Below are 56995 nucleotides of genomic sequence, written 5' to 3'. Positions count from 1 at the left end.
TGTGCGAAGATCTACGGCCGGTTCGTGTCCCGGCGGAGGGGGTTGGGCGGCCGGGACCTGTCGTGCGGGTGAACGCGGTGTCAGCCGGGGCGCCGGCCGGACATGCTGTCGTAGAACGGCGTGCCGGGAGCGACGTCCGAGGGCGTGACGGGACGGCCGGCGGCGCCGGAGGCGTACAGGGCGGCCACCAGGGAGAGGGTGCGGCGGGACTCGGCCAGCGGCACGGGCGGCGGGGTGCCCTCGCGCAGACTGGTCAGCACCTTGGCGAACTGCGCCCAGTGACCGCTGCGGGAGTTCTGGGCGCCGGCCCCGTCCCCGGTGCCGGCCATGGCGGCCTTCCACTCGGTGAGGACGTGGTCGTGTCCCGGTGCCGGGGTCACCCGCCAGTCCTCGTCCCGGTAGCCGTACAGGTGGGTGACCTCGACGGTGGCGTACTCGAAGTCGTAGCGCAGGTAGGACTCCTGGCGCGGGGAGAGGGAGCTGTTCACCACGGAGGCGACGGCGCCGTTCGCGAACGTCACGTGCGCCATCGAGACGTCCTCGGTCTCGGTACGGCGTGCCTGGGTCCTGGTGAGGGCCTGTATCCCGGTCCAGCCGCCCAGCAGGTCCAGCATCATGTCCATCTGGTGGATGCCCAGCCCCATGGTGGGCCCGCCGCCCTCGGTGTCCCAGCGGCCGCGCCAGGGCACGTCGAAGTACGACTGGTCGCGGAACCACGTGGTGTGGCAGACCGCCAGCAGCGGGCGGCCCAGCACTCCCGAGGCGGCCAGGGACTTGAGCGCGGCCTGGCCGCGGCCGAAACGGTGCTGGAACACGGTCGCGAACCACGGCGGTCCGCTCGCGGCACCGGCGATCTCGTCGAACTCCCGCAGGGACAGCGCGGGGGGCTTCTCCACCAGCACACTGGCACCGGCGCGCAGACAGGCGAGGGCCTGGTCGCGGTGGAGACCGGGAGGTGTGCACAGGTACACCAGGTCGGGGCGGGACCGCTCCAGCAGCACGTCGAGGTCGTCGTAGTCGGCCGGGGCCCCGTGCTTGGCCAGGAAGGCCTCCAGCCGGGTCCGGTCGGTGTCCGCCGCGGCCACGATCCTCGAGGGGACCGGGCCCGGGGCGGTGAGGGCGGCCGCGTGGTCCATGGCGACGTCGCCGGTGCCCACGACCGCTATCCGTATTTCTTCGTCCTTCACGCGTGCTCCGTCTTGATCGGGCTTGTGGGGGGCTGGAGGGCGGCTCATGCGAGGTAGGTCGCGGAGCGGGCGTGCTCGATCGTCAGCGCGCTCACGCCGGTGATCGCCGCGTCGAAGCCCAGGTCGCTCACCGCGATGCGCGGCACCCAGGGGATGCGGCCGACGAGGCGCCGGGTCAGCTGCTCCGCCGACTCCTCGCTGTACTGGGCGAAGGCGCCGGCGAGCACGATGACCTGGGGCGAGAGCACGACCGAGGTGGCGACGAGGGCGAGGGCGATGGAGTCGAAGAACTCGTCGCGGGCCTGCTCGGCCTCGCTGTCGCCGGTCCGGCAGCAGGCCATCATCGCGCGGAACGCGGGACCGATGCGCTTGCCGTGCAGACCCTCCCGCGCGGCGAACGGAAGCACCTGCGCCGCCAGGGTGGAGTCGACGTCGCCCTGCTCCGTGAAGTAGCGGGAGAAGGACGCGCTGGAGGTGAGCAGGAAACCGATCTCGCCCGCCGCCGAGCGGTGCCCGCGGTGCAGACGCGCCTCGTTGATGATGCCCGCGCCGAGTCTGGCGCCGAGCACCAGTGCGACGGCGCTGTTCGCGTTCGCGAGGGCGCCGCTGTGCCACTCGCCGTAGGCCGTCGCGTTGGCGTCGTTCTCGACGAGGATCGGCAGTCCGCTGCGGGCCGAGACGATGTCGGCGAGCGGCACCTCCTGCCAGTCGAGCTCGACCGCCTTGGTCACCACGCCTTCGTGCACGATCCCGGGAACGGTGATGCCGACGGCGACGATCGGGGCCGTCACCCCCGTCTCGGGCGAGGTCAGCCGGTCGACGAGCGCGAGCAGTCCGTCGATGCGCGCGGCGCCCGCGTCCTGGCCCTCCAGGGCGAAGGTGTGGCTCTCCTCGTGGAGGGTGCTTCCGCCCAGGTCGACGAGGCGCCCGCGGGCCGTGTACTCGGTGACGTCGACGGCCATGATGGCCCGGGCCGACGAGGCGAAGCGCAGCAGGGTCGAGGGCCTGCCGACCGACTGGCGCACCTGGCCCGCGGCCTCGACCGCGCCCTCCTCCATGAGGGCGGCGCACAGCCGCTCGATGGTGGCCGAGCCGAGGCCGGTGCGCTGCTGGATGTCACGCCGGGACAGTGGGCCGTGCTCCCGCAGGACGTCTAGTATCGCGGTCCGGTTGATCTGGGTGACGTGCCGAGTTGTCGCCGTGCGTGGCGCCGGTCGCTTCACAACCCTCCCCCATAATCCATCGGACTGAGGATAAGTCTCGTCCGCATACGTGTTCCCTGGCTGTCCGGAGATTACCAGTCTTCGCCGTGTTGCCAAGGGCGGCCGAGGATTTCGGATCCGCAACGGGCCGCGATAACCCTTGTGGGTATTCCATCGCAGTGATAGGAAACGGGGACCTGCAACAACCAGCGGCCGGCGCCGGGCTCCGTCCGCTACGACGAAAAGGGATCGAAATGACCCGTGTGGGTGTGCGGCGCTCCCGCCGACTCGGCCGCGGCGGTATACGCCGCCTGGTTCCCCTCGCTGCCGTGGCCACGGCAGGTGCCCTGCTGCTCTCCGCCTGCGGGTCGGGTTCCGGCTCGGGCGGCAACTCCAAGTCGCTGACGTTCTGGATCTCCACGGTTCCGGGCCAGGACGCGGGCTGGAAGAAGCTGGTCTCCCAGTACAAGAAGGAAGCCGGCGTCACCGTCAAGCTCGTCAACATCCCCTACGACGGCTACACGACGAAGCTCCACAACGCCGCGCAGGCGAACTCCCTGCCCGATGTGGCGGCCGTGCCGGCTCTGGACCCGATCTGGTCGAACAAGCTGATCGACCTCAAGTCCATCGCCGACAACAAGAGCTACAACATCAACGCCAACTTCCTCGCCAAGGACTCCTCCGGCAAGGTGCTGTCGATCCCCTCGGACGTCACCGCCTCCGGCCTGTTCATCAACGAGTCGCTGTTCAAGAAGGCGAACGTCTCCTTCCCGACCTCGCCCGACAAGACCTGGACGTGGACCGACTTCATCGCGGCGGCCAACAAGGTCCGCGAGAAGACCGGCGCCAAGTACTCCCTGGCGTTCGACCAGTCGCCCTCCCGGCTGCGGGCCATGGTGTACGAGATGGGCGGCAAGTACGTCCACGCGGACTCCTCCGGCAAGTTCTCGGTGGACGACGCGACGAAGAAGGCCGTGAAGACCTTCGTCGGCTGGAACGACGACAAGACCATGCCGAAGTCGGTGTGGACGAGCGGCGCCGACCCGTCCGCCATGTTCCAGAGCGGTGACGTGGTCGCCTACTGGTCCGGCGTCTGGCAGGTCGCGTCCTTCGCGGAGAGCATCAAGAAGTTCGACTGGGCGAGCGTCCCGACTCCCGCCCAGCCGGTGCAGGCCAGTGACGTCAACAGCGGCGGCATGATGGTCGGCTTCAACAACAACGGCGCCGCGGCCACCGCCGCGCAGAAGTTCATGAACTGGATCTACGACCCGAAGCAGTACACCGAACTGGTGGAGTCCTCCGGGTTCCTCCCGGTCGAGAGCGGTCTGAACCCGAAGTACCCCTTCACCTCTCCGGCGGCGCAGGCGGCGTTCAAGCTGTACAACCAGGAGATCCCGCTCTACGCCCCGATCTCGGGCTACTTCAACAGCGCGCAGACCGAGTGGGCGCTGAAGGGCAAGAGCATCACCGAGGACCCGACCAAGACGGAGCTCGGCAAGGCGATCAACGGCCAGCAGTCGCCCGACAAGGCCCTGGAGAACATCGTGGCCGGCTACAACCAGCAGGTCGGCGGCGCATCGTAGGACAGTGGGCCGGGCGGCGGACCGAGACTCCGCCGCCCGGCCCCCGCGCGTGCCCACGTGATGTCGGGCTCATCGGCGTGAGCCCACAGGAATCCATTCCACCAGCACGGAGTCAGGAAGATGACCAAAAGCGCCTCGGACGTGTCCGTGAGTCCGCCCAGGAGACGCAGTAAGTACACCCTTGCGCCGCTCGTCCTCATCGCGGGCAACGTCGTGCTCTTCGGGCTGTTCTTCGTGTGGCCGGCGGTGATCGGGCTCGTCTACTCCTTCACGAACTACACCGGTGTGGGGGCGTTCCAGTTCATCGGACTGGACAACTACCACCACCTGTTCGGGGACTCCACCTTCTACGACGCCCTGACCCGGACGGTGTTGTACGCCGTCCTCTTCGTCCCGCTGAACTTCGCGCTCTCCCTGCTCGCCGCAAACCTGGTGGTGAGCAAGCACGCCAAGGGCGCGTCGGTCGCCCGCGTCATCTTCTTCATCCCGTGGCTGCTGTCGCCCATCGTCGTGGGTGTCCTGTGGCGGTGGCTGTTCGGTGAGAACTTCGGCCTGGTCAACTACGTCATCGAGAAGCTCGGCGGAAGCGCCGTTCCCTGGCAGTCGAACGCGGACCTGTCGCTGCTGGTGGTGGTGATGGCGGCGTCCTGGGCCTGGACGGGTTTCACGATGCTGCTGTTCATAGCGGCGATCAAGAACGTGCCGGTGTCGTACTACGAGGCGGCCTCGCTCGACGGCGCCGGGCCGTGGCGCCAGTTCATCAGCATCACGCTGCCGAGCATCGCGCCCACCTCGTTCATCGTCATCCTGCTCAACACGATCAACGCGATGAAGGAATACCCGGTGTTCGTCGCCCTCAACAACGGCGGACCCGGAACCTCGAACAACCTGCTCGTCCAGTACATCTACGAGACCGGCTTCAAACGGGGCCAGATCGGCTACGCGAGCGCCGCGTCGTTCGTGCTCATGCTCATCCTGATGGCCGTCGCGATCGTCCAGCTGATCGTCAACCGGCGGGTGGAGAACCGATGACAACCACTGACATCCCACGCCCGGTCGAGAAGGGTTCCGGACCGGCCGTCTCCAAGAAGCGGTCCGGCGGCACCGCCACCGGTGGGCTGCGGCAGGCGGTGTCCGCGACGACACTCCTGTGGATCCTCGCCTGCCTCTACGGGCTGCCGGTGCTGTGGTTCATCCTCAGCTCCCTCAAGCCGGCCAGCGACCTGTTCTCCTATCCGCTGACGCTGGTCCCGCACCACCCCACCCTCTCGGGCTACTTCACGGCGTGGCGCAGCGCCAACTTCTCCCAGTACTTCGTCAACACGACCCTCGTGTGCGTGATCACCACGATCCTCACCGTGGGAGTCAGCTGCTGCACCGGATACGCGCTGGCCAAGTACGACAACAGGTGGCTCAAGGCCTTCTTCATCTGCATCCTGGCCACCACGATGCTGCCCGGCGAGGTCATGCTCGCCCCCGAGTTCCTGGTGGTCCGCAACCTCGGCCTCTACAACTCATTCGCCGGCATCATCCTCCCGGCCGTGCTCACCGCGACCGGATGCTTCATGTTCCGCCAGTTCTTCCTGACGGTGCCCGACGAGCTCGTGGAAGCCGCGCGCATCGACGGCGCCCGCGAACTGTCGATCTTCCTGCGGATCATGGTGCCGCTGTCCCGGCCCATCATGCTGACCCTCGCCATCCTGTCCTTCCAGTGGCGGTGGAACGACTACATCTGGCCCCTGCTGATGCTCAACGACCCCAACAAGTTCACCGTGCAGATCGGCATCCAGAGCATCGTCGGCGCACAGAACATCAACTGGTCGGTCCTGCTCGGCGCGTCGGTCATCTCCATGATCCCGCTGATCGTGATCTTCCTGGTCTTCCAGCGCTACGTCATGAGTGCCGACATCAACGCCGGACTGAAGGACTGACCTTGACCGCCCCGCTCGACCACGAGTTCGTCCGCGCGGCGGCGCTCGCCGCCGACGGATCGGCCGCCCTGCTCGAGGCCGACCCGTCGACGGAATTCATCGGGCCGCACCGCGCCCTGGCCCGGCGGGTGAAGACCCTGGTCGCGGCGTACCGCTCGCCGGAGTCGGCCCTGCACGGCAGCGAGCGGGCCGTCGCCGCCGCGCTGACCCACCTCCGTGCCCTGCGGTCCCTGCAGACGGCCTCCGGCCTCTTCGCGGGCGGCGACAACGTCGAGTCGCCGCCGGACTCCGCGTTCACCGTCAACGACGTGTGCGACGCGCATGTCCTCGCCGCGGGCGCGGGGCCGGAACTGGCTGACGTCACGGCGGCGCTCGCCGACATCGCGGGCGCCGCCACCGGCCCTCTCCTGACCGGCGGGGTGCACACCCCGAACCACCGCTGGGAGCTGTCCGCGGCGCTGGCCCGGCTGCACCGCTCGTTCCCGGACGCCCGGCTGCTCGCCCGCGCCGAGGAGTGGCTCGCCGAGGGCGTCGACATCGACGCGGACGGCCTGTACTCGGAACGCAGTGCCGTCTACGCGTCCATCGTGACCAACCCGTCGCTGCTGTTGCTGGCCGAGGTGCTCGGGCGTACCGACCTGCTGGACGCCGTCGAACGCAACCTCACCGCGACCCTGGACCTGATCAGGCCGGACGGCACGGTGGAGACCGTCCACTCGCGCCGCCAGGACCAGAGGCTGTCGTTCGCGCTCTGGCCCTACCTGCCGCACTACCGGCTGCTCGCGATCCGCACCGGCCGGGGCGACTTCGCCCGCGCGGCCCGCCTGGCGGCCGCCGACGGCATCAACGACCCCGACCTGCTCGCCCAGACCCTCCTCACCCCGGATCTGTGCCGCGCCCTGCCGGCCCCGGACGCGGAGAAGCTCCCGCGCGAGCGGTACCTCCCCACCGCACGCCTCGCCGCACACGTCTCGGCCACCGCGCACACCGTGGTGTACGGCGGCTCCGACGTGCCCGAGCACCGGCGCATCCGCTCGGGCCTCGCCTGCAACCCCACCTTCCTGCGCCTGTTCGCCGGTGCCGCCGTCCTCGACGCGGTCCGCCTCTCGCGGGCGTTCTTCGACCTGGGCCCGTTCCGCTCCGCCGACATGGAACAGCTCGCCGACAACCGGTACCGGCTCACCCAGACCCTCACCACGGCCTACTACCAGCCGCTCCCGAAGGACCTCAGGAGCGACGACGGCGCCTACCGTCTGGTGGACGAGGGCCGCTTCTCCGCGGCGATGGCCTTCCCCGACCGCCCTCAGGACGAGGTCTCCCACACGACCCGGGTCGAGGTCGACCTGCGGGAGGACGGGGCCGACCTGCGGATCGACATCAGCGGCCCAGCGGTGCCCTGGGCCCTCGAACTGACCTTCCGGCCGGGCGGCGAGCCGCAGGGCGCCGTACCGCTCGGCGACGGACGCTGGTGCCTGACGACCGAGCCGATGACCTACCGCGTCGGCGACGACGAGATCCGGGTCGAGGCCGCAGTCGAGACGGGCGAACCGCTCGCCGGACCGGAGCGGAGCGACGTACTGCGCTACGACCCGGGGCAGGACTACACCGTGGCCGGCGGCACGGACGCGACGGCCGGGAACCGCGTCTACCTCGGCGGACACGGACCGCAGACACTGACCCTCACACTGCGCGCCACATCTCAGGCGTGAAGGGCTGATCTCCTTGCACCTCCCACGCCAGCTCGGGCCGCTGCACGACCTGCCGGACACCCCGGAGGCATACGACGCGGTCCTCGCCGACGTCACCGAGCAGGCCCTCGCGCGCCTCACCCCCGAGGGCAACCTCGAGCACCCGGACGCCGACGACGACATCGGTGACACCTCGCTCGGCGTCACCTCCCTGCTGGCCCTCGCCTGGCAGCGCTCCAAGGATCCGCGCCTGCCCGAGGCGGTGCACCGCAGCCTCGCCTTCCATCTGCGCGAGCGGGTCTACCGCGAGGACAACCCCGGCTACCCGAACCTGAGGGTCCGCAACTCCGGTCTGCCGTACGCCCGTTACGTCCTCGAGGCCGGTGCGCACCCCATCGGCGACTGGCCGAGCACCGTGTGGGCGCTGCTGCAGGCGGTCAACCTACTCGACCTGGCCGAGGGACTCGTCGAGGAGGAGCAGCGGACGGAGCTGCTGGAGGTGGCGCGGGGCTACTGGCGCTGGCTCACCGAGGCGACCTTCTTCAACCCGCAGGAGGCCGGCAACCAGGCCATCGGGTGCGTGGTCGGCGGACTGATGCTCGCCCGCCATCTGCCTCACGCCCCGGCGGACGCGATGCGCGAGCGCGCCCTGCGGCTGTACCTCGACGAGATCCGCGCCCACCGGGTCCTGGACCGGGGCGCGCTGCTGCCGCCCGAGCACCGCGGCGCCTACGACAACAACTACGGTCCGATCTCCCTGTCCTTCCTCGCCCAGGCCCACCGCGTCAGTGGCGAGCCGGTCTTCGCCGAGGACGGCGACGCGCTCGCCCGCTACATCGACGCCCGTCTGACGGGCGGCGGCTTCGACAACGGCGGACCGCGCTACAGCGAACAGCACTCCGCCTTCGAGTCGGTGCTCGGGCTGCGCTACTTCAGCGCCCGCGTCGGCTCCGACCTCGGCCGTTACCGCGGCGACAGCCGCTGGGCGCGGCACGCGGCCCAACCGGACGGCGGGGTCGACGGCCACTTCGCCTGGATGCTCGTGTGGCAGATCCAGGACACCACCGGCTGGCACCGCGAACCGTCCACGGCACCGGCCCGCCATCAACTGCGCGCCGGCACGGTCTCGGTGGCCTTCGACGACCGGATGACACCGTCCGTCGTCGAGGCAGGCGGCACCTACTACCTGCCCGCCGCCGTCAACCGCCAGCACGGCTTCGGCCCGGTGCTCGACGGCTTCGTCTTCTGCCGCCCCATGGGCGAGGTCCGCGTCCGGGACGTGCGCACCGGCACGCTGACGGCGAAACTCGTCGCCAAACCGGTCGTCGGCCGTGACCACGTCCTGCGGCACGTGCGCTCCCTCTACGTCACCGACGGCACGCGGCTGTGGACGACGGTCGCCCTCGAACGCCTCCCCGGGGAGCCGTACCTGCTCGCCGGACTGCCCTACGCCGCCGACGACGGGGACCGGGTCCGCCGGACGGCGACGGGCGCGGTGGCGTCGGCCGGGACGCTGCGACTGACCCACCCGCGGGCAAAGGGGCCGGAACACTTCGACGCGCGCGCCGAACTCACCCAGGAACAGGCCGCGTTCGCCCTCGCCGCCGACCCGCGCGGCTACGGCAACCCCGACGAGGGCTGGCACCACCTCGTCAGCTCCACCGCCTACGAAGCGGGCCCGGTGCCGGACGCGCCGGAAGACCTGCACGTGTTCGCCGTACGGTACGGCTCCGCGGAGCCGCTGACCGTGACGGTCGAACCCACCGGGGAAGGGCTGACCGTACGGACGGACGCCTTCACCGCCGTGATCGGGGCCGACGACGACCGGGGGGAACCGGCACTGACACTGCGGCCCTGAGCCGGCCGCCTCACACGCCGGGCACCACCAGGTCCGCCCGCTCGCGTGTCGCCGCCACCAGCTCGGCGTTGCGCTGGTCGCTGCCCAGGACCCAGTCCACCGCCTCCTGGTGGCCCTTGCCGAACTCCTCGTGCCGGGCCACCAGGCGGCGGATCCGCTCCTCCTCGTCGAGCTCGCAGAACCAGACCTCGTCCAGTTGCTCGCGCACCCGCTTCCACGCCCCCGTGTCCAGCAGCAGGTAGTTGCCCTCCGTGACGATCAGCCGGGCCGTCGGCGGCACCGGGACCGCACCCGCGATCGGCTGCTCCAGCACCCGCTCGAAGCCGGGCGCGTAGACGATGTCCTCGCTCTCCGTCTCGTCACGCAGCCGCCGCAGCAGCGCCGCGTACCCCGCCGCGTCGAACGTCTCCGGCGCGCCCTTGCGCCGACGCAGTCCCAGCCGGTCCAGCTCGACGTCCGCGAGATGGAAACCGTCCATCGGCACCTGCGCCACCCACGGGCGCCCGGTGCCGTTCAGCTCCCGCACCAGCCGCTCGGCCAGCGTCGTCTTGCCCGCGCCGGGGCTGCCGGCGATCCCGAGGATCGCGCGCCGCCCTGAACCGGTGAGGTCACGGGCACGCAGGAGCAGGTCGTCGAAGGTCGTCGTCAGCGGCACACCGCAGAGTGTGTCACCCGCGGCGCCCCCGCACGATTGACCCATGTGGCGTGCGCCACAAGGTGTGCGTCGCGTGTGCGGGGAACCGTAGCTCTATGACGCAACTCGGTCTCCCCGAAGACATCCAGGCCTGTCTCTTCGACCTCGACGGGGTCGTCACCAAGACGGCCGTGGTGCACGCGGCCGCCTGGAAGGAGACGTTCGACGCGTTCCTGCGCGAGCGAGAGGGCGCGGACTTCCGTCCCTTCGACGCCGGCGCCGACTACGACGAGTACGTCGACGGCCGCCCGCGCGCCGACGGCGTGCGCACCTTCCTCGCCTCCCGCGGCATCGAACTGCCCGAGGGGCGGCCGGACGACCCGCCGCAGGCGGCGACCGTCAACGGGGTCGGCAACCGCAAGAACCTCCTGGTGCTGGAGAAGATCCGCACCGAGGGCGTCGAGGCGTACGACGGAACCCTGCGCTACATCGAGGCCGTGCGGGCCCAGGGCCTGCGCACGGCGATCGTCTCCTCCAGCGCCAACACCCGGGACGTACTGCGCTCGATCAAGGCCGAGGGTCTCTTCGACGTCCGCATCGACGGGGTCGTGGCCGCCGAGCGGAAACTGCCGGGCAAGCCGCACCCGGACACCTTCCTCGCGGCCGCACGCGACCTCGGGATCGAGCCGTCGCACGCGGCCGTCTTCGAGGACGCCCTGGCCGGGATGGACGCGGGCCGCTCCGGCCACTTCGGCTACGTCGTCGGCGTCGACCGGGTCGGACAGGCCGAGGCGCTGTCCGCGCACGGCGCGGACGTCGTCGTGAAGGACCTCTCCGAACTGGGAGGCCGGGCATGATCACCCACCGCTCCTACACCGTCGAGCCCTGGGCCGTGCGCGAGACCCGTCTGGACCTGGACGTCCTCGCGCAGAGCGAGTCGGTCTTCGCGCTCTCCAACGGCCATGTCGGCTGGCGCGGCAACCTCGACGAGGGCGAGCCGCACGGCCTGCCCGGCAGCTACCTGGGCGGCGTCTACGAACTGCACCCGCTGCCGTACGCGGAGGCCGGCTACGGGTATCCGGAGTCGGGGCAGACCGTCATCAACGTCACCAACGGCAAGGTGCTGCGCCTGCTCGTCGACGACGAGCCCTTCGACCTGCGCTACGGGCGGCTGACCTCGCACGAGAGGCTGCTGGACCTGCGACGGGGGGTGCTGGAGCGGACGTGCGAGTGGACGTCGCCGGCCGGGACCACCGTCCGGGTGCGCTCCACCCGCCTGGTCTCGCTCACCCAGCGGGCGATCGCCGCCGTCGCCTACGAGGTGGAGGCCGTCGACAGCCGCTCCCGTGTGGTGATCCAGTCGGAGCTCGTCGCCAACGAGAGCCTGCCCGGATCCAACGGAGACCCGCGCGGCTCCAAGGCGCTGGAGTCCCCGCTGGAGGCGGAGGAGGACGTCGCCGTCGGGCACCGGCTGCGCCTGGTGCACCGGACCAGGCGCAGCGGACTGCGGGTGGCGGTGGCCGCCGACCACATCGTGTCCGGCCCGGAACGGACCACGTACGCCAGCGAGAGCAATGTGGATGTGGCCCGGCTGACGGTCACCTCGGTGCTGGAGCCGGGGGAGAAGCTGCGGGTGGAGAAGCTGGTCGCCCACGGCTGGTCCGCCGTGCGCTCGCGGCCCGCGATGAGCGACCAGGTGGAGGCGGCCCTGGCGGCCGCCGGGCACAGCGGCTGGGACGGGCTCCTGGAGGAGCAGCGCGGCTACCTGGACGACTTCTGGGCCCGCGCCGACGTCCAGGTCGACGGGGACGAGGAGGTCCAGCAGGCCGTCCGGTTCGCCCTCTTCCACGTCCTGCAGGCCGGCGCCCGCGCCGAGCAGCGGGCGATCCCCGCCAAGGGCTTGACCGGCTCCGGCTACGACGGCCACGCCTTCTGGGACACCGAGGCCTTCGTCCTGCCGCTGCTCACGTACACCTCGCCGGGCGCCGTGGCCGAGGCGCTCCGCTGGCGGCACAGCACCCTGCCCGCGGCCCGGGAGCGCGCGGCCCAACTCGGCCTGAAGGGGGCCGCGTTCCCCTGGCGCACCATCGAGGGCTCGGAGGGCTCGGCGTACTGGCCGGCCGGCACGGCGGCCTTCCATGTGAACGCGGCGATCGCCGACGCCGTCGTGCGCTACACGGCGGCGACGGGGGACACGCAGTTCGAGTGGGAGGCCGGCACGGAACTGCTGGTGGAGACGGCCCGGCTGTGGCGTTCGCTCGGCCACCACGACCACCGGGGCGCCTTCCACATCGACGGCGTCACCGGCCCCGACGAGTACAGCGCGATCGCCGACGACAACACGTACACCAATCTGATGGCCCGGGCGAACCTCCTCGCCGCCGCCGACGCCTGCGAACGCCATGCGGACCGGGCCGCGCAGCTGGGCGTGGACGACGAGGAGAGCGCCGCCTGGCGGGACGCCGCCGAGGCCATGTACATCCCCTACAACCACGAACTCGGGGTGCACGAGCAGCACGAGGGCTTCACCCGCTACCAGCGCTGGGACTTCGCGGCCACCGGCGCGGACCAGTACCCGCTGATGCTGCACTTCCCCTACTTCGACCTCTACCGCAAGCAGGTCATCAAGCAGGCCGACCTGGTGCTGGCGATGTACACCTGCGGCAGCTGGTTCGACGAGGAGCACATCGCCCGCAACTTCGCCTACTACGAGCCGCTGACGGTGCGCGACTCCTCGCTGTCCGCCTGCTGCCAGGCCGTCATCGCGGCGCAGGCCGGTCATCTGCGGCTCGCCTACGACTACACGGCCGAGGCCGCGCTGATGGACCTGGCGGACCTGGAGCACAACACCCGCGACGGACTGCACATCGCCTCGCTCGCCGGCACCTGGACGGCCCTGGTCGCCGGCTTCGGCGGGCTGCGCCGCAACGGCACGGGCCTGTGCTTCGCGCCCCGGCTGCCCGAGCGGTTCAGCCGCCTCGCCTTCAGCCTCCAGCTGCTGGAGAGCCGGCTGCGGGTGGAGATCGGTCCGGACAAGGCCACGTACACGCTCCTGTCGGGCCCGCCGCTGACCATCAAGCACCACGGCACCCCGGTGACGGTACGGGCCGACGCCCCGGCCGTGCTCGTCGTCCCGCCCGTGCCCTCGCGCCCGGCCCCGGAACAGCCGCCGCACCGCAGGCCGAACGCCCACCGGTAGCTTTCGCCGGCTCGTGGCGTTTCCCGGCGGGCCGCTTCAGGTAGGAGTGCTGTGTCGGCGCTGGACGACCGGAGGGGGACGGGCATGGTGGCGAGTGACAGCGAGGGCCGGCTGGGGGAGGAGTTCTTCACCCCCGGCAGCGCGTCCTTCACCGAGTTCCTGGCCGCCCACCGTCCCGAGCTGCTGCCCACCCGCCGCCCCTTCCCGGACGGCGTCCGCGCCGCGCCCGACCGGTTCCCGCACGGCACCACCGTCCTCGCGCTGACCTACCGCGACGGCGTGATGATCGCCGGTGACCGCCGGGCGACCATGGGCAATCTGATCGCGCAGCGCGATCTGGAGAAGGTGCACCCGGCGGACCACCACACGGCGGTCGCCTTCGCGGGCTCGGTCGGTCTCGCCCTCGACATGGTGAAGCTGTACCAGGTCGAACTCGTTCACTTCGAGAAGGTCGAGGGCATCCCCATGACCCTCGGGGCCAAGGCGAACCGGCTGGCCGGGATGATCCGCCAGAACCTCGGGCAGGCCATGCAGGGCCTGGCCGTCGTACCGCTGCTGGCGGGCTACGACCCGGCGGCGCCCGAGGGCCGCAGAGGCCGCATCTTCAGCTTCGACGTGGCCGGCGGGCTGTACGAGAAGCAGGACTTCCACGCCGACGGCTCCGGCTCCCCCTACGCCCGGGGCGCGCTGAAGAAGCTGTTCCGGCCGGGCATGGACCGGCGCGAGTCCGCCCTGGCCGCGCTCCAGGCGCTGTACGACGCGGCCGACGACGACTCCGCGACCGGCGGTCCGGACATCAGCCGGCGGATCTTCCCGATCGTCTCGGTGATCACCGAGGAGGGCTTCGAGCGCTTGCCGGAACAGGAGACCGAGCAGCTCAGCCGCGAGATGGTCGAGCAGCGCCGCAGCCGCCCGGACGGACCGAACGCCACGCCCTGACGGCTTCTGCCCGGCTTTTTTCCTTCCCTTTACTGCACATCATTTGCAAGTACGGGAGGATGGCACAAGGCGGTCGACGGCGGCTGCCGCGCAGCCGAGAGAAGGAACGTCCCGTATGACCTGGCACCGCCTCCGCACCTCCATGACGCGGGACGAGTGGACCAGGGTCGGCGGGATGGCCGCCTTCGTCATCGCCCTGCACGTCATCGGCTGGTTCACGCTCGTCGGCATCGTGGCGCCCCAGCACTACAGCATCGGCGAGAAGTCCTTCGGCATCGGCATCGGCGTCACCGCCTACACGCTCGGCATGCGGCACGCCTTCGACGCCGACCACATCGCCGCGATCGACAACACCACCCGCAAGCTGATGGGGGAGGGCAAGCGGCCGCTGTCGGTCGGCTTCTGGTTCTCGCTCGGCCACTCCAGCGTCGTCTTCGTGCTGGCGCTGCTGCTCTCCCTCGGGGTGCGGGCGGTGGCGGGACCGGTCCGCGACGACAACTCCGAGCTGCACGACGTCACCGGCCTGATCGGCACGACCGTCTCCGGGACCTTCCTGTACGTCATCGCCGCCATCAACCTCGTCATCCTGGCGGGCATCTGGAAGGTCTTCCGGCAGATGCGCCACGGTCACTTCGACGAGGCCGCCCTGGAGGAGCAGCTCAACAACCGGGGCTTCATGAACCGGCTGCTGGGCCGCGTCATGAAGTCGATCACCAAGTCCTGGCAGATGTACCCGCTGGGCCTGCTCTTCGGGCTGGGCTTCGACACCGCCACCGAGATCGCCCTGCTGGTGCTGGCCGGCTCCGGGGCCGCCTCGGGGCTGCCGTGGTACGCGATCCTGTGCCTGCCCGTGCTGTTCGCCGCGGGCATGTCGCTGCTGGACACCATCGACGGCTCGTTCATGAACTTCGCCTACGGCTGGGCCTTCTCCAAGCCGGTCCGCAAGGTCTACTACAACCTCACCATCACCGGCCTGTCGGTCGCCGTCGCCCTGCTCATCGGCACCGCCGAACTCCTCGGCCTGCTCGCCGAGAAGCTGGAGCTGCACGGCTTCTTCTGGGACTGGGTGGCCGGACTCGACCTCAACGTCGTCGGGTTCGTGATCGTCGGCCTGTTCTTCGCCACCTGGGTGGTGGCCCTGCTGGTGTGGAAGTTCGGCCGGATCGAGGAGAAGTGGACGGCGGGCCTGGCCCGGCCGGCCGAACAGCCCGCCGAGTAGCCCCGCCCGCCCCTCAGCCGCGCACCCGCATCTCCTTGCGCCACTTCACGAACTGCAGCTCCGGATCACCGGTGTAGGACCAGGGTGTCCGGGTGGCGCGGGGTCCCAGCATCCGCAGCACGGCACCGGCGACCTCCTTGTCGCCCGCGTGACAGGCCGCGTGCGCCAGGTAGTTGAGGTCGCGCAGTTCGCCGGGGGCGACCTCGTTGTCCGTCCGGCCGATGATCCACCGCTGCCAGGTCCGGCGCACGTCGCTGGCGGCGCCGTCGTGGCTCCAGTGCTGTCCCAGGCCCACGGCGCTCTGGCCGGCGTGGCCCGCGTCGAGGGCGTAGCGGTACTCCTCCACGCGCGCGTACTGCAGCAGCACCGGCAGCGCGGAGCCCTGGGGTGCCACACCGGCCGCGTCGCGGGCGAAGTCGTACATCAGGCCGTGCGAGCCGTGCCAGCGCGCCGAGTAGTAGTGCAGGATCTGCAGATGACCCTCCACGCTGTACGGGTCGCGCCGGTGCAACTCGTCCCACCAGCGCGCCAGTTCCTGCCGCCGCACCCCCGACGGGTACAGCCGGGCCACCGAGATCAGCGAGATCCACGGCGTCGGATCGTCCAGATACGCCTCCGCCGCCTGCAGACACGCCGTCACCGCGGTGTCGACGCGGTGCGGGTCGATCGGCGTGCCCCGGCCCGCGGCGATCGCCAGGTTGAACGCCCTGGCCGTCTCCGTCGCCGCCCGCAGCACCAGCGCGTCGGCGCTGTACGGCTCGGCGGCCAGCCATGACTCCGCCGTCGAGGTGCTCGCACAGGCCTGGGCGAGCAGCCGGATGCGGTGGCCGCGGGCGAGCCAGTCCGCGCCGGTGACCCGCAGCAGGTCCCGCAGGCCCTGCCAGCGGCCGATGACGATGTCGTGGGTGGCGTTGGTCAGGACGCCGTCCCCGCAGTCGGGGTCGAAGTCGGGGGCGAAACGGTCGCGCGCCATCGGGGTCTCCCTCAGAAGTCGGTGGAGAGACCTTCGTGGGCACGGGAGTTCGCGGCGGCGTACGGGTCGAGGACGTACTCCGCCTCCACGGTGCGGGTGGCGTCCAGCCGGGCGGGGCGATAGTAGTCGCTGCCCTGTCTCCAGTACCAGAGCATCGGGACGAGGCCGACGGCGAGCCCGCCGATGCCGATCGCGATGGCCGCGGTGTCCAGTTCGCCCAGCGACTCGACGAAGATCCAGAACATGAACAGCGCGCCGAACAGCGGCCACAGCCCGCCCAGGAGGAAGTTGCCCACGGACTTCGTCAGCATCTTGCGGTAGGCGACGACGACCGCGAGGCCCGCGAGGCCGTAGTAGACGGCGATCTGCAGACCGATCGCCGAGATCGCGTCGGCGAGGATGTCGCCCACCGAGCCCAGGGCGTTGGAGGCGATGAACATCGCCAGCGCCACCCCGCCGACCACGACGATCGCCACATGGGGCGTGTTCCAGGTGCGGTGCACCCGGCCGAGCGCGGGGGGCATCGTACGGTCGCGGCCCATCGCGAACAGGGAGCGCGTGACCTGGATGAGGGTGGTCTCCAGGGTGGCGATGGTCGACAGCATCACCGCCACGATCAGCAGCTTTCCGCCCAGGCCCGGCCAGATCTCCTCACCGAGCACGCCCAGCACGTTGGCGTCGTTGGCGTCGATCTGCTTCGAGGTGAGGATGACGTTGACCGCGATGGTGAACACCTCGAACAGCAGGAAGACGATGCCCACCCCGATCAGACCGGCGAGTCCGGTCGTACGACGGCTGTTGCGGGTCTCCTCGCTGAGGTTGCTGGTGACGTCCCAGCCCCAGTAGTAGAAGGCGGCGACCAGGGCGCCCGAGGCGAAGCCCGAGACGCCGTCGAAATGGGAGAAGCCCAGCCAGGACCACTCGAAGGTGCGGACGTTGCCGGTGTGGAACAGGGCGAGCACGGCGAACAGCGCCAGGATCGCGATCTCGATGCCGGACATCACCAGCTGGGCGCGGACGGTGAGCCGGGCGCCGCCCAGCACCACGAGCAGCATCACGATGAACCAGGCCGCCCCGACCACCGTTGACAGCGCGGTGTTCCCGGCCAGGTTCGCGTCGAACAGGGACAGGGTCATGGAGCCGGCCGGCAGCGAGCCCGCCACCATGAAGATGGTCGCCGAGATCACCAGCGCCCAGCCGCTGATGAAGCCGAGAAAGGGATGCAGGGTGCGGCCCACCCAGGAGTAACTGGCGCCCGCGTTGACGTCGATGCGGCTGAGATAGCTGAAGGCCAGGGCGATGCCCAGCATGGGTATCGCGCAGTACAGCAGCGCCGCGGGGCTGGCCAGTCCCACGGCGCCGACGAGGACGGCGGTGGTGGCGGCGATCGAGTAGGCCGGGGCGCTGCCCGCGACGGCCATCACCACCGTGTCGAAGGTACCGAGGGCATTGGCCTGCAGCCCTCTGCCCCTGATGTTGCTCATGGTGCGCTGCTTTCCGTCGTGCACGACGCGAGGACGACCTTGCCCCGACGACGTAGGGGTGGGGGTGTGGCGGACTCACCGCCGGCCGAAGAGGGTTGGCCTCGGGCCGGAGGTGGGCAAAGGCGTGGAGGAATCCGCTCGGCCGATGCGTCGCCGGGCGGTCACAGCGTGTGTGCGAGTGATGATAGCCGCACTCATTGACGTTTCAAGATTGACCAGGGGGTAACCTCCTGGGCCGCCGGGGACCGATGAGGTTGGGCGGCGCGCAACGGGAAACGCGGATCGGGACACCGTACGGACAACGAACCGCCGCAAGGGCGCCAGGAGGTATCCATGGGCACCGACCCGATGGCCGACGACGTCTACCAGCCCACCGGGAGCAACAAGGAGCAGGAGGACGCGGCGCCGCTGGACCTGCAGGACGCCGTCGACGAGCGCGACTACGACGACATCCTCGACGAGGGCTACTCGCCGCCGGAGAAGCCGCTCGGCGTCACCCGGCACGGCACCACGGCCGCCGAACAGCACGACGGCGAGAGCCTCGACGAGCGGCTCGCCGAGGAGGTCCCCGACGTGACCGTGCCCCCGGGCGACGAGGTCGGCGACCTGCCCGGCGGCGAGGGCGAACCCGTCGATCCCGAGGCCGGTGCCGACCGCGCCGGGCGCCTGGTCGCCCCGGACGAGGGCGCCCACGTCGACACCACGAAGGAGGAGGTCGCCTCGGACGTGGGCATCGACGGCGGGGCGGCCGGCGCCGAGGAGGCCGCCGTCCATGTCGTGGAGGACAGGGAACTGCCCGACCTGTGACGTCAGTCGCCGATGCGGTCGATCTGCCGCAGCTTGTTGGTGGCGTCGAGGGCGGCGACCTTGTAGGACTCCGCCAGGGTCGGGTAGTTGAACACCGCGTCGACCAGGTAGTCGACGGTGCCGCCGCAGCCCATCACGGTCTGCCCGATGTGGATCAGCTCGGTGGCACCGCTGCCGAAGCAGTGCACGCCCAGCAGCGTGCGGTCCTGGGGCGAGACCAGCAGCTTCAGCATGCCGTGCGAGTCGCCGATGATCTGGCCGCGGGCCAGTTCGCGGTAGCGGGAGATGCCGACCTCGAACGGCACGCTGTCCTCGGTGAGCTGGTCCTCGGTGCGGCCGACGAAGCTGATCTCGGGGATCGTGTAGATGCCTATGGGCTGCAGGTGGGACATCTGCCCGACCGGCTCGCCGAAGGCGTGGTAGGTCGCCGAGCGGCCCTGCTCCATCGAGGTCGCCGCCAGCGCCGGGAAGCCGATGACGTCGCCCACGGCGTAGATGTGCGGCACCTCGGTGCGGTAGTGCTCGTCGACGGTGATCCGGCCACGCCGGTCGGCCGTCAACCCGGCCTTGGCGAGGTCGAGTTCATCGGTCAGGCCCTGCCGGCCCGCCGAGTACATCACGGCGTCCGCGGGGATCTTCTTGCCGCTCTCCAGGATGGTCAGCGTGCCGCGCGCATGGCGTTCGACGGCGGCCACCGTCTCCCCGAAGCGGAAGGTCACCGCGAGGTCCCGCAGGTGGTACTTGAGCGCCTCGATGATCTCGATGTCGCAGAAGTCGAGCATCCCGGGCCGCTTCTCCACCACCGTCACCTTGCTGCCGAGCGCGGCGAACATGGAGGCGTACTCCATGCCGATGACGCCGGCGCCGACGATGACCATGGAGCGCGGGACGCGTTCCAGTGCGAGGACGTTGTCCGAGTCCATGATCGTACGGCCGTCGAACTCGACGCTGTCCGGCCGGGCCGGCCGGGTGCCGGTGGCGATGACGATGTTCTCCGCGCTCAGCAGCCGTTCGTTGCCGGTGACCTCGCGCAGCGCGACCGTGTGCGGGTCGACGAAGCGGCCGGTGCCGGCGTAGAGGGCGACCTGGTTGCGGGAGAGCTGGCTGCGGATGACGTCGACCTCGCGGTTGACCACGTGCTGGGTGCGCGCGGTCAGGTCGGCGACGGTGATGTCCTCCTTCAGCCGGTAGCTCTGGCCGTACAGATCCCGCTGGGTGAGGCCGGTCAGGTACAGCACCGCCTCGCGCAGGGTCTTGGAGGGAATGGTCCCGGTGTGGATGGAGACCCCGCCGACCATGTCGGGGCGGTCGACGACGGCGACCCGGCGGCCGAGCTTGGCCGCGGCGATGGCGGCCTTCTGGCCGCCCGGGCCGGATCCGATGACGAGCATGTCGAAGTCGGGCACCCTCGGAAGTCTGTCAGCACGAAGGCCCTCTTCGAAAGGGTGAACGGGCAACGAGGCGCCCATTGATCGAATCGAACTCCCCTCGACCGGCGGCCGGTTGCCCGCCGACGTGAACCAGGTGCCCGAGCGGCCACCCGGCGTGATAATGCGCCCATGGGCCATCGACTCGCCGACACGAGCACTCCCGCCCGGCTGGCCGCCCCCGACGAGGGCATCGGCCGCGACGAACTCGCGCTGGCCACCCGTAACCACGGTCTCCCGCTGGAGGCCCTGCGCTACGACGTCACCCCGCCCGGCCTGCACTACGTACTGACGCACTACGACATCCCGTACGTCCCCGACGGCACGCCCTGGCAGCTGACCGTCGCAGGCCGCGTCCGCCGCGAGCTGCAGTTGAGCCTGGCCGATCTGCGCGCGTTCCCCCAGGTCACCACCCGGGTGACGCTGGAGTGCGCGGGCAACGGACGGGCCCTGCTCACACCCCGCCCGGTCAGCCAGCCCTGGCTCGTCGAGGCGGTCGGCACCGCCGAGTGGACGGGCGTGCCGCTGCGCCTGGTGCTCGCCGAGGCCGGTGTGGAGGCGGACGCCGTCGACGTGCTGTTCACCGGTGCCGACCACGGAGTGGAACGCGGAGTCGAACAGGACTACCAGCGCTCCCTCCCCATGGACGTGGCCACGGGCACCGAGCCCGAGGTGCTGCTGGCGTACGCGATGAACGGGGCCCCGCTGCCGCCGCAGCACGGATTTCCGCTGCGGCTGGTCGTGCCGGGCTGGTACGGCATGGCGCATGTGAAGTGGCTGCGCCAAGTCGACGTCCTGGACGAGCCGTTCACCGGCTTCCAGCAGAGCGTCGCCTACCGGATGCGGCAGGAGTCCGGCGAGGAGGGCGAGCCCGTCACCCGGATCGAACCACGCGCCCTGCTCCTGCCGCCCGGCTTCCCGGACTTCATGTCACGGGCCCGGGTGGTGCGGCCCGGCCCTGTGCGGCTGGAGGGACGCGCCTGGTCGGGACGGGCGCCCGTCACGCGCGTCGAGATCAGCACCGACGCCGGGCACACCTGGCACGAGGCCGAACTGGAGCCCGACGGCGGCCGCCGCTGGGCCTGGCGCCGCTGGCACCACGACTGGACGGCCACATCCGGCGAACACGAACTGACGGCCCGGGCCGCCGACGCCGAGGGCCGCACCCAGCCCCTGACGCAGCCCTGGAACCGCGGCGGCTTCGCCGTCAACCTGGTCCAGCGGGTACCGGTGCTGTGCCTCGAAGCGGACGGCGACGGTTAGGGCAGTAGCTTCTCCAGGGCGAGGGGGCCCTCCGCCTCCAGCTTGCGCCTGGCCCATTCCAGGCTGTGCGGGGTGATGTCCCTGCCCGTGGCAAGGACGAGATCCTCCGGGGACACCTCGGTGCCGGTGCTCGTGTGGAGCAGGGCGTCCGGGGTGCAGCGGTCCTCGGACGGCCCGGACGCGTCGGGCTGTGACATCTCCATGAGTGCTCCTCGGGTCCGGAAGCTTCTGTAAACACGATTCAACGCCCGGGCCCGCGCCGCACCCGGAGGGGCGGGCACCTCCGTCCCGGCGGAGATGCCGACGTGATCCAACGGGCGTCTAATGGGGAGGACGAGCGACCCTGCTGCGGGAGAGGGCCAGTGCTATGTCACGTACCACCGGCACCAGCACAGGGGGGAAGAGCACAAGCCGCGGAGGTCTCCTGCGACGCCTCGGTGAGTGGTGCGCCCACCACTTCGTGATCGTCATCGTCGCCTGGCTGGTCGCCATCGTGGCGCTGCAGGTCCTCAACCGCTCCTTCGGCGGCGAGTACTCCGACAACTTCTCGCTGCCCGGTGTGCAGTCCCAGAAGGGCCTGGACGTGCTGAAGGCGCACGACCCGGCGGCCGGCGGCTACAGCAGCCAGATCGTCATGCACGACGGCCAGAAGTCGCTGACCTCGCTCAGCTCGCAGATGTCCACCACCGTCGGGGACCTGCAGAAGCTTCCGCACGTCCTGTCCGCCCAGAACCCGCTGTCCGTACAGGCGTCCAAGGTCGGACCCCTGTCCTCCGACGGGAAGACGGCCTACATCACGGTCCGCTTCAACGTCCAGCCCTCCACCCTGGGCGACGGCTATCTGAACGGCGTCGACAAGGCGGTCCAGCCGCTGCGGTCGGCCGGCGCCCAGGTCGAGTACGGCGGACCGCTCGGCGAACTCGCCCGGCCCGCCGCCGACGACCGGGTCAGCGAACTGATCGGCTTCGGCGTCGCCATCGTCGTCCTGCTGATCGGCTTCGGCAGCATCATCGCCGCCGGCATGCCGCTGCTCACGGCCCTGGTCAGCGCGGTCGGCGGACTGGCGATCCTCGGACTGTTCGCCGCCGCGTTCACCTTCGCCACCGTCTCCCCGACCCTGGCCACGATGATCGGCCTCGGCGTCGGCATCGACTACGCCCTGTTCCAGATCACCCGGCACCGCCAGAACCTCATGAACGGCGCCGATCCCGTGCACTCCGCCGGACACGCCACCGCCACCAGCGGCCGGGCCGTCCTCGTCTCCGGCTGCACCGTGATCATCGCCCTGACCGGGCTCTACGCCTCCGGCGTGAGCTTCATCGGCAAGCTCGGTCTCGCCGCCGCGATCACGGTCGTCTCGGCGGTCATCGGCGCGCTCACCCTCGTACCGGCACTGCTGGGGCTCGTCGGCAGACGCATCGACCGCTACCACGTCCGCCGTCCCGTCGCGGAGACGAACGCCGAGCCGGGGACCGAGCCTCAGGGCACCTGGCACCGCTATGCCCAGCGCGTGGAGCACCGGCCCTGGCAGTTCCTCACGGCCGGAGTCGTGACCGTCGTCGTCCTCGCCATCCCGCTCTTCTCCATCCAGCTCGGCCACATCGGCGACGGAGCCGACCCCACCTCCTTCACCGACCGCCGCGCCTACGACCTGATGACCGACGCCTTCGGACCCGGCTCCAACGGCCCCCTGACCGTCGTCATCGACCAGACCACCGTCCCCTCCTCCCAGCGCTCCTCCCTGTCCGACCAGGCCCAGAAGACCCTCAACGGCGTCGCGGGCGCGTCCACCGTCACCCCGCTGACCCCCACCAAGGACGGGGACGTCCTGATCGGCACGGTCTACTCGAAGGAGTCCCCGCAGAGCGCCACCACCACGGACCTGACCAACCGGCTGGTCCACCACACGCTCCCGGACGCGGTCTCCGGCACGAGCGCCAAGGGTTACGTCACCGGCACCACCGCGGCCCAGGTCGACTTCCGTGACATCGTCGCGAGCCGTCTGCCCCTGATCATCGCCGTCGTGGTCGGCCTCGCCTTCCTGGTCATCCTCGCGGTCTTCCGCGGCCTGCTCGTCGCCGTCAAGGCGGCCGTCCTCAACATCCTGTCCATCGGAGCCTCGTACGGTGTCGTGGTCGCCGTCTTCCAGTGGGGCTGGGGCGGGCCCGCGCTGGGCGTGAACGGCAAGGTGCCCATCGAGAGCTATGTGCCGATGATGATGTTCGCCATCATCTTCGGCCTGAGCATGGACTACGAGATCTTCCTGCTCTCCCGCGTCCACGAGGCCTGGCTGCGCACCGGGGACGCCAAGGCCTCGGTCGCGCACGCCCTGGAGATCACCGCACGGGTCATCACCTGCGCCGCACTGATCATGGTGAGCGTGTTCGCGGCCTTCATCGTCAGCGACAACATCGTGGTCAAGATGCTCGGACTCGGCCTCGCGGTGAGTGTGCTGATCGACGCGACGGTGGTACGGCTGCTGATGGTGCCCGCCGTGATGACGCTGCTGGGCCCGCGTGCCTGGTGGACACCGCGCTGGCTGGACCGGGTGCTGCCGCACATCGACGCCGAGGGCGACCACGAGGAGAGCGCCCAGCAGGACGTCAGCGAGCGTCGTGTGACGCGGACGTGAGCACGAGCATCGTCACGTCGTCGACGACGTCGGGGCAGTACCGGACGAGGTCACCCCAGACCCGGTCGGCGAGCAGGGCCGGGTCGCCGTCGGCGAGGGCGGCGAGGCGGTCGGTCAGCGGGTAGAAGGTGCCGGAGGTGTCACGGGCCTCGCTCACCCCGTCCGAGGCGAGGAACAGGGTGTGGCCCGGCTCCAGCCGCAGCGCCGGCCCGGCGGACGGACCGGTGTCGGCCAGACCGAGCCCGAGCGGCGTCCACGCGGTGAGCTCGACTTCGCTGACGTGACCGCCGCGCAGCAGCAGCGGCGCCGGATGCCCGCAGGACACCAGGCGCACGGAGCGGGCGTCGGGCGAGAACTCCACCAGGACGGCCGTCGCGAACAGCTCCGCATAGCGGGAGGACGCCGAGTCGACCGCCAGCCTGCGGTCCAGCCGGGCGGCGACCGACTCCAGGTCCGGCTGGTCCAGCACCGCCTCCCGGAAGGCGCCCAGCAGCGAGGCGACCGTGGCGACCGCCGACAGCCCGTGCCCCTGGACGTCGCCCAGCACGGCGCGGACCCCGTACGGCCCCTCGCGCACGTCGAAGAAGTCGCCGCCCACCAGCGTCCCGCGCTGCGCGGCCCGGTACAGGCCCACGCAGCGGACCGGGCCGACCCGCTCGGGCAGCGGCGGCGCGACCGCCCGCTGCGCGGCCTCGGCCACGGTCCGCTCCAGGTCCAGCTGGGCGTCGCGGTGACTGCGCACATACGACACGAACACGCTCAGCACCGCCACGAAGGCGATGGTCAACAGGTCGGTGTTGCCGGGCCGGTTGAGCTGGAAGGCGGGGACGTTGAGGACGACGACCACGCCGGCGCCCAGGAGCGCGGTCGCCCAGGGGCCGTACGACAGGACGGCCAGCGGCGGGATCGCGCCCAGCAGGAAACCGATGTCGAGCCGGTTCGGGCTCACCAGCGTCGCCACGCACACGCCCGCGATCAGCGCGACCGGCAGCGCCTTCACCCACCACGGCGGCGGGGCTCCCCGCAGCCAGCTCCGCCGGGCCTGGTCCCGGCGCGGCCACAGCACGATCGTTCTTCCCACACCACCACGCTCCTACGCCGGGGCGCGCCCCGCATGCCGGCCACGCTCTGTCAGTGCCGGCCGGCATGCTGGCCGCAGACCTGATCAACCTGGTGGGGAGGCGCGATGGGCTGGGCGGGAGGAGTCTGGCGGGTGGGCAGCCAGGCGGGGCCGGTGGGGGAGATCCTGATCGACGACGCGGACTTCCCCTGGCTGTCCGGCCGCTTCACGGCAGGCGAGGCGTACGACGCCGTCAGAGACCTGTTCGTTCGCGAACTCGCCCTCGCCGAACAGGACGACGACTGGGAGGAGTGGGAAGCGGCGTACGACGAGATCCGACGCCGCGTGTCCCTGTCCTCACCGGACGGCCCGGTCCCCGAGTTCCTGCTGCACATCGAGAACGACCGGGCCTGGTTCCGCTGGAGCGACGAGCCCTTCGAGGACGACCAACGGACTTGACGGAGTGTCAGTCCGCCGTGCGGTCCAGCGACGCCTCCGCCTCCGTCAGGATCTCCGTGACGCGCAGGGCGAAGGCCGCGTCGCAGGGGTGCGGGCGTCCGGTCGCGGCCGCGTCGAGCAGGGCGTCCGCGGCGCCGAGGAGGGCGGTGACGGCTCCCTCGGTGCTCTCCGGCAGCACGGCCACCCCCGTCTCGCCGCGCAGCTCGACCGTCGCACCCGCCGCCGCGGACGGGGCCGACAGGCTGAGGGTGACCGTGCTGGACGCCCCGCCCGCGTGATCGAGGACGAGGTGGACCGTGTCGCCGGGACCGGGCGCGGCCGCGGCCACCCGCCGGACGTCGCCCAGGACCGGCAGCAGCACGGACAGCGCGTGCGGTCCCACGTCCCACAGCGCGCCCTTCTCCTGCCGCCACGGCGAGTCGGCGAACGGGCTGCTGCTGTCGCTGCCGAACAGCGACCCCAGCCACGCCGCCCGACCGGTGAACCAGCCCCCGGCAGCCGCCTGTTCGGTGATCCACGCCTCCGTCTCCGTGACGAAGCGGCTGGTGAAGAAGACCACCGACGCCACCCCGGCCTCCCGCACGGCGTCGACCACGGCCCGCCCCTGCTCCACCGTCGTCGCCAGCGGCTTGTCCAGCAGCAGATGACGTCCCGCCCGCGCGGCCCGCACCGCCAGCTCCGCCTGCACCGCCGGCGGCAGCGCCACGGCGACCGCCTCCACGTCCGCCAGCAACGCGTCCACGTCGTCGTACGTCCGCGTGCCGTACCGGTCGGCCAGTGCCTTGGCCGCCTCCGGGCGCCGGCCCCACACCCCGGCGAAGTCCAGCCCCGAGTGCTCGCTCAGGGCGGGGGCATGAGCCATCTCCGCCCAGGGGCCGGTACCGAGCAGTCCGATCCGCATGCCGCCGCCTCTCCACAACACCGCTGTACGGCAGCGAGCCTCGCACACCGGCCGGCCCGCCGCGCAAGGCGGCCGCGGTGTCACGCGATTCAGCGGACCCGCTGCTGAATGCGTTCGCTTTCCTCTATTGGACCTTCGGCCCCGGCAGGGTCAGGCTGGATGACGGTCCGGCACCGTCGTGGTCCATGTCCGACGGGCCGGACGCCATCCGGTCCCGCGACAGCCGAGAGAGGTCACCAGCACATGCACACCCGCCGCATCGGGGACGTCGACGTCAGCGCGATCGGACTGGGCGGGATGCCCATGTCCATCGAAGGGCGACCGGACGAGGCGCGCTCCCTGGCCACCATCCACGCCGCTCTCGACGCCGGCGTCACCCTCATCGACACCGCCGACGCCTACCACCGTGACGCCCACGAGGTCGGCCACAACGAGACCCTCATCGCCAAGGCCCTCGCCTCCCACGACCGCGGCAGGGACGTCCTGGTCGCCACCAAGGGCGGCCATCTGCGCCCCGGCGACGGCAGCTGGACCCTCGACGGCAGCCCCCGTCACCTGAAGGAGGCCTGCGAGGCGTCCCTGCGCCGTCTCGGCGTCGAGGCGATCGGGCTCTACCAGTTCCACCGCCCCGACCCCAAGGTGCCCTACGCCGAGTCCGTCGGCGCCGTGCGGGACCTGCTCGACGAGGGCAAGATCCGGATGGCCGGCATCTCCAACGCCAACCCCGACCAGATCCGGCAGGCGAACGACATCCTCGGCGGACGCCTGGTCTCCGTGCAGAACCAGTTCTCCCCGGCCTTCCGCTCCAGCGAGCCCGAACTCGACCTCTGCGACGAACTCGGCATCGCCTTCCTGCCCTGGAGCCCGCTCGGCGGAATCTCCCGGGCGGGCGAACTGGGCTCCACCTACGCGCCGTTCGACCGCATCGCCAAGGCCCACGGGGTGAGTCCGCAGCAGGTGTGCCTGGCCTGGATGCTCGCCAAGTCCCCGGTGGTCGTGCCCATCCCCGGCTCCAGCCGCCCGGAGACGATCCGCGACTCCCTCGCCGCCACCGACCTCGAACTCAGCGCCGAGGAACTCGCCCAGCTCGACGCCGGCTGACCCCCGCACCGCTACCGGTCAGGCGGCGCTGCTGCGCGGGACCCGGTGCGGGCAGCCGGCGTCGTGATCGGTCCCGAGGCTCGTCCACCACCGCTCGCAGCAGGCCGCGTACAGCTCCTCCCGGACGATCTGGTCGGCCGCCGAACGCACCGGCCGACGCGGCCCGGTGCCCGCCGCCAGCAGATCGCGGATCAGTGTCTCGCGTACGACGGCGATGACCGGGACCACGCTCGCGGCGGCGAACAGGAACGCCACCCAGAGCGGGCCATGAGCGAAGTCGAGCACCGCCGTCGCGGCGAGCCCGCCGGTGGTGACGAGATAGAGGGCGCAGAGGAGGCGGCCGGATCGGTTCATGGTGGTCACCGTTCGTGCAGGGATGGTTGCACTCTGTTCAACGCGTGGGAGGGCGGGAGGGAATCGGGTCGACCGACGGTATTGCGTCAATTCCGGGCGCCGTGGAGGAAGACGGGAATGGTCCGGCCCTGTCCGGGAATACGAGGCGAAAATCGAGAGAGGGGCGCTTCGTGCTCGTTCCGGACCCGAAGGTCGTCAGAACGTTGCTCACCACGTACGCATCGCTGCGCATCGCGCAGGCGGAGCGGGACCGGCCGCACACGGCGCGCGCGTTGGCGGAGGTCAGGCGCGAACTGTGCGCCACGATGGGAACCACGGACCTGCACGAGGCGATCGCCCGGGCCGACGCCCTGCTGCGTGCCGCGCGGGGGATGACCGGTGGGGAGTGGCGCGGCGAGGACGGCGTGAAGTCGGCCGCCTGACCGGCCGTCGGTTTCAGGCCGGTGCGGCGGCCACGGCCGCTCCACCCTGGAAGGAGCCGCGGTAGGCCTGGGGGGTGGTGCCGACCACGCGGCGGAACCGCTCCCGGAACGCCGTCGGCGACCCGAACCCCGCCTGTCGCGCGATCCGTTCGACGGGATGGTCGCTGTTCTCCAGCAGGTACTGTGCCCGGCGCACCCGGGCACGCAGCAGCCACTGCAGCGGGGTCGTGCCGGTCTGCTCACGGAAGCGGCGGCTGAAGGTCCGCTCGCTCATGCCGGAACGGGCCGCCATCGCGCCGAGGGTGATCTCGCCGCCCAGGTTGTCCTCGATCCACTCCAGCACCGGCTCCAGGGTCGAGCCGCGCGGTACGGGCGGCTGCTCGTGGACGATGAACTGGGCCTGGCCGCCTTCGCGTTCGAGGGGCATGACGGACATGCGGGCGGCGTCGGCGGCGACCGCCGAGCCGAGATCGCCACGGATCATGTGCAGGCACATGTCCAGGGAGGCGGCGGCGCCGGCCGAGGTGAGGATGCGGCCGTTGTCGACGTAGAGCACGTCCGGGTCCACCGTGATCCGTGGGTAGCGCCGGGCCAGTTGGCCGGCGGCCACCCAGTGCGTGGTGGCGCGCAGGCCGTCCAGCAGTCCCGCCTCCGCGAGGACGAAGGCACCGGAGCAGACGGAGGCGATCCGGGCGCCGGCCCGGGCCGCCCGGCGCAGGGCGTCGAGGGCCTGGGGCGAGGGCGCTCCGGCCGCCTCCGAGCATCCCGGCACGATCACGGTGTCGGCGTCGGCCACCGCTTCGAGGCCCTGGTCGACCCGGATGGTGAAGCCGTCCGTCCTGACCTCGGGTGATTCCGCGCACACCCGCAGCCGGTAGGGCCGGCGTCCGTCGGGCAGCCGGGTGCGGCCGAACACCTCCAGGGGTGCCGCCATGTCGAACGGCACCACATGGTCCAGAACCAGGATCGCCACAGTGTGCATGGAGCCACGATAGGCGGATTCCTGCCAGTGCTGTCAGCTGGGTCTCCGTGCAAAGCCACAGGTGAGGTCTTTGGCGGGAATCCGTTGGAAGCTGTCGTTTCAGCCCCTGTTCCGGTCGTCTCGAAGATCCCTAGCGTGAGCCGCGCTCGATTGATCGATCGCGTTGCGGAAGGCTCCCCATGACCAAGCTCCTGCTCACCCTCCATGTCCTGGCGGCCATCGTGGCCGTGGGCCCGGTCACCGTCGCGGCGAGCATGTTCCCGGCCGCGGCCCGCCGGGCCGGTGAGGAGGAGTCCGCGGTCGCCAGCCTGCGGCTGCTGCACCGGATCTGCCGGCTCTACTCGGCTGTCGGCGCGGTGGTTCCGGCCTTCGGGTTCGCGACCGCGGCCGCGATGGGGGTGCTGGGCAGCGGTTGGCTGATCGCGTCGATCACGCTGACGGCCGTGGCCGCCGGCCTCCTGATCGCCTTCGTCCTGCCCCGTCAGGACGAGATCCTCGGCCAACTGGACGGCGGGCAGGCGGTGGAGCGGTCGGGCACCGTCCGACTCGCCATGTTCACCGGCCTGTTCAATCTGCTGTGGGCGACCGTCACCGTCCTGATGATCGTGCGTCCCGGATCCACCACAGGTGCCTGACCGGGCGCTCACCCCACCCTCCTGGGCGTCAAGTGCTCTTGGTGAATTCACACCCTGGTATCCCGGGGCGCATACACTCGTCAGCTGTGCCCAAGTGATGGGCCACCACACGAAAGGCGCGTTGACGGGTGTTCCAGGATTCCCCCATCTACGACCGACTCGTCGCCGAACGCGGCGACGTCCCCACTCAGACCCGCCGAGAGGCCGAGCGCGTCAGCCGGGAACTGGAGTACGTCATGCGACCGCTGCAGTCCTTCGGTGCCGGCCCGGCTCCCGACCGCCAGGCCTCCCCGGGTACCGGGTGGCAGCGGACCGCGCTGCTGCCCGGCACGATGCCCCACTGACCGTACTCAACGCACCGTGCTGCTCGCCCCGTTGACCTGGGACGACGGCTCGGTGCCGGGGCTCGCCAGCCAGTCCGCGACGGCCCGCGCGATGGGCTGGCCGGTCTCGACCTCGACGAAGCCGAACTGTCCGGACTGGTTGCACTCCAGGAACCACCACGTCCCGTCCGCGTCCTCGGCGAAGTCGAAGGCCCCGTAGGCCAGTTCGGCCGCGCGCAGATAGGCGCCGACAGCGGTGGCGATGCGCGGCGGCACCTCGGTGGCCTGCCACGGGACGTCCGCAGAGGCGAACCGCACGTCGACCTCGTCCGCTTCGTCGGCCGTCTTGCGGGCCGCCAACATCCGCTCACCGACCACGGTCAGCCGGATGTCGGCGCGTTTGGCCACACGTCGCTGCAGCAGGGTGGGGCCGAAGGCGACGGCGGAGAAGTCCGTGTCCGGTGCGACCCGGCTGGTCGGCACCGCCCGCGGGGGGTCCTGCGGATGCGCCCCGGAGACCGGTTTGACCACCAGGTCCGGATACCGCTCGGCGAACTCCCGCGCCGCCTGCGGGAACGATGTGATCAATGTCGCGGGGACCGGCAGCCCGCAGCGCTGGGCGAGCCGCAGCTGCCAGGGCTTGTGGCGGGCGCGACGGGCCGCGTCGGGGTGGTTCATCCAGCGTGCGTCGCTGCCGCGCAGCATGCCGTACAGGGCCTGCGAGGACTCCTCGGTGAGCCAGTCCGAGGGATCGGGCGCCCGGGTGGCGGGGGTGCCCGGCCTGCGGACCCAGATGGACCGCAGGCCGGAGATGCTCACCAGGCGCCCCGCGGACTGCAGATGCCCGCGGAAGGCGCCGTGGACGTACTCGCCGGACAGTGCGACGGCGCCCGGCAGGTCGGCCGGGTCGAGACGGACCACAGGGACCCCGGAGGCGTTGAGGTGCACGACCACCATGTCGGCCGTCACATCCTCTTCACAGGTCAGGATCAGTACGGTCATTGTGGGCGGTTCCGCGTTCAGTCGTCGAAGTGAGTCTTGGAGCCCGCGGTCGACGTCGTGGTCCCCAGTTCTCTGAGCAGTGCCAAGTCCCCGGCGGCGATCCGGCCGTCCATGGTTACGTTCAACTGCAGTCCGGTGTCGTAGACGTACGGAGTCGTGGCCTCCAACTCCACCGCCGGACGTGCGTAGTTGAGCGCGAACGGTTGCATCGTGTCTCCCTCGTCGGTCTGCGCCGACCAAGCGTTGCGCCCCCTCGGGCGCCGTTTGGTCCGCCGACTGCCTTGCCCTTCCAGTCACTTATACGAATCGAACGAGTGATTGGTTTCCTTACTCTGCGTAATCGTGGGGATTTTGTGCCCATACGCCCCACGCAGAGGCCCCCGAAGGCTGTGCAGTGCGAGAAGAAGAACGCCGATGTCGTCCAGGTAGACCGGATCTGGCAGCAGGTCCGTCGGCAGTACGAAGTACAGGACGGCGCCCCAGAAGACCCAGCGCGGCCCGGTCGGCAGGCCGGCCCGGCGCAGATCGCGCCGGGTGCGTACCAGTCGCACCAGAACGACTACGGCCGCGGCGAGCAGGAGTGCCGCCAGGACTGCGGCGACGACGATCACCGTTGTGGTCGTATCCACGGACCTTCCTCCGTCCGGCGTGCCGAACGGCGCGCCCCTCTTCACGGATTCCCCCATCCGCCGCCGGTACGTCCACAGGCTTGTGACAGGGGGCTCATACCGGTGGCGCACGCCGAGTGGAACCGCACGCCCGTAGCGCTTAGTAATGACCCCTGGAGCAGAAAGTGAGCATCCGCTCTTCATCACCCCAACCCGACGACACCTCCATAGCCGCACGCCACCACGACCCGGTCACCGCCCTGGTGCACGCCGCGGTCGCCGACCGTCCGCTGGAGGAGGTCGCCGGCCTGATCACCCTGCTGGAGCAGTCTCCGCAGTACGCGCGGGCCACGGTCGACGCGCTTCGCGCGGTGGGCACGGACCGCTCCGTGGAGGACGTGACCCGGCTGATGGCCCTGCTGCACCGGACGCCGCTGGAGCCCCACTGCGGTCAGGAGGCCGCCCGGGTCGCCGCCACCGCGCGGCCCGTGGAGGAACTCGTGGAGCTCGTCGGCCGCCTCAGCGAGGAACGGGACGCACACGCCGACCGGATGACGGCAGAGGCCCGGCAACAGCCGCACGGAATCCCGGCCATGCCCGAGGACGGGACCCCACCGCCCGGGCACGAACCCGAGTCCGGCGCCCCGGCCGCCGCCGAAGTCGACCTCGCACCCCGCATACTCCCGCGCAAGCCGAACCGCCGCCCCGTACACCACTCGTGGCCCGGCGTCCTCGCCGCCGCCGTCCTCCTGCTGTGCGGGATGCTCTGGTTCCCGCTCCACCGCGACGGCGCGCCCCCGCAGTCGTACGGCCTCACGCTCGGCGCCTCGGCACTGTGCACCCTCCTGGCCGTACAGCTGACCCTGCGGCCCACGCTCCCCGCCTTCGCGGTCGCGGCCGCGGTGCCGACGGTGCTCGCGGCCGGTCAGATGTACGAGGGGCGCTTCCACACGGAATCGCTGTCAAGGGCGCTCGACCTGACGCTCGCACCGAGCTGGATCGCCGGTGTCGCCGCGGTGTGCGCGGCACTCGCCGCGCTGACGGGCGTGCTCGTACGGCTGGCGGCACAGCAGCCGAAGGCCGCGGCGCCGCCGCGCCCGCTGGCCGCCCCCAGCCGCACCCCGGAGTGATCCCGGGCCGTCAGACCGAGGTCAGGGCGGTCAGCACCCGGTCCGGGGTGAGCGGGAGTTCGCGCAGGCGGATACCGGTGGCGTGGTGGACGGCGTTGCCGATCGCGGCCGCCGTGCCGACGATGCCGATCTCGCCGATGCCCTTGCTGCCCATGGGGTTGAGATGTGGATCGTCCTCGTCGATCCAGTGCGCCTCGACCTCCGGCACGTCGGCGTGCGCCGGCACGTGGTAGGAGGCCAGATCGGACTCGGTGAAGTCGCCGAACGCGGCGTCCATGGTGCTGCCCTCGGTCAGCGCCATGCCCAGGCCCATGATCATGCCGCCGATGAACTGGGAGCGCGCGGTACGGGCGTTGAGGATGTGCCCGGCGGCGTAGACCCCCAGCAGCCGCCGTACCCGCGTCTCACCGCTCACCGTGTCGACGGCCACCTCGGCGAAGTGGGCACCGAACGCGTGGCGCGCCCAGGGGCTGTCGGCGTCGGCCTGTCCCGCCGTGTCGGCGCGGGCCTCGACGCCCTCGGCGGGCAGTGGACCCGTGCGCTCGGCCAGACGGGCCGTCAGCCGGACGCAGGCCCCGTGCACCGCCCAGCCCCAGGAGGCCGTCCCGGACGAGCCGCCCGCCAGCGAGGCCGACGGCAGATCGCTGCGGCCCACCTCCGTACGCACCCGCTCCAGCGGTACCCCGAGGGTGTCGGCCGCGACCTGCGCGAGGACCGTACGGGCGCCCGTGCCGATGTCCGTGGCGTTGACCCGGACGAGGAACGTCCCGTCGGGCAGCGCTCGCGCCGTCGCGGTCGACGGCGAGATGTTGACGGGATACATGGCCGCCGCCACCCCCGTCCCGATCAGCAGCGCGCCCTCGCGCCGGGCCCGCGGCCGTGGATCGCGCCGGGCCCAGTCGAAGCGGCGCGCGCCCTCGCGCAGGCACTCCACGAGATGCCGGCTGCTGAACGGCTTGCCGCTGTCGGGCTCCGTCTCCGGCTCGTTGAGGATCCGCAACTCGACCGGATCCATGCCGAGTTCGCAGGCCAGCTCGTCCATGGCGGACTCCAGCGCGTACATGCCGGGCGCCTCGCCGGGCGCCCGCATCCACGACGGCGTGGGCACGTCCAGGGCCGCCACCCGGTGGACGGTACGGCTGTGGGGCGCGGCGTACATGACCCGGGCGGGTACGGCGGCCTGCTCCACGAACTCCTTGACTTGGGAGGTGTGGGTGGTGACCTCGTGGACCAGGCACGTCAGACGGCCGTCGGCTCCGGCGCCGAGCCGGATCCGGTGCAGGGTCGGCGCCCGGTGCCCGACCACCGCAGGCAGCTGACGGCGGGGCAGGGCGAGGGTGACGGGCCGGCCGGTGTGCCGGGCCGCCATCGCGGCCAGCACCACGTCGGGACGAGGGGTGCCCTTGGAGCCGAAGCCCCCGCCGACTTGCTCGGCGACGACGACGATCCGCTCCTCGGGCAGTTCGAAGAGCTTGGCGAGTGTGGCCCGTACCGCTGTCGAGCCCTGGCTGGAGGTGTGCGCGAGGAGCCGTTCGCCGTCCCAGTGCGCGGTGCTCGCGTGCGGTTCCATGGGGTGGTTGTGCAGCGGCGGGACGCGGTAACGGGTGTCCACGCGCACGGCCGCCGAGCCGAACGCACCGTCGGGATCCCCGCGTCGCGTGCTGCCGGGATATCCGGCGTTGGCCTTCTCGGGGGCGTACGCCGCCGGGTGGTCCTCGGCGAGGGAGACGTCGTGCTCCTCGACGTCGTAGGAGACCCGCACCGCCGCGGCACCCGCCCGTGCGTCCTCCAGTGTCTCGGCGACGACCAGGGCCACGAACCAACCCCGGTGCGGGACACGGGGGTTCTGCAGCACGGCGAGCGTGGGGTCGTCGGGCTCGGCCAGACGGGGCGCGTTCTCGGGCGTTAGCACGGCCAGGACCCCGGGCTCCCGCAGCGCGGCCGAGGCGTCGACGGCGGTCACCGTGCCGCGTGCGACCGTGGCCGGCACCGGCCAGGCGTACGCCCGGCCGTCCGGCACGTGCTCGGCGGCGTAACGGGCACTGCCGGTGATTTTCTGCAGACCTTCCCGGCGCTCGGCGGGGGCGCCCAGGGCGGCGGCCATGTGGTCCTCCTCGGCTGACGGTTCACATCCCGGCGAGCCGGGTCAGGACGTCCACGGCGAGACCGCGGGCGAGCGGCACCTTGTAGGCGTTGTCCCGCAGCGGCCGGGCGGCGGACAGTTCCAGGTCGACGGCGTGTTCGAACGCGGCCGGGGTGGGCGCCGCACCGAGCAGCGTCCGCTCGGCCGTCCGCGCCCGCCAGGGCCGGTGGGCCAGCGCCCCGAAGGCGAGGCCGGCGTGGACGACGACGCCGTCCGCGATCCGCAGCACCCCGGCGACGGAGGCCAGGGCGAAGGCGTACGAGGCCCGGTCGCGCGCCTTGCGGTACAGCGACGGCAGTCCCGCCGTGACCGGCGGCAGCATCACGGCCGTGACCAGCTCGTCGGGCCGGATCTCCGTGTCCCGCTCCGGATGGTCGCCCGGCAGCCGGTGGAACGCGTCGGCGGCGACGTCACGGGCGCCCGCGGGGCCGTACAGCTCGATCCGCGCGTCGAGGGCCGCCAGGGCCACCGCCATGTCCGACGGGTGGGTGGCGATGCACTGCTCGGAGTGTCCGAGCACCGCGTGGTCGCGGTGTACGCCCTCGCGCGCACCGCAACCACTGCCCGGCGCACGCTTGTTGCACGGTTTCGAGACGTCCTGGAAGTAGGGGCAGCGGGTGCGTTGCAGCAGGTTGCCGCCGGTGGTGGCCACGTTCCGCAGCTGGCCCGAGGCACCCGCGAGCAGCGCCTGGGAGAGGGCGGGATACCGGTCGCGCACGGCGGGATGCGCCGCCAGGTCGCTGTTGCGGACCGTGGCTCCGACGCGCAGCGAGCCGTCGGGCAGCTCCTCCACCGTGTCCAGGGGCAGCCGGCTGACGTCGACCAGGGCGGCGGGCTCCTCGACGCCGAGCTTCATCAGGTCGACGAGGTTGGTGCCACCGCCCAGCAGGCGGGCGCCGGGCCGGGAGGCGAGGGCGGCACAGGCGTCCTCGACGCCGGTGGCGCGGACGTAGGCGAAGGGCCTCACGGGATCACGTCCTCGACCGCCTCGACGATGTGGGGGTAGGCCCCGCAGCGGCACAGGTTCCCGCTGAGCCGCTCCCGGATCTCGGCCCGGTCCAGGGGCACCGGCCGCCCCGAGGGCGTGCCCGGGTCGGTGACGTGGGAGGGGTGGCCGGCGGCGGCCTCGGCGATCGCTCCCAGGGCGGAGCAGATCTGGCCGGGTGTGCAGTACCCGCACTGGAAGGCGTCCCGGTCCAGGAAGGCCTGCTGCAGCGGGTGAAGGCGCTCCGCGTCGCCGGTCAGCCCCTCGACGGTCGTGACCTCGCGGCCGTCCAGGGAGACGGCGAGGAGCAGGCAGCTGTTGACGCGCCGTCCGTCCACCAGCACCGTGCACGCACCGCACTGCCCGTGGTCGCAGCCCTTCTTGGCGCCGAACAGGCCCAGGTCCTCGCGCAGCAGGTCCAGCAGGACGCGCCGGTGGTCGACGGTGAGCGTGTGCGGCTTGCCGTTGACCCGCAGGGTCATGTCGGAGCGGTGCCGGTCGCTGTGCGGGTGCTGACTGCTGGCCATGGCGGGGCCCTTCCGGACGGGCTGATGTGCCGTCCCCACCGCGTATCCAGCCTGCGCCGACTGACACGTCCGCCACGCGGGGCGACGGGCGTCTCAGTCCTCGGGTGTGTCCCCGTCCTGCTTGCCGTCGGCTTCGGGGCGCCGGGTGCGGGCCGAGCCCTTGAGGCGCTCCAGGGTCCGGGTGAGCTGCTGGAACGGGGAGGCGGCGGGCGTGGCGGGCTGCTGCGGCGGGGCGGGCGCAGCGGTGTCGGCCTCGCGGTAGGCGGTCAGCGCCTCGTGCGCGCGTTCGGCGGCCTCCCGGTACAGGTCCCGGGACTTCGTCATCGCCTCAAGGGCCTCGGCGTACATCGCCACCAGCCTGCGCTCCCGGGCCAGCTCCTCCTCGAGGGTCATCAGCTGCCAGTCGTCCCGCAGCGCCGCCACGGCCTCCTCGGCGCCGTCCGGCAGCGGCAGGGGCAGCGCCACGAAACGCGTGAGGGCGTCGACCAGCTCGGCCGGCCGTGAACCGTCGAGGAAGACGGTCCGTACCGCGAAGTCGTCACCGTCGAAGCCGTCCGGCGCCGGATGGGTGGGCAGCAGCACGGCGCCGCCGCGCGGAACCTGTACGTCGAACTCGCGCAGCGCCCTGTTGACGATGCGCAGCTGGTCCGGGGCCGCGCGGTGCTCCAGGACGCGGTGGCGCAGAGCGGGCGGCAGCAGCGGACCGAGCGGCTCGCTGCCGCGTTCGTCCGGCGTCATCGCCTCGTGCACCACGAGGTTGACGCACCAGCCGCCGCGCACCGACGCACGCAGCAGCCGCCGGATGTCCTTGTCCTCCGTGGGCAGCCGGTTCACCCCGCGCAGGCGCAGTCCCGTGCCGGGCTCGTGGTCCCAGGCGGCATCGGCGTCGTCGGGCCAGAACATGGTCGCCGGAGACGGCCACTCCTGGTCCCAGGCGCTTTCCGCCTCCGCCGCCAGCACCCACTCCTGCGCGTCGTCGGCAAGGGGACCGAGGGTCAGCCGCGCCCGCACCGTCACCGTCGCGGCGACGGTCCAGCGCGCCTCGAAGACCTGCTCCAGGACGCCCTCGGCACCGGGCAGCTCGTGCTGGTCGTCGAGGACCTCGCCGGCCCGCAGGCGTTTCAGGGTCCGGCGCACGACGTCCGGCGCGTCGGTGCCGGCGTAGCGGCCGCGGGCCAGCCACAGGGTGGGGGACGGGGTCGGGCGGGCGGTCGGTGCGATGCGCATGGGGTCCATCTGCAGACGGGGCACGTGTATGCACCAGTATCGTCCGCGCGCGGCGGCGGAGATCACGCGGGGTGGGCGCACAGGATGCGCGCGGCGCACTCGGGGTGCGCGCGACACGCACCAGGACACGCCCCTTCACACGTGTCCCGCGTCCGGCGCGCCCGCCACAATGGCGCCCGCGAACGGGGCCCGCCCACCATCCGCTTAGGGGCGGGTCCCGTTCGCACCCGGGCGGTACGCCGTCACCCGTGGAACGTGATGTACCCGTTGCCGTCCGGGTCGTTGCCGCTCTTGGTGTACGCGTGCGAGTCGGCGCCGGCGCCGGACGGCTTGTACACGTAGATGGTGTCCTTGTCGTTGTTCCACATGAAGTTGCAGTTCTGGCGGTAGACGACGTTCTTCGCGTCGGAGTCGGTGCCGTGGCCGCCGCGCAGTTTCACGTAGTCGCCGGGCTGCAGATAGTGGTTCTTGGAGAAGGTGAACCGGTTGCCGGCCTTGTCCTTGACCACGTACCCCTTCAGGTTCACCGTCGTGTGGGACGAGTAGTTCTTGATCGTCAGATACTCGTCCTTCGTGTTCCCGGTCGCGCAGTTGTTGGAGTCCCGGCCGGGCGCGTCGTACTGAACGCCCTTGATCTTCAGCGCGGACGAGTACTCGGTGGCGTGGGCCGGGACGGCGGCCAGCACGGCGAGTGCGCCTGCGGCGGCGGTGGCGGCGAAGAAACGTATACGCATGGAGCAACGACCCCCCGATGTGGATTTTCGGTGAAGAGTCTGGAGCGTATACAACTCGGGGCTTTCGAGTGCCGTCTTCACCCAAACGCGGGGCGCGGCTTCCGCCCCGCCGATCGGATGTCGGACTCCCAGTCCAGGATCCCGATCAGTTCGTCCTCTCCGGGTCGGGAAGGAGCCCGGCCCCCGAGCGCCGGGGACCTGGACTGAACGCCCCGGGAGATGTTGCCGCTCACGGTGACGTTGTGCTCCACGCGCGGGCGACGCAGTTGCTCGTAGAGCGAGAGCGCGGAGTCCGGGTCCGGGGCATCGCGCAGGCACTTGGCGAGGACCACGGCGTCCTCCAGGGCCATCGACGCGCCCTGGCCGGTCGCGGGGGAGGCCGCGTGGGCGGCGTCGCCGACGAGCAGGATCCGCCCCGAGCGCCAGGCGGTGCCGGTCGGGATCTCGGTGGCGTTGGTGACCAGGACGTCGTCGGTGGTGGCCGCGACGATGTCCGCGGCGGGCGTGGCGTCCTCGCGCAGCAGGGGAAGCAGCAGTTCGCGCCAACGGTCCGGTGTGCCGTCGGCGAGTTCCTCGGCGGGCAGCGGATCGCCGGCCACGCGCGCGAACCAGTACGTCTCCCCGCCCGGCGAGACGGCATGGCCGAAGGCCGCGCGGCTGCCCCGGATCATGGTGATGCACGCGTCGTCCGCGGAGCGGGGCCCGGCGTCGGTGTAGCCGTAGAAGACCCGCTGGCCCGCGTAGAGGGACCGGACGCCGGGGGCGATCGCCTGCCGGACGGTGGAGTTGAGGCCGTCGGCGCCGATGAGGAGGTCGGCCGTGGCGGTACTGTCGTCCGCGAAGTGCGCGGTGACGCCGTCCGCGCCCTGCTGGACGGAGGTCAGCCGGGCGCCGTGCCGGATCTCGATGCCCCGGCGCTCCGCCTCCGCCTGGAGCCCGGAGCTGAGGTCGCCGCGCCGCAGGCACCGGTAGCGCAGCAGGGGATCGCCCGCCTCGCCGAGCGGCACGTGCGCCAGTTCCGTGCCGGTGTGGTCCGTCACCCGCATCGAGGTCAGCGGGAAGCCGAGGGCGGTGACGGCGGCGGTGGCGTCGAACTGCGCGAGCGCGCGCATGCCGTTGCTCGCGAGAGTGAGGAACGCGCCGATGTCCTCGGCCGAACCCGGATGCGCCTCGCGCACCTCGACGCCGAACCCCGCCTTGTGCAGGGCCAGCGCCGTCGCCGTGCCCGCGATCCCGCCGCCGATGACCAGTACGCGTGTCACGCTCACCCCGTCCGTGTCGGTACGGCCCCCGTGACCGTACCCGCGTCTGTGGGAACGTCTCACCGGCAGCGACGGTTCCAGTTCGAGGAGACACCGTGACCGGAAAGATCACCCTTGCCACCTGGCCCACGCCCCTGGAGCGCATGCCCCGGCTGGCCGCCGCGCTGGGCCTGGGCGAGGACGACCTGTGGGTCAAGCGGGACGATCTGATCGGTCTCGGGGGCGGCGGCAACAAGGTGCGCAAACTGGAGTGGTTCACCGGCGCCGCCCTCGCCGAGGGTGCCGACACCCTGGTCACGACCGGCGCCGCGCAGAGCAATCACGCCCGTCTCACCGCCGCTGCCGGCGCCCGCCTGGGGCTGGACGTCGTCCTCGTCTTCCCGGGTTCGCCCGACGGCGCGGCGGACGCCTCCGGCAATCTCGTCCTCGACAGCCTCTTCGGAGCCCGCGTCCACTGGGCCAAAGACGCGGATCCGAACTCCCTGGGCGACATCGCCGAGGAGGTCTGCGAGCGGCTGCGCGGGGAGGGGGCGCGTCCCTTCCTGATCCCGTTCGGCGGCTCCAGCCCGCTCGGCGCGCGGGGGTACGTCGAAGGAGGCGAGGAGATCCTGGCCCAACTGCCCGACGTGGAGCACGTGGTGGTGGCGCTGGGCTCCGGCGGCACCATGGCCGGACTGGTCGGCGCCCTGGGGGAGCGACGGGTGCTCGGCGTGCACTGCGGGGCGGTACCGGATCCGGCCGCCACGGTTGCGGCCCTTGTCGGCCCCGGCGTCGAGCCACGCGGGCTGCGGGTGCGCACCGATCAGGTCGGCGCGGGATACGGCATCCTGCACGAACCGGTCCTGGCGGCGATGCGGCGTGCCGCGAGCGCCGAGGGCATCGTGCTGGACCCCGTCTACACGGGGCGGGCCATGGCCGGGCTGGTGGCGGCGGTGGAGGACGGTGACATCCGGCCGGGGCAGCGCACCGTGTTCCTGCACACGGGCGGGCTTCCGGGACTGTTCGGCCACGCGGAGGCGGTACGGCGTACCGTCTCGGGCCTGTCGTCCTGGAAGCCCGCCTGAGGGGCGGTCAGGCGCCGCTGGCGCGGAGCATGTCCTCACGCTCGACGATCTTCACGCGCTCCCGGCCCTGCGGCTCGCCCAGTGCCTTCTCGGCGGCATCGAGCCTGTACCAGCCGTCCCAGGTGGTGAATCGGACCTGGTGCTCGGCGAGGAAGGCGTCGACGGCCTCGGGTTCGGGCGATGCCGGGGTGTGCAGACGGCCGTTCGCGTGGTCGTCCAGCAGGTTGGCGACCGTCTCGTTGGCGTCGCCCTTGGTGTGGCCGATCAGGCCCACCGGGCCGCGCCGGATCCAGCCGGTGACGTACGTCGAGCGCAGGTGCTCGCCGCTCTCCTGGATGACCCGGCCGCCCTCGTCCGGGACGGTGCCCGAGTCGATGTCCCAGGGGAGCTTGGGAAGCTTGTCGGAGAGGTAGCCGACCGCGCGGTAGACGGCGGTGACGTCCCAGTCCTTGAACTCGCCGGTGCCCTTGACGTTGCCGGTGCCGTCCAGGGCGGTGCGCTCGGTGCGCAGGCCGACGACCTTGCCGTCCTCGCCCAGGATCTCCGACGGCGACTCGAAGAAGTGCAGGAAGAGCTTGTGCGGGCGGTCGCCGACGTCGCGGATCGCCCAGTTCTCCAGGGTCTTGGCGACCATGTCGGCCTGCTTGTTGCCGCGCCGGGTCTCGATCGAGCCCTCGTCGTAGTCGATGTCCTCCGGGTCGACGATGACTTCGATGGTGGGGGAGTGGTCCAACTCGCGCAGTTCCATCGGCGAGAACTTCGCCTGCGCCGGGCCACGGCGGCCGAAGACGTGCACTTCGAGGGCCTTGTTGGCCTTCAGGCCGTCGTGGACGTTCGGCGGGATCTCCGTCGGGAGCAGCTCGTCGGCGGTCTTGGCGAGGATGCGGGCCACGTCGAGGGCGACGTTGCCGACGCCGAGCACGGCGACCTTCTCGGCCTCCAGCGGCCAGGTGCGCGGCACGTCCGGGTGGCCGTCGTACCAGGAGACGAAGTCGGCGGCGCCGTAGGAGCCGTCCAGGTCGATGCCGGGTATGCGCAGTTCGCGGTCGGCCGTCGCTCCGGTGGAGAAGATCACCGCGTCGTAGAACGCGCGCAGGTCGTCCAGGCTGATGTCGTTCGGGTAGTCCACGTTGCCGAACAGCCGGATCTGCGGCTTGTCGAGCACCTGGTGCAGGGCCGTGATGATGCCCTTGATGCGGGGGTGGTCGGGGGCGACGCCGTAGCGGATCAGTCCGAACGGCGCGGGCATGCGCTCGAAGAGGTCGATGGACACACCGGGTTCGGCGGCCACGTCGGACTTGAGCAACGCGTCGGCGGCGTAGATCCCGGCGGGGCCGGCTCCGACGATGGCTACCCGCAGGGGGCGGGGCATGATCAGGTTCCCTTCGAGCGGCGACAGATCGACTCGAACGGGAAGCCTAAGCTAAGGCAAGCCTAAGTCGGTACACGGGTCCGGTCTATGGGCTCATAAACCGGCTTTATGAGCCCACAGGCACTCACCGGACACGTCACCCGATGTGGTAACTGTCCCCGTACACCTTCCAGTTGAGGGGCGTGTTCAGGCAGAGGTTGCCGTTCTTCAGGAAGACCCGCTGCTCCGTGTCGACCCGGGTGGTGTCGCTGTGGGCCTCCTCCTGCTTCATCGCCCACACCCGGGCGTCGAGGAAGGCGTTGAGGTACGTCGTCTCGTTGCCGCCCTGGGCCGGCAGCTTCGCCTTGTTCAGGGCCCGCTTGCGGATGTTGCGGAAGCTGGTCGGGTCGTCGCCGTCGCCGTGCATCACGATGGCGTCGTAGTAGGTGAACTGGCCCAGCGTCCCGAGGCCGTCCGCCTTGCCCTGCTTGACCGCCGGGTTGAAGTACACCCGGTCGCGCTCGTCGTTCTGTGCCTGCTGGAACGCGCTGTCCTGGGCCGCCTTGCGCCAGTCCTTGGGGAAGTTCGGGTCGAGGCCGTCGTGCGAGTCGCTGCCGTTGACCCGCTTGAGGGCCGGCAGGTACTTGGCGAGGACGTTGCCGGGCTTGCGGTCGGTGTAGAGCTGGACGAGGTCGAGCATGTCGCCGGTGCCGGAACAGAAGCCGATGATGCCTGCCGTGTAGCCGCGGCCGTCACCGATGTCCTCGATGTACTTGTACTGCGCCTTCCAGTCGAGCGAGGAGTTCTCCGCGCTCGACACCAGCTTCATGGCGATCTCCTTCTTCGCCGGGTCGTCGAGCCCGACGCAGCCCGCAGCGCTCACGGTCGCCGAGGCGTGCGAGGGTCGCAGGAGCGGGGCGGCGACCACGGAGGCGCCGATCAGCGCCAGGAGGGTGCGGCGCGAGGTGACGGTGGGTGCGGAATCGCTGGAGGGGTGCCTCACGGGTGCTCCAAAGAGGGGTGGGGGGTGGAGAGTTGGGCCGTGCGTCACTCTGATAGGAAGGTTTCCTATCAGAACTGGACGGCGTCGAACACCCGTTGCGGAAAAAGTTCGTACGGTCGCACGAAGAAGGTCCGGACCAAAAGGGGGCGACTCAGGGCAGCGGCTGCTCGGCCCAGATGACCTTGCCCTCCGGCGTGTAGCGCGTGCCCCAGCGCTCGGCGAGCTGCGCCACCAGGAACAGACCGCGCCCGCCCTCGTCCGTCATCGCCGCGTACCGCAGATGCGGCGAGGTGCTGCTGCTGTCGAAGACCTCGCAGATCAGCGTGCGGTCGAACAGCACCCGTACCTGGATGGGATCGGCGCCGTAACGCATGGCGTTGGTGACCAGCTCGCTCAGGATGAGCTCCGTGGCGAAGGTCAGCTCCTCCAGGCCCCAGCCGGTGAGCTGCCGGGTGACCGCTGCCCGTGTCTTGCCGACCGCCGCCGGATCGGACGGCACCTCCCACTCCGCGACCCGGTCGGCCGACAGCGCCCGCGTGCGGGCCACGATCAGGGCCACGTCGTCGCTGGGCTTCGCCGGCAACTGCGACTCGAGCACCGCACGGCAGGTCTCCTCCGGTGACTCACCGGCCCGCTCCAGCGCCCCGCGCAGCAGCTCCAGACCCTCGTCGATGTCCCGCTCCCGGTCCTCCACGAGCCCGTCGGTGTACAGGACGAGCCGGCTGCCCTCCGGCAGCTCCAGCTCGGCCGTCTCGAACGGCAGTCCGCCCAGGCCCAGCGGGGGCCCGGCGGGCACGTCCGGGAACGTCACACCGCCGTCGGGCCGCACCAGCGCCGGCGGGGGATGACCGGCCCGCGCGACGGTGCACCTGCGGGACACCGGGTCGTAGATGGCGTACAGACAGGTCGCGCCGGTGACCGGGGCGCTGCCGTCCTCCGCCGCCTCGTCCTGGTCGATCCTGCCGACCAACTCGTCCAGCAGCGCGACCAGTTCGTCGGGCGGCAGGTCGAGCGAGGAGAAGTTATGCACCGCCGTCCGCAGGCGTCCCATGGTGGCCGCCGCGTGCAGCCCGTGCCCGACCACGTCGCCCACCACGAGCGCGACCCGCGCACCCGACAGCGGCAGCACGTCGAACCAGTCCCCGCCGACCCCCGCCTGCGCCGGCAGATACCGGTAGGCGATGTCCAGCGCCGACTGCTCGGGCAGCCTGCGCGGCAGCAGACTGCGCTGGAGCGTCACGGCCATGCTGTGCTCGCGCGTGTAGCGGCGCGCGTTGTCGATGGAGACCGCGGCCCGGGCCACCAGCTCCTCTGCGAGGGCCAGCTCCTCCACGTCGAACGGCTGCGGCTTCTGCGAACGCCAGAAGCTGACCACGCCCAGGACCAGCGACCCCGCCCGCAGCGGCACCGTGATCAGCGAGTGGATGCCGTAGTCGACGACCTGCGCGGTCCGCTCCAGGTCCTGCGCGTGCCAGCCCGGCGCCACGTCCAGGTCCGGCTCCAGCACCGCCTGCCCCGAGCGCAGGCTGCGGGCCTGCGGCGAGGAGTCGACGAACCGGATCTGCCGGCCCACCGGATACAGCGGGGCGTCCTCGCGGATCCCGCTCAGGGCGGTGCGGCGCAACGGCGTCACCGCCTCCGGCTGCCCCCCGCCCAGCACCGAGTCGAACAGGTCGACCGTCGCGAAGTCGGCGAACCGCGGCACCGCGAGCTCCGCCAGCTCCTGCGCGGTACGAGCCACGTCCAGGCTGGTGCCGATGCCCACCCCGGCGTCGTAGAGCATGTTCAGCCGCTCCCGGGCCGCCTCCGCCCGGCCGGACAGGGCCCGCAGCTCCGTGGAGTCGCGCAGGGTGGCGACGCTGCCCGCGGGGCCGCCCTCGACGTTGGTGGGGCGCTGGTTGACCGCCAGCAGCCGGTCCTTGACCAGGTGCACCTCGTCGGTGGCCATGCGCCCGGACGCCAGCAGGTCGGCGGTGTCGTCGGGCAGCCCGAGGTCGAGGACGTGCCGGCCCTCCGCGTCCTCGGGCAGCTCCAGCAGACGGTGCGCCTCGTCGTTGGCGAGCAGCAGCCGGCCGTCGTCGTCGGCGATCAGGACGCCCTCGCGGACGGAGTGCAGCACCGCGTCGTGGTGCTCGTACATCCGGGTCATCTCGTGCGGGCCCAGACCGTGCGTCTGGCGCAGCAGACGGCGGCTGACGAGCGCCGTACCCGCGGTGGCGAGGCCCAGGCCGACCGCCGCCGCCATCAGGACGAGCGGCAGCTGCCGGTTCGCGGCGACGTCGATGTTGTTCAGGGTGACGCCGGCCGAAACCAGGCCCACGACCTTGCCGTCCGGTGCCGTGATCGGTACGACCGCCTGCACCAGCCGCCCGATCGTGCCGTTGACCTCCTCGACCACGGTCTTCCCGGCCAGTGCGGGGGCGATCGTGCCGACGAACTTCTTCCCGATGCGGTTCGGCTTGGGGTGGGTGTAGCGGATGCCGTCGGTGTTCATGACGACGATGAAGTCCACGCCGGTCGCCTTGCGGGCCGCCTCCGCTCTCGGCTGGAGCACCGCCGTGGGGTGCGGGGCGCTCAGCGCCTCACGGGTGCCGGGCGCGTTGGCGAACGCCTCGGCGACCGCGACCGAGCGTTTGCGGGCCTCCTGCGTGCTGTCGTGCCGTACCTGCAGATACAGGGCGACCACTGCGGCGACCACCAGCAGCAGCACGATCACGACCTGCAGCAGGAACACCTGTCCGGCGACGCTGCGGCCGGTCAGCGCGGACCGCAGCCGCCCCGGCTCCCGAGCCTCCGGCTGTCCGCCCGGCCGGGCCGTCCTGCGCCGCTCGTGCGCCGCGCGGGCGCGCTCGGCCGCGCGTCGGGCAGGGGCACCGCCGGGACGACCGGCAGAGCGCGCCCCGTGACGGCCCAGAAGTCGGACCATGTGCCCATGTCTACACTGCCGCGCCCCAGGAGGCGAGAGGCGTCACAGAGGGTGACAGCCCACGCCCCGCCCCGGACGCGGCCACCGCGCCCGCCGCCGACTCCACCCCGCCCCAGGCCGGGCCCGCCGCACGAGCACCCCGACGTCACACCCCGTCAGCCCCCGGACGGGGCACGGCGGCCCGGGACGGAGGGCGGCGGTCTGGGCGGCGCGTGTCGCGGCCCCGTCAGGTCGGGGGCTGGGGGCGGCGTGGCGCCGACTGCCGCTGTCCGGCCCCAGGTCGGTTCGGCTCGCCGGGCCGCGGGGCGCCCACGGGTGGTGCGGGGCGCGGACGGCCGGGGTCGATCCCGGGTTGGTGGGGTCCGGGTGCCAGCGGTGCTCGGGTGTGCTGTGGGCCCGGGTCTGTTCGACCTGCTTGCGCTGCCTGGGGTCTATCGGTGGTGCGGGGCGCGGACGGCCGGGGTCGATCCCGGGTTGGTGGGGTCCGGGTGCCAGCGGTGCTCGGGTGTGCCGTGGGCCCGGGTCTGTTCGACCTGCCCGTGCTGCCTGGGGTCTATCGGTGGTGCGGGGCGCGGATAGCCGGGGTCGATCTCGGGTTGGTGGGGTCCGGGTGCCAGCGGTGCTCGGGTGTGCCGTGGGCCCAGGTCTGTTCGACCTGCTTGCGCTGCCTGGCGTCTATCGGTGGTGCGGGGCACGGGATAGCCGGGGTCGATCTCGGGCTGGTGGGGTCCGGGTGCCACCGGTGCTCGGGTGTGCCGTGGGTCCGCGTCTGCTCGACCTGGCCGCGCCGCCCGGCGCCCGCCGATGTCCGGTGGGTGCGTGTCAGAGGCTCGGCGGTGTCGCGGCCGCGCGGACGACCCCGGTCCGGGGCTCACCGCCCCGGCGTCGCGGGCGCGCGGACCACCCCGCCCCGGCTCACCGCCCGTTCCGTCGCTCCATCCGTCGTGTGGCGAGCAGGAGGGCGATGTCGTCGGGGCGGTCGGCCGTGTGGCGGGCCGTCGCGGTGAGGCGGTCGGCGACGCCGGCGAGGGGGCGGCGGCCTGGGCGGGCGGCCGGGGCGCCGGCTCGGGCCAGGGCGACCCGCAGGGCGGAGATGCCCTCGTCGATGTCCAGTCCGGGGCGCTCCACCAGCCCGTCCGTGTACAGGGCCAGCACGGCGCCGGGCTCGATGCGCAGTTCCGCGACCGGGTACTGCGCCTGCGGGTCCACGCCGAGCACGACACCGCCGGGCAGGTCCACGACCTCCGTGTGACCGTCGGGACGGCGCAGCAGCGGCGGCGGATGTCCCGCACGGGCCGCCCGGGCCAGCCCCGACACGGGATCCAGCCGGATGTAGCAGCAGCTCGCGAACTGACCCGGGTCGAGGTCGATCAGCAGATGGTTCGTCCCGCTGAGCACCTCGTCGGGCGGACGGTCCCCGAGCGCGAACGCCCGTACGGCGCTGCGCAGTTGCCCCATCGTGGCGGCGGCCTGCACACCGTGCCCCTGCACGTCCCCGATCACCAGTGCCAGCCCGTCCCCGGCCTCCACCACGTCGTACCAGTCCCCGCCCACCTCCATGCCCTGGGTGCCCGGCAGATAGCGCCCCGTGGTCTCCACCAGCGGATGCGCGGACAGCCGGCGCGGCAGCAGGGCCTGCTGCAGCCCCCGCGCGAGCGCGGCCTCGCTCTCGTAGCGCTGCGCCTTCTCCATGGCGTGGGCGATCAGCCCGGCCAGCGCCGTCAGCACCGTGCGCTCCTCGGTGCTGAAGCTCCGGGGCCCGTCGAAGCCCAGGATGCAGGAGCCGACCGGCCGCCCCGACGCGATCAGCGGCAGAAAGGCACGGGCGCCCTCCTTGGCGTCCAGCGCGATGCCGGGATAGGCGGCCGCGAGCTGGTCCATGGAGTCGAAGAAGAGCGGCCGGCCGCTGGTGAGCGTCTCCACACCGGGCAGATGGGCGTCCAGCCCCACGCCCTCGAACGGCGTGAGGAAACCGGTGGGGAAACCGCTCTCCCAGGCCAGGTAGAGATGCCGGTCCTGCAGCAGGTAGATGGCGAGTCGCCGGCCGCCGAAGGCGGGCAGCAGCTCCCGCATCACCACCGCCGAGACTTGCCGCGCCGTGACCGCCTCGGTCAGCGCGATCGCGAGGACGATGGGCCGGTACAGCGGCGCCATCGACGGCATCGGGGCCGACGACGTCCCGGGCCGCACCCCGGGTTCGGGCGCGAGGTCGGCGGCCGAGTCCGCCACCCGGGTCGCCGGCCGGAACGTGCACGTCAGGATGGACGGACCGGGGTAGACGGACACGTCGAGCCAGGCACCGTCGTACGGCGCCGTGTCATCGACGTCGGTGTCCGGGGCCGGCCTGCCGACGTGGAAGCGCACCGGGTTCGGGGAGAGCAGCGCGCCGCGCAGATGGTCCTCGAAGGCCGGCTGGCTCAGCCACGGCACGGCCTCCCACAGCGACCGGCCCAGCAGCCGCGTCCGCGGACAGCGCAGCAGCTGGGCGGCGCGCGGATTGGCGTACAGGATCATGCCGAGCCGGTCCAGGCACAGCACGCCGTCGGGCAGCAGATCGGCCGCGGCGTCGGCGAGCGCGCCGGGTCCGGGGTCGACGACGAAGCCCCGGACCGGGTGCGCGCCCGAGGGGGCACCGGGCGGGGCGGGGGCGGCGTACGGGCTCCACAGCTCCACCAGCCGGGGCGCGCCGTCCTCCGCCGCCACGTACAGCGGCAGGGCCGGAGATCTGCCCGTGGCCGTCTCCCGCAGGGCGGCCAGCAGCCGCTGCGGATCGGACGGTGCCACGGCCCGGGCCAGCGTCTCGACACAGACGGCGAACTCCTCCGCCGGCGCGCCCAGCACGGCGGGCAGACGCTCGTCGACGGTCACGATGTCCGTCACCGGGTCCCAGGCGAAGCCCCCGGTCCGCCCCGCCGACGGACGCGCGCCCGGCGGCCGTGCGCACACCGGTTCACCGTCCCACGCCACCGGCGTGCGCGCGCCACCGTCCTCGAGCCGCAGCAGGGCCGCGCCCAGCTCCTCCGCCAGGCGCACCATGTGATCACGGTGGTACTGCAGCTCGGCGGCGTCGGCGGAGGAGGGACGCAGCACGGTCAGCACCCCGAACGTGGTGGACCCGGCCACCACCGGCACGTACAGCGAGCCGAACTGGAACGGCAGCCCGGCCGCGAACTGCGGGTAGCGGCGCATCGTCTCGGTGGCGTTCGGCAGGACGACCTGGACACCGAGCCGGTAGGCATCGGCCACCGGGAACGGCCGGTCCACGTGCATCCGCCACCAGGGCCTGAACAGCGGGCCGGGGAGTCCGGCGAGCGCGGCGAGCCGCAGCAGTCCGGGCGTGCCGGACCGCAGATAGACCCCTCCGGCGTAGCCTCCCGCTGCCCCGATCGCCTCCGTCGAGGTGTCCAGCAGCAGCGCGGCCAGCCGTCCGGGCGTGTGCCGTGCGTCCTCCGCGCTCCCAGTCATCGGCCCTACCTCGTCCGTGCCCGCCCAGCGGGGTGACACAGCAAGAATGCGCCACAAGGTGCCCGTGGCGCACCTGCGCGGACCAGACCATCCCGAACAATCCCTGTTCCGCATGTGGGGGATGTGGGGGTGGACCAAGGCCCGGCAATGATCATGGCCGAAGTGCGCTCCCCCGGAGGCAAAGGCTTGTGGGAGCGCTCCCAAGAGGTCAGGATGCTGCGGTGACCGAGTCTGCCTTCGTACGTCCCTACCGCCCCGAGGACCGCGAGGCCCTCGACGACATCTGCGTCCGCACCGCACACAACGGTGGCGACAGCCGGCCCGTGTACGCCGATCCCACGATCCTCCCGGTCAACTTCGCCGCTCCCTACGTCCACCTGGAGCCGGAACTGGCCTTCGTCCTCGACGACGGCCGGGGACAGGCCGTCGGCTACGTCCTGGGCACCGCCGACACCCCGCGCTTCGTACGGGAGTTCCGCGCCGCATGGCTGCCCCTGGTCGCCGACCGCTACCCCGAGCCCGCCGACCCGGCGACCACCCCGGACGCGGCCATGATCGCGCTGCTGCACGACCCCGAGCGCATGCTGGTCCCCGAAGTCGCCGCCTACCCCGCCCATCTGCACATCGATCTGCTCCCCGACTGGCAGGGACAGGGCCACGGCCGCGCCCTGATGCGCACCTTCCTGCGGGCGCTGCAGGAGCGCGGCACGAAGGCCGTGCACCTCTGCATGGTCACCGCCAACACCGGGGCCAGGGCCTTCTACGACCGCCTCGGCTTCCACGAGATCGACGTGCCCGACCCGGGACCGGTCACCTATCTCGGGCGGTCGACGGGCGACTGGGCCGACGCGTGACGTCCGGCCTCAGATCCAGGTGTCGAGCCACATCCGGGACTGCCAGCCGGTGTAGGGGATCGTCAGGCCGGTGTAGAGCGGGAAGAAGTAGATGAAGTTCCAGACGATCAGCAGCACCAGCGTCCCGGCGCCCACCGCGCCCGCGACCCTGCGCCTCTCCGGCGCCGACCGTGGCCCGAGCAGGGCGCCGATGAGCATGGCCACGGCCAGACAGAGGTAGGGCACGAACGCGACGGCGTAGAAGGAGAAGGCCGTACGGTCCTGGTAGTGGAACCACGGCAGATAGCCGGCTCCCACCGCGCACAGCACCGCGCCCGCCCGCCAGTCCCGGCGCATGGCCCACCGGTACAGCAGATAGACGAGCGCCGCGCACGCCGTCCACCACAGCAGCGGTGTGCCCAGGGCGAGGATCTCCTGGGAGCAGCCGGCGGAGGCACGGCAGCCGTCCTGACCGAACTTCGGCGACTCGTACCGGAAGGCCACGGGCCGTCCCATGACCAGCCAACTCCAAGGATTGGACTGGTACTTGTGCGGGGTGTGCAGGCCGACGTTGAACTGGTAGACCAGGTACTCGTAGTGCCACAGGCTGCGCAGCGGCGCCGGGATCCACGCCCAGGTGCCACCGCGGCCGTCCGCCCAGTGCCGGCCGTAGCCCTGGTCGGACAGGAACCATCCGGTCCAGGTGAGCAGATACGTCACCAGGGCGACCGGCACGAGGGAGAGCACGGACCAGCCCAGGTCCCTGCGGAGCACCGCGCGGTACGGGCGGCGCGCCCCGGCCACGCGGCGGGAGCCGACGTCCCACAGGACGGTCAGGGCCGTGAAGAAGACCAGGAAGTACAGGCCGTTCCACTTGCCGGCGGCCGCCAGCCCCAGGAAGACGCCCGCTGCCAGGCGCCAGGGGCGCGGGCCGGTGCGTGTGCGGGAGCCGGCGTCGTGGTCGGGGCGCGCGAAGCCGTCCGCGTCGAGGGGCAGGGCGGCCGCGAGGCGGGCCCGTGTCCGGTCCCGGTCGACGAGGAGACAGCCGAACGCCGCCAGGGCGAAGAACATGACGACCAGGTCCAGCAGCGCGGTACGGCTCATCACCAGGTGCAGGCCGTCCACGGCCAGCAGAGCCCCGGCCAGACAGCCCAGCGCCGTCGAGCGGAACAGCCTGCGGCCTATCCGGCACAGCATGAGCACCGAGACCGTACCGAGCAGCGCCGTCATGAACCGCCAGCCGAACGGATCGAGACCGAACAGCCCCTCACCGACGGAGATCACCCACTTGCCCATCGGCGGATGCGCGACGAAGCTGCCGGGATCGGAGAGGGGGATGACCTGCGGATGGGCGAGGATCTCCGGATCGGCGATCTTGCGGTCGGGCCAGGTGCCCTCGTAGCCGAGCTTCAGCATCGACCAGGCGTCCTTGGCGTAGTACGTCTCGTCGAAGATCACCACGCGGGGCTGCCCCAGCCGCCAGAACCGCAGGACTCCGGCGAACACGGCGACGAGCAGGGGACCGGCCCACTCCGCCGACCGGGCGAGGCGGGACGAGAGATCGGGTCCGATGCCGACGAACTGCCAGACGCGGACGCCCGGTTGGGGAAAGGGTGGAACCAGGCGCTCGCGAGGACCGGTCCGAGGACCTCCCGGGTACCCGAACCGGCGCAGGCGTTGCGACCAGGCGGTGGCCTCGGCGCTCCGGCCGGCGTCGTCGTCGGTGGCGGTCCGTGTGGGGGTGTCACTCGTCACCGGCTCATCGTAGGGAACGCCCGTGCGGGTCGCGCCATGACGCATGGCGGTCGCGGACCGCGGCGGCCAAGGGCGGTGGCGGGAGCGGCTGGTGCATGATGGAGCGGGTGACCTCGCCGACCTTCGAACGCTGCTGTCAGGAGATCGTCCGCCAGACGGACCTGCTCAGAGCCCAGGTCGCCGGGGCGGACACGACCACCCCGGTGCCCACCTGCCCCGGCTGGGACCTGGCCCGGCTGCTGCGGCACGTGGGCGGGGACCACCGGTGGGCGGAGGAGGTCGTACGGACCCGGGCTGTCGCACCCGTGCCGGACGACTCGGTCAACGACCCGGCCGTGTACGCCCACTTGGACGGCGACGCGCTGGGCGCCTGGCTCGGCGAGGGCGCCAGGACACTCGCCGTGACCCTTCGCGGCGCCGGGCCCGACACCGCCGTATGGACCCCGAGCGACGAGGAGTCCATCGAGCAGTCGGCGATGTTCTGGGCGCGGAGGATGACGTACGAGACGGTCGTCCACCGCGCGGACGCGGCGCTGGCGACCGGCGCCGAGTTCACTCTCGACGAGGATCTCGCGGTCGGCGCGGTGCTGGAGTGGCTGGAGTTCGCGACGGTTCCCGAGGCGTACGAGGAGCGGCCGGACGCGCCGGGTCTGCTCGGGCCCGATCGTGCGCTGTGGTTCGAAGCGCCCGGCGTCGGTGAGTGGTTCGTCGATCTGCGCGGCGACCGCCCTGTCTGGCGCGCCGGCAGCGGAGCGGCCTCCGCGTCGGCCCGCGGCCCGGTGACGGACCTGCTGCTGTTCCTCTACCGCCGCCCCGCGCCCGCCGTCCAGACCCACGGCGACCTGGCGCTGCTCGACCTCTGGCGGACGCGTACGGGCTTCTGGCTGGAGGTGTGAGGAGCCTGCTCCGTACGCCGGGCCGGTCGGGGAACACCCGGCGCGTCGGTGACGAACGCCTGGCTCAGCCGTCGTCGACGGCGGGGAGTTCGCCGGAGCCGCGGGCGAGGTAGCGGGTGGCCAGGACGCGGTGGCGGGCGGGGCCCTGCTCCCCGTCGAGGCGGTCGAAGAGCAGGGTCGCGGCTTCCCGGCCGATGGCGGCGTGGTCCTGGGCGATCACGGAGACGCCGGGTTCGAGAAGCTCGGCCAGCGGCAGGTCGTCGAAGCCGATCAGGGCGACGCGGTGCTGCAGACGGAGTTCCTGCAGGGCTTGGCGGGCGCCGACGGTCAGGAGGTTCTGTCCGGAGACGAGTGCGGTGGGCGGCTGGGGGAGGGTGAGGAGGTCGAGGGCGGCCTGCTGGGCGGCGCGTGTGCCGTGCAGGGCGCGTCGTACGAGGGGGGCGTGCAGGACGCACCCGGTGCGGGCCAGTCCCTCGACGAATCCGGCGTAGCGTTCTTCCGCGGTCCAGATGGTGGGGAGGTCACCGAGGAAGGCGATGCGCCGATGGCCTGCCGCGTGCAGCGTCTGCACCGCGGCCCGTATGCCGGTGCGGTTGTCCACCGTGACGGTGTCCACTCCCGGCGCGGTGGTGGGGCGGTCCACGCAGACGACGGGGGTGCCGCCGCGGCGGGCCGCGTCGAGTTCGGTGTCGGTCCGTCCGGTGGGCACGACGATGAGGCCGTCGACCCGGCGTGCGGTGAAGGTCTCCACCAGGCCGCGTTCACGGACGGGGTCCTCGTCGGTGGAGCCGGCCAGGACCAGGAGGCCGCGGTCGGCGGCGGTGTCCTCCACGGCGCGGTGCAACGCGGCGGAGAAGGGGTTGGCCGCGTCCTCCAGGATCAGCCCGATGGTGTTGGTGCGGCGGTCCGCCCGGCGCAGGCTGCTGGCCGTCAGATCGTGGCGGTAGCCGAGCAGTTCCGCCGCGCGCGTCACGCGCTCGGCCAGATCCGCGGTGACGCCGGGCTTGCCGTTGACGACCCGGGACACGGTGGCGATGCCCACGCCGGCCACCGTGGCGACATCACGCATGGTGGCCGATCGCCGACCGGTGTCGCGCTCCGGGCTGGGCAACGTTTCCACCCCCACTGTGATCGGTCGTCGACTCCAACGATCCTCGCACGCAACCGATTTGCCGCACAGTGTCTGGACAGGGGGAGATGACAGCCGTACGTTGCGGCGAAACGTTTCCAAAAGCCGACTGGAAACGCCCGGCGCCGCGCCCTTTCCGCCGGGCAGGGGTTGCTCACGGCCTTGGACGAGGCCGCGGCACAGCCCTGCCCGCCCCCGCCTCCCACGCGGGTCTCCCGTCCCCATGGCCGCGCCGAAGCTCGCCCGCCTGTGGAAGGAGCGCCATGTCCTCAACGTCCCGTCCCCGCCGCAGACTTCTCGCCGCCCTCGCCGTCCTGTCCGGGCTCGGCATGTTCGCCGCCGCGCCGGCTTCGGCCGACTCGCTGTACCACGAGCAGTACCGCCCCCAGGTGCACTTCAGCCCGGCCCGGAACTGGATGAACGACCCCAACGGCCTGATCTGGTACAAGGGCCGCTACCACCTGTTCTTCCAGTACAACCCGTCCGGTGACACCTGGGGCAACATGTCCTGGGGGCACGCGGTCAGCACCGACCTGGTCCACTGGAAGCAACTGCCGGTGGCCATCGCGCAGGACGACGACGAGATGGTCTTCTCCGGCAGCGTGGTGCTGGACAAGGACAACACCTCCGGCTTGGGCAGCAAGGAGAACCCGCCGCTGGTCGCGGTCTACACGAGCCTGGTGAAGTCCACCGGTGTCCAGCGGCAGTCGCTCGCCTACAGCACGGACGGCGGTACCACCTGGACCAGGTACTCCGGCAATCCCGTCCTCGACCTCGGCTCGGTCAACTTCCGTGACCCGAAGGTCTTCTGGTACGCCCCCACCAAGAGCTGGCTGATGGCCGTCGCCCTCTCGGACCAGCACAGGATCTCCTTCTACAGCTCTCCCGACCTCAAGCACTGGAGCCACCGGAGCGACTTCGGTCCGGCCGGCGCCACCGGCGGGGTGTGGGAGTGCCCGGACCTGTTCCCGTTGCCCGTGGACGGCAACCCGGGCCGGACCAAGTGGGTGCTGGCCGTCAACCTCAACCCCGGTGCCGTCGCCGGAGGTTCCGGCGCCCAGTACTTCGTCGGCGACTTCGACGGCACGCACTTCACCGCCGACGACAGTGGCACCTACACCCCGCCGGGCGGCACGGTGGTGCAGGACTTCGAGTCCGGAACGTTCGGCGACTGGACGGCCGCCGGAAGCGCCTTCGCCGACGCCCCGGCAACCGGAGCCCTGGACGGCCAGAGCCCGGTCACCGGCTTCGAGGGCAAGGACTTCGCCAACAGTTTCCACGGCGGTGACGCCTCCACCGGCACACTGACGTCCCCTGCGTTCACGGTGACCAGCGACTACATCAACTTCAAGGTCGGCGGCGGCAACCACCCCCGCCAGCCCGGCTCCGTAGTGGGTGACGGGCCGACACCGGCCGGTGAGACCCTCGCCGACTTCGAAGGCGGTACCTACTCCAGCCCCATCGGCGACTGGACCGCCACCGGTGACGCCTTCGGGACCGGTCCGGCCCAGGGCACCCTGCCCGACCAGCAGCAGGTCTCCGGTTTCCTGGGCCGCGGCCTCGTCAACAGCTATCTCAACGGTGACACCTCCACCGGCACCCTGACCTCACCGAGCTTCACCATCGACAAGAGGTACCTGGACTTCCTCATCGGCGGCGGCTACCACGCCGCCGGCTCCGACGCCCCCACGGCCGTGGAACTCGTCGTCGGCGGCAAGGTGGTGCGCTCTGCCACCGGCGCCAATGCCGAGGCCTTGAACTGGGCCTCCTGGGACCTGTCGGATCTGCGGGGCAAGCAGGCCCAGATCAAGGTGGTGGACGCCAACACCGGCGGCTGGGGACACATCAACCTCGACCAGGTCGTCCTGTCCGACGCCCAGGCCCAGCCCCGCTCCGCGGAGACCGGCGTCAACCTGCTCGTGGACGGCAAGGTCGTCCAGAGTGCCACCGGCGCCGACTCCGAGGACCTGGACTGGGCTTCCTTCAACACCTCCGCCTACAAGGGCAGGCAGGTCCGGATCCAGATCGTGGACGCCAACACCGGCGGCTGGGGCCACGTTCTCGCCGACCAGTTCACGGCCGCCGACAAGCCCGCCCTGTCCGGCACCCGGCGCGCCCACTGGTTCGACCACGGGCAGGACTTCTACGCCGCCAACACCTTCAACGACGTCCCCGGTGGACGGCGCGTCATGATCGCCTGGATGAACAGCTGGAACTACGGCCAGAGCATCCCCACCAGCCCCTGGCGCAGCGCCGACACCTTCCCCCGCCGCCTCGCCCTGCGGACCGTCGACGGCACGATTCAGCTGGTCCAGCAGCCGGCCGGCGAGCTGAATACCCTGCGCGGCGCCGGCACCAGCGTTCCGGCCACGACCGTCACCGGCGGCATCACCGCGCTCGGCGTCGACGGCAGCCCCCTCGAACTGCAGGCCGAACTGGCCCCGCACACCGCTGCCCGCTTCGGCCTCGACGTGCGTACCGGTGCCGGACAGCGCACCCGGATCGGCTACGACACCACCACCGACGAGGTCTACCTGGACCGCACCGGCTCCGGCGCGACCGGCTTCGACCCCACCTTCTCCAGTGTCGACCGCGCCCCGCTCGCTCTCGACGGCAGGCATCTGCGCCTGCACATCGTCGTCGACGCGTCCTCCGTCGAGGTCTACGCCGAAAACGCACGGGGTGAACAGGT

General features: G+C 71.6%; 48 protein-coding genes (1 of these 48 cut by a window edge). 22 read left to right on the top strand and 26 right to left on the bottom strand.

The window, feature by feature from the left end; genetic code table 11:
- Positions 1-80 precede the first annotated feature (80 nt).
- Both ACWCQ1_RS26585 and ACWCQ1_RS26580 read right to left on the bottom strand, forming a co-directional pair.
- Entirely contained in the window at positions 81-1187 is a 1107-nt protein-coding gene (locus tag ACWCQ1_RS26585; protein WP_451027534.1) for a Gfo/Idh/MocA family protein, read from the bottom strand.
- Between the two features lie 44 nt (positions 1188-1231).
- Positions 1232-2410, bottom strand: a complete 1179-nt coding sequence (locus tag ACWCQ1_RS26580) for an ROK family transcriptional regulator (RefSeq protein WP_133043734.1) — start codon at positions 2408-2410, stop codon at positions 1232-1234.
- 233 nt (positions 2411-2643) lie between these two features.
- Between ACWCQ1_RS26580 and ACWCQ1_RS26575 the strand changes: the two genes are divergently transcribed.
- The 5 genes from ACWCQ1_RS26575 to ACWCQ1_RS26555 all read left to right on the top strand — a co-directional run bounded on the left by ACWCQ1_RS26575 (position 2644) and on the right by ACWCQ1_RS26555 (position 9449).
- Positions 2644-3972, top strand: a complete 1329-nt coding sequence (locus tag ACWCQ1_RS26575; protein WP_133043735.1) for an ABC transporter substrate-binding protein — start codon at positions 2644-2646, stop codon at positions 3970-3972.
- A gap of 120 nt (positions 3973-4092) precedes the next feature.
- A complete protein-coding gene (locus ACWCQ1_RS26570; protein ID WP_133043736.1) occupies positions 4093-5004 on the top strand; it encodes a carbohydrate ABC transporter permease in 912 nt (303 codons plus the stop codon).
- Positions 5001-5903, top strand: a complete 903-nt coding sequence (locus ACWCQ1_RS26565) for a carbohydrate ABC transporter permease (protein ID WP_451027533.1) — start codon at positions 5001-5003, stop codon at positions 5901-5903. Before ACWCQ1_RS26570 ends, ACWCQ1_RS26565 begins: the two co-directional genes overlap by 4 nt.
- A 2-nt stretch (positions 5904-5905) precedes the next feature.
- Positions 5906-7612 (top strand): hypothetical protein, encoded by a 1707-nt coding sequence (locus tag ACWCQ1_RS26560; protein WP_451027532.1) that lies wholly within the window; start codon positions 5906-5908, stop codon positions 7610-7612.
- A gap of 13 nt (positions 7613-7625) precedes the next feature.
- Positions 7626-9449, top strand: coding sequence for a hypothetical protein (locus ACWCQ1_RS26555; RefSeq protein ID WP_451027531.1), 1824 nt, complete (start codon positions 7626-7628; stop codon positions 9447-9449).
- A gap of 10 nt (positions 9450-9459) precedes the next feature.
- Here the strand turns inward: ACWCQ1_RS26555 and ACWCQ1_RS26550 are convergent, their stop codons facing one another.
- Complete coding sequence (locus ACWCQ1_RS26550) at positions 9460-10098, bottom strand: nucleoside/nucleotide kinase family protein (RefSeq protein ID WP_133043952.1); 639 nt, start codon at positions 10096-10098, stop codon at positions 9460-9462.
- Positions 10099-10199: 101 nt separating this feature from the next.
- Between ACWCQ1_RS26550 and ACWCQ1_RS26545 the strand changes: the two genes are divergently transcribed.
- The 4 genes from ACWCQ1_RS26545 to ACWCQ1_RS26530 all read left to right on the top strand — a co-directional run bounded on the left by ACWCQ1_RS26545 (position 10200) and on the right by ACWCQ1_RS26530 (position 15440).
- On the top strand, positions 10200-10940 hold the full coding sequence (locus tag ACWCQ1_RS26545) for an HAD family hydrolase (protein WP_133043740.1): 741 nt from the start codon (positions 10200-10202) through the stop codon (positions 10938-10940).
- A complete protein-coding gene (locus ACWCQ1_RS26540; RefSeq protein WP_358601027.1) occupies positions 10937-13282 on the top strand; it encodes a glycoside hydrolase family 65 protein in 2346 nt (781 codons plus the stop codon). Before ACWCQ1_RS26545 ends, ACWCQ1_RS26540 begins: the two co-directional genes overlap by 4 nt.
- An 84-nt stretch (positions 13283-13366) precedes the next feature.
- Complete coding sequence (gene prcB / locus ACWCQ1_RS26535) at positions 13367-14221, top strand: proteasome subunit beta (protein ID WP_133043742.1); 855 nt, start codon at positions 13367-13369, stop codon at positions 14219-14221.
- 115 nt (positions 14222-14336) lie between these two features.
- The gene (locus ACWCQ1_RS26530; RefSeq protein WP_358601030.1) at positions 14337-15440 is read left to right on the top strand and encodes a Nickel transporter NicT; all 1104 of its coding nucleotides are present in this window, start codon (positions 14337-14339) and stop codon (positions 15438-15440) included.
- Positions 15441-15453: 13 nt separating this feature from the next.
- On the opposite strand, the gene ACWCQ1_RS26525 is transcribed toward ACWCQ1_RS26530, so the two are convergent.
- Both ACWCQ1_RS26525 and ACWCQ1_RS26520 read right to left on the bottom strand, forming a co-directional pair.
- Positions 15454-16413: a hypothetical protein gene (locus ACWCQ1_RS26525; RefSeq protein ID WP_133043743.1), complete on the bottom strand. Its 960-nt coding sequence runs from the start codon at positions 16411-16413 to the stop codon at positions 15454-15456.
- An 11-nt stretch (positions 16414-16424) separates the two neighbouring features.
- Positions 16425-17897, bottom strand: a complete 1473-nt coding sequence (locus ACWCQ1_RS26520; RefSeq protein WP_358601033.1) for an APC family permease — start codon at positions 17895-17897, stop codon at positions 16425-16427.
- Between the two features lie 333 nt (positions 17898-18230).
- Between ACWCQ1_RS26520 and ACWCQ1_RS26515 the strand changes: the two genes are divergently transcribed.
- Positions 18231-18704 (top strand): DUF5709 domain-containing protein, encoded by a 474-nt coding sequence (locus ACWCQ1_RS26515; RefSeq protein ID WP_451027530.1) that lies wholly within the window; start codon positions 18231-18233, stop codon positions 18702-18704.
- Between the two features lie 2 nt (positions 18705-18706).
- On the opposite strand, the gene sthA is transcribed toward ACWCQ1_RS26515, so the two are convergent.
- A complete protein-coding gene (gene sthA, locus ACWCQ1_RS26510; RefSeq protein WP_133043746.1) occupies positions 18707-20110 on the bottom strand; it encodes a Si-specific NAD(P)(+) transhydrogenase in 1404 nt (467 codons plus the stop codon).
- 153 nt (positions 20111-20263) lie between these two features.
- Between sthA and ACWCQ1_RS26505 the strand changes: the two genes are divergently transcribed.
- The gene (locus ACWCQ1_RS26505; RefSeq protein WP_358601039.1) at positions 20264-21394 is read left to right on the top strand and encodes a sulfite oxidase; all 1131 of its coding nucleotides are present in this window, start codon (positions 20264-20266) and stop codon (positions 21392-21394) included.
- On the opposite strand, the gene ACWCQ1_RS26500 is transcribed toward ACWCQ1_RS26505, so the two are convergent.
- A complete protein-coding gene (locus ACWCQ1_RS26500) occupies positions 21391-21597 on the bottom strand; it encodes a hypothetical protein (protein ID WP_358601042.1) in 207 nt (68 codons plus the stop codon). The genes ACWCQ1_RS26505 and ACWCQ1_RS26500 overlap by 4 nt on opposite strands.
- A gap of 164 nt (positions 21598-21761) precedes the next feature.
- On the opposite strand from ACWCQ1_RS26500, the gene ACWCQ1_RS26495 reads away from it, so the two are divergent.
- Complete coding sequence (locus ACWCQ1_RS26495; protein WP_358601045.1) at positions 21762-24026, top strand: MMPL family transporter; 2265 nt, start codon at positions 21762-21764, stop codon at positions 24024-24026.
- Here the strand turns inward: ACWCQ1_RS26495 and ACWCQ1_RS26490 are convergent.
- A complete protein-coding gene (locus ACWCQ1_RS26490) occupies positions 23998-25107 on the bottom strand; it encodes a PP2C family protein-serine/threonine phosphatase (RefSeq protein WP_451027529.1) in 1110 nt (369 codons plus the stop codon). The two genes, ACWCQ1_RS26495 and ACWCQ1_RS26490, sit on opposite strands and share 29 nt — an antisense overlap.
- A gap of 105 nt (positions 25108-25212) precedes the next feature.
- Between ACWCQ1_RS26490 and ACWCQ1_RS26485 the strand changes: the two genes are divergently transcribed.
- Positions 25213-25545 (top strand): hypothetical protein, encoded by a 333-nt coding sequence (locus ACWCQ1_RS26485; RefSeq protein WP_358601051.1) that lies wholly within the window; start codon positions 25213-25215, stop codon positions 25543-25545.
- A 7-nt stretch (positions 25546-25552) separates the two neighbouring features.
- Here the strand turns inward: ACWCQ1_RS26485 and ACWCQ1_RS26480 are convergent, their stop codons facing one another.
- Positions 25553-26446, bottom strand: a complete 894-nt coding sequence (locus ACWCQ1_RS26480) for a Gfo/Idh/MocA family protein (protein WP_451027528.1) — start codon at positions 26444-26446, stop codon at positions 25553-25555.
- A gap of 243 nt (positions 26447-26689) precedes the next feature.
- Here ACWCQ1_RS26480 and ACWCQ1_RS26475 point away from each other — a divergent pair, with 243 nt between their 5' ends.
- A complete protein-coding gene (locus tag ACWCQ1_RS26475; RefSeq protein ID WP_133043752.1) occupies positions 26690-27547 on the top strand; it encodes an aldo/keto reductase in 858 nt (285 codons plus the stop codon).
- A gap of 18 nt (positions 27548-27565) precedes the next feature.
- Here the strand turns inward: ACWCQ1_RS26475 and ACWCQ1_RS26470 are convergent, their stop codons facing one another.
- Entirely contained in the window at positions 27566-27901 is a 336-nt protein-coding gene (locus tag ACWCQ1_RS26470; protein ID WP_358601057.1) for a hypothetical protein, read from the bottom strand.
- Positions 27902-28071: 170 nt separating this feature from the next.
- On the opposite strand from ACWCQ1_RS26470, the gene ACWCQ1_RS26465 reads away from it, so the two are divergent.
- Complete coding sequence (locus tag ACWCQ1_RS26465; protein ID WP_451027527.1) at positions 28072-28323, top strand: DUF5133 domain-containing protein; 252 nt, start codon at positions 28072-28074, stop codon at positions 28321-28323.
- 13 nt (positions 28324-28336) lie between these two features.
- Here the strand turns inward: ACWCQ1_RS26465 and ACWCQ1_RS26460 are convergent, their stop codons facing one another.
- Entirely contained in the window at positions 28337-29305 is a 969-nt protein-coding gene (locus ACWCQ1_RS26460) for a helix-turn-helix domain-containing protein (protein WP_133043755.1), read from the bottom strand.
- A gap of 179 nt (positions 29306-29484) precedes the next feature.
- Between ACWCQ1_RS26460 and ACWCQ1_RS26455 the strand changes: the two genes are divergently transcribed.
- Together ACWCQ1_RS26455 and ACWCQ1_RS26450 are read left to right on the top strand one after the other, a co-directional pair.
- Positions 29485-29940 carry a DUF2269 family protein gene (locus ACWCQ1_RS26455; RefSeq protein ID WP_133043756.1) on the top strand — a complete coding sequence of 152 codons (456 nt, stop codon included), beginning with the start codon at positions 29485-29487 and terminating at the stop codon, positions 29938-29940.
- A 128-nt stretch (positions 29941-30068) separates the two neighbouring features.
- Complete coding sequence (locus ACWCQ1_RS26450; RefSeq protein WP_133043757.1) at positions 30069-30284, top strand: hypothetical protein; 216 nt, start codon at positions 30069-30071, stop codon at positions 30282-30284.
- A gap of 6 nt (positions 30285-30290) precedes the next feature.
- On the opposite strand, the gene tgmB is transcribed toward ACWCQ1_RS26450, so the two are convergent.
- From tgmB to ACWCQ1_RS26435, 3 genes are all read right to left on the bottom strand, one after another.
- The gene (tgmB, locus tag ACWCQ1_RS26445) at positions 30291-31265 is read right to left on the bottom strand and encodes an ATP-grasp ribosomal peptide maturase (protein WP_358601067.1); all 975 of its coding nucleotides are present in this window, start codon (positions 31263-31265) and stop codon (positions 30291-30293) included.
- Between the two features lie 17 nt (positions 31266-31282).
- On the bottom strand, positions 31283-31474 hold the full coding sequence (gene tgmA, locus ACWCQ1_RS26440; RefSeq protein ID WP_133043759.1) for a putative ATP-grasp-modified RiPP: 192 nt from the start codon (positions 31472-31474) through the stop codon (positions 31283-31285).
- An 84-nt stretch (positions 31475-31558) separates the two neighbouring features.
- On the bottom strand, positions 31559-31894 hold the full coding sequence (locus ACWCQ1_RS26435; protein WP_165954831.1) for a YkvA family protein: 336 nt from the start codon (positions 31892-31894) through the stop codon (positions 31559-31561).
- Positions 31895-32058: 164 nt separating this feature from the next.
- Between ACWCQ1_RS26435 and ACWCQ1_RS26430 the strand changes: the two genes are divergently transcribed.
- Complete coding sequence (locus ACWCQ1_RS26430) at positions 32059-33003, top strand: hypothetical protein (RefSeq protein ID WP_358601072.1); 945 nt, start codon at positions 32059-32061, stop codon at positions 33001-33003.
- Between the two features lie 10 nt (positions 33004-33013).
- Here the strand turns inward: ACWCQ1_RS26430 and ACWCQ1_RS26425 are convergent, their stop codons facing one another.
- From ACWCQ1_RS26425 to ACWCQ1_RS26400, 6 genes are all read right to left on the bottom strand, one after another.
- Positions 33014-35107 carry a xanthine dehydrogenase family protein molybdopterin-binding subunit gene (locus tag ACWCQ1_RS26425; RefSeq protein WP_451027526.1) on the bottom strand — a complete coding sequence of 698 codons (2094 nt, stop codon included), beginning with the start codon at positions 35105-35107 and terminating at the stop codon, positions 33014-33016.
- Between the two features lie 22 nt (positions 35108-35129).
- On the bottom strand, positions 35130-36113 hold the full coding sequence (locus tag ACWCQ1_RS26420; protein ID WP_451027525.1) for an FAD binding domain-containing protein: 984 nt from the start codon (positions 36111-36113) through the stop codon (positions 35130-35132).
- On the bottom strand, positions 36110-36658 hold the full coding sequence (locus tag ACWCQ1_RS26415) for a (2Fe-2S)-binding protein (protein WP_451027524.1): 549 nt from the start codon (positions 36656-36658) through the stop codon (positions 36110-36112). Before ACWCQ1_RS26415 ends, ACWCQ1_RS26420 begins: the two co-directional genes overlap by 4 nt.
- Before the next feature lie 93 nt (positions 36659-36751).
- Complete coding sequence (locus tag ACWCQ1_RS26410) at positions 36752-37885, bottom strand: hypothetical protein (protein WP_451027523.1); 1134 nt, start codon at positions 37883-37885, stop codon at positions 36752-36754.
- A gap of 242 nt (positions 37886-38127) precedes the next feature.
- Positions 38128-38619 (bottom strand): lamin tail domain-containing protein, encoded by a 492-nt coding sequence (locus tag ACWCQ1_RS26405; protein ID WP_358601084.1) that lies wholly within the window; start codon positions 38617-38619, stop codon positions 38128-38130.
- 77 nt (positions 38620-38696) lie between these two features.
- On the bottom strand, positions 38697-39881 hold the full coding sequence (locus tag ACWCQ1_RS26400; RefSeq protein ID WP_358601087.1) for an FAD-dependent oxidoreductase: 1185 nt from the start codon (positions 39879-39881) through the stop codon (positions 38697-38699).
- A 95-nt stretch (positions 39882-39976) separates the two neighbouring features.
- Between ACWCQ1_RS26400 and ACWCQ1_RS26395 the strand changes: the two genes are divergently transcribed.
- Positions 39977-40945 carry a D-cysteine desulfhydrase family protein gene (locus tag ACWCQ1_RS26395; protein WP_358601090.1) on the top strand — a complete coding sequence of 323 codons (969 nt, stop codon included), beginning with the start codon at positions 39977-39979 and terminating at the stop codon, positions 40943-40945.
- A 7-nt stretch (positions 40946-40952) separates the two neighbouring features.
- On the opposite strand, the gene ACWCQ1_RS26390 is transcribed toward ACWCQ1_RS26395, so the two are convergent.
- The 4 genes from ACWCQ1_RS26390 to ACWCQ1_RS26375 form a co-directional block, all read right to left on the bottom strand.
- Positions 40953-42317 (bottom strand): FAD-dependent oxidoreductase, encoded by a 1365-nt coding sequence (locus ACWCQ1_RS26390; RefSeq protein ID WP_133043768.1) that lies wholly within the window; start codon positions 42315-42317, stop codon positions 40953-40955.
- 136 nt (positions 42318-42453) lie between these two features.
- Positions 42454-43299 (bottom strand): chitosanase, encoded by an 846-nt coding sequence (locus ACWCQ1_RS26385; RefSeq protein WP_451027522.1) that lies wholly within the window; start codon positions 43297-43299, stop codon positions 42454-42456.
- 151 nt (positions 43300-43450) lie between these two features.
- A complete protein-coding gene (locus tag ACWCQ1_RS26380; protein WP_358601094.1) occupies positions 43451-46225 on the bottom strand; it encodes a SpoIIE family protein phosphatase in 2775 nt (924 codons plus the stop codon).
- Positions 46226-47140: 915 nt separating this feature from the next.
- Positions 47141-49690: a SpoIIE family protein phosphatase gene (locus tag ACWCQ1_RS26375; RefSeq protein WP_133043770.1), complete on the bottom strand. Its 2550-nt coding sequence runs from the start codon at positions 49688-49690 to the stop codon at positions 47141-47143.
- Between the two features lie 221 nt (positions 49691-49911).
- Here ACWCQ1_RS26375 and ACWCQ1_RS26370 point away from each other — a divergent pair, with 221 nt between their 5' ends.
- A complete protein-coding gene (locus tag ACWCQ1_RS26370; RefSeq protein WP_451027521.1) occupies positions 49912-50544 on the top strand; it encodes a GNAT family N-acetyltransferase in 633 nt (210 codons plus the stop codon).
- A 9-nt stretch (positions 50545-50553) separates the two neighbouring features.
- Here ACWCQ1_RS26370 and ACWCQ1_RS26365 read toward each other — a convergent pair whose 3' ends face one another.
- Entirely contained in the window at positions 50554-52323 is a 1770-nt protein-coding gene (locus tag ACWCQ1_RS26365; RefSeq protein ID WP_451027520.1) for a dolichyl-phosphate-mannose--protein mannosyltransferase, read from the bottom strand.
- A gap of 53 nt (positions 52324-52376) precedes the next feature.
- On the opposite strand from ACWCQ1_RS26365, the gene ACWCQ1_RS26360 reads away from it, so the two are divergent.
- Complete coding sequence (locus tag ACWCQ1_RS26360; protein WP_358601304.1) at positions 52377-53174, top strand: maleylpyruvate isomerase family mycothiol-dependent enzyme; 798 nt, start codon at positions 52377-52379, stop codon at positions 53172-53174.
- A 64-nt stretch (positions 53175-53238) separates the two neighbouring features.
- Here ACWCQ1_RS26360 and ACWCQ1_RS26355 read toward each other — a convergent pair whose 3' ends face one another.
- Positions 53239-54243, bottom strand: coding sequence for a LacI family DNA-binding transcriptional regulator (locus ACWCQ1_RS26355; protein ID WP_358601106.1), 1005 nt, complete (start codon positions 54241-54243; stop codon positions 53239-53241).
- Between the two features lie 323 nt (positions 54244-54566).
- On the opposite strand from ACWCQ1_RS26355, the gene ACWCQ1_RS26350 reads away from it, so the two are divergent.
- Positions 54567-56995 carry the 5' portion of a GH32 C-terminal domain-containing protein gene (locus tag ACWCQ1_RS26350; protein WP_451027519.1) on the top strand. Its footprint extends 121 nt past the window's final position, so 2429 of the gene's 2550 nt are visible here — the first part of the coding sequence; it begins with the start codon at positions 54567-54569; its stop codon lies beyond the right edge, outside the window.

The sequence above is a fragment of the Streptomyces sp. NPDC002144 genome, assembly GCF_053593695.1.
This window is presented reverse-complemented; position numbering and strand designations above follow the sequence as displayed.

Bases quoted from the DNA above. Each gene is read 5' to 3' on its own strand.
- ACWCQ1_RS26575 (WP_133043735.1), top strand. From the start codon at position 2,644: ATGACCCGTGTGGGTGTGCGGCGCTCCCGCCGACTCGGCCGCGGCGGT.
- ACWCQ1_RS26570 (WP_133043736.1), top strand. From the start codon at position 4,093: ATGACCAAAAGCGCCTCGGACGTGTCCGTGAGTCCGCCCAGGAGACGC.
- ACWCQ1_RS26565 (WP_451027533.1), top strand. From the start codon at position 5,001: ATGACAACCACTGACATCCCACGCCCGGTCGAGAAGGGTTCCGGACCG.
- ACWCQ1_RS26545 (WP_133043740.1), top strand. From the start codon at position 10,200: ATGACGCAACTCGGTCTCCCCGAAGACATCCAGGCCTGTCTCTTCGAC.
- ACWCQ1_RS26540 (WP_358601027.1), top strand. From the start codon at position 10,937: ATGATCACCCACCGCTCCTACACCGTCGAGCCCTGGGCCGTGCGCGAG.
- prcB (WP_133043742.1), top strand. From the start codon at position 13,367: ATGGTGGCGAGTGACAGCGAGGGCCGGCTGGGGGAGGAGTTCTTCACC.
- ACWCQ1_RS26530 (WP_358601030.1), top strand. From the start codon at position 14,337: ATGACCTGGCACCGCCTCCGCACCTCCATGACGCGGGACGAGTGGACC.
- ACWCQ1_RS26525 (WP_133043743.1), bottom strand. From the start codon at position 16,413: ATGGCGCGCGACCGTTTCGCCCCCGACTTCGACCCCGACTGCGGGGAC.
- ACWCQ1_RS26520 (WP_358601033.1), bottom strand. From the start codon at position 17,897: ATGAGCAACATCAGGGGCAGAGGGCTGCAGGCCAATGCCCTCGGTACC.
- ACWCQ1_RS26515 (WP_451027530.1), top strand. From the start codon at position 18,231: ATGGGCACCGACCCGATGGCCGACGACGTCTACCAGCCCACCGGGAGC.
- ACWCQ1_RS26505 (WP_358601039.1), top strand. From the start codon at position 20,264: ATGGGCCATCGACTCGCCGACACGAGCACTCCCGCCCGGCTGGCCGCC.
- ACWCQ1_RS26500 (WP_358601042.1), bottom strand. From the start codon at position 21,597: ATGGAGATGTCACAGCCCGACGCGTCCGGGCCGTCCGAGGACCGCTGC.
- ACWCQ1_RS26495 (WP_358601045.1), top strand. From the start codon at position 21,762: ATGTCACGTACCACCGGCACCAGCACAGGGGGGAAGAGCACAAGCCGC.
- ACWCQ1_RS26485 (WP_358601051.1), top strand. From the start codon at position 25,213: ATGGGCTGGGCGGGAGGAGTCTGGCGGGTGGGCAGCCAGGCGGGGCCG.
- ACWCQ1_RS26480 (WP_451027528.1), bottom strand. From the start codon at position 26,446: ATGCGGATCGGACTGCTCGGTACCGGCCCCTGGGCGGAGATGGCTCAT.
- ACWCQ1_RS26475 (WP_133043752.1), top strand. From the start codon at position 26,690: ATGCACACCCGCCGCATCGGGGACGTCGACGTCAGCGCGATCGGACTG.
- ACWCQ1_RS26470 (WP_358601057.1), bottom strand. From the start codon at position 27,901: ATGAACCGATCCGGCCGCCTCCTCTGCGCCCTCTATCTCGTCACCACC.
- ACWCQ1_RS26460 (WP_133043755.1), bottom strand. From the start codon at position 29,305: ATGCACACTGTGGCGATCCTGGTTCTGGACCATGTGGTGCCGTTCGAC.
- ACWCQ1_RS26455 (WP_133043756.1), top strand. From the start codon at position 29,485: ATGACCAAGCTCCTGCTCACCCTCCATGTCCTGGCGGCCATCGTGGCC.
- tgmB (WP_358601067.1), bottom strand. From the start codon at position 31,265: ATGACCGTACTGATCCTGACCTGTGAAGAGGATGTGACGGCCGACATG.
- tgmA (WP_133043759.1), bottom strand. From the start codon at position 31,474: ATGCAACCGTTCGCGCTCAACTACGCACGTCCGGCGGTGGAGTTGGAG.
- ACWCQ1_RS26425 (WP_451027526.1), bottom strand. From the start codon at position 35,107: ATGGCCGCCGCCCTGGGCGCCCCCGCCGAGCGCCGGGAAGGTCTGCAG.
- ACWCQ1_RS26415 (WP_451027524.1), bottom strand. From the start codon at position 36,658: ATGGCCAGCAGTCAGCACCCGCACAGCGACCGGCACCGCTCCGACATG.
- ACWCQ1_RS26410 (WP_451027523.1), bottom strand. From the start codon at position 37,885: ATGCGCATCGCACCGACCGCCCGCCCGACCCCGTCCCCCACCCTGTGG.
- ACWCQ1_RS26405 (WP_358601084.1), bottom strand. From the start codon at position 38,619: ATGCGTATACGTTTCTTCGCCGCCACCGCCGCCGCAGGCGCACTCGCC.
- ACWCQ1_RS26390 (WP_133043768.1), bottom strand. From the start codon at position 42,317: ATGCCCCGCCCCCTGCGGGTAGCCATCGTCGGAGCCGGCCCCGCCGGG.
- ACWCQ1_RS26380 (WP_358601094.1), bottom strand. From the start codon at position 46,225: ATGGTCCGACTTCTGGGCCGTCACGGGGCGCGCTCTGCCGGTCGTCCC.
- ACWCQ1_RS26375 (WP_133043770.1), bottom strand. From the start codon at position 49,690: ATGACTGGGAGCGCGGAGGACGCACGGCACACGCCCGGACGGCTGGCC.
- ACWCQ1_RS26365 (WP_451027520.1), bottom strand. From the start codon at position 52,323: ATGCGTCATGGCGCGACCCGCACGGGCGTTCCCTACGATGAGCCGGTG.
- ACWCQ1_RS26360 (WP_358601304.1), top strand. From the start codon at position 52,377: ATGGAGCGGGTGACCTCGCCGACCTTCGAACGCTGCTGTCAGGAGATC.
- ACWCQ1_RS26355 (WP_358601106.1), bottom strand. From the start codon at position 54,243: ATGCGTGATGTCGCCACGGTGGCCGGCGTGGGCATCGCCACCGTGTCC.